This is a genomic window from Undibacterium sp. GrIS 1.2, from assembly GCF_040544435.1.
In the GTDB taxonomy this organism is placed as follows: Bacteria; Pseudomonadota; Gammaproteobacteria; order Burkholderiales; family Burkholderiaceae_D; genus Undibacterium.
Genome location: NZ_JBEONP010000012.1, coordinates 1 through 57,671 on the forward strand (window position 1 = coordinate 1; position 57,671 = coordinate 57,671).

At 46.2% G+C, this 57,671-nt stretch carries 51 protein-coding genes and 1 tRNA gene (1 of these 52 running past the window's edge); 25 read left to right on the forward strand and 27 right to left on the reverse strand.

All coding sequences use genetic code 11. From position 1 onward, the window contains the following. The coding region (locus AAKU61_RS06975) for a transposase domain-containing protein (RefSeq protein ID WP_354330809.1) at positions 1-221 on the forward strand (221 nt) is incomplete at its 5' end. Positions 222-294: 73 nt separating this feature from the next. After that, the gene (locus AAKU61_RS06980; protein WP_503012588.1) at positions 295-441 is read left to right on the forward strand and encodes a transposase domain-containing protein; all 147 of its coding nucleotides are present in this window, start codon (positions 295-297) and stop codon (positions 439-441) included. A 60-nt stretch (positions 442-501) separates the two neighbouring features. Here the strand turns inward: AAKU61_RS06980 and AAKU61_RS06985 are convergent, their stop codons facing one another. The 9 genes from AAKU61_RS06985 to AAKU61_RS07025 form a co-directional block, all read right to left on the reverse strand. After that, positions 502-1,551 carry a type VI secretion system Vgr family protein gene (locus AAKU61_RS06985; protein ID WP_354330811.1) on the reverse strand — a complete coding sequence of 350 codons (1,050 nt, stop codon included), beginning with the start codon at positions 1,549-1,551 and terminating at the stop codon, positions 502-504. Between the two features lie 412 nt (positions 1,552-1,963). Beyond that, positions 1,964-4,744 (reverse strand): type VI secretion system ATPase TssH, encoded by a 2,781-nt coding sequence (tssH, locus tag AAKU61_RS06990; protein WP_354330813.1) that lies wholly within the window; start codon positions 4,742-4,744, stop codon positions 1,964-1,966. Between the two features lie 236 nt (positions 4,745-4,980). Further along, positions 4,981-6,063, reverse strand: a complete 1,083-nt coding sequence (tssG, locus tag AAKU61_RS06995; RefSeq protein WP_354330815.1) for a type VI secretion system baseplate subunit TssG — start codon at positions 6,061-6,063, stop codon at positions 4,981-4,983. Further along, positions 6,027-7,871: a type VI secretion system baseplate subunit TssF gene (tssF, locus tag AAKU61_RS07000; protein WP_354330817.1), complete on the reverse strand. Its 1,845-nt coding sequence runs from the start codon at positions 7,869-7,871 to the stop codon at positions 6,027-6,029. Before tssF ends, tssG begins: the two co-directional genes overlap by 37 nt. Next, positions 7,871-8,359: a type VI secretion system baseplate subunit TssE gene (tssE, locus tag AAKU61_RS07005; RefSeq protein ID WP_354330819.1), complete on the reverse strand. Its 489-nt coding sequence runs from the start codon at positions 8,357-8,359 to the stop codon at positions 7,871-7,873. The genes tssF and tssE overlap by 1 nt, the downstream gene beginning before the upstream one ends. Before the next feature lie 59 nt (positions 8,360-8,418). Beyond that, the gene (locus AAKU61_RS07010; protein ID WP_354330821.1) at positions 8,419-8,910 is read right to left on the reverse strand and encodes an Hcp family type VI secretion system effector; all 492 of its coding nucleotides are present in this window, start codon (positions 8,908-8,910) and stop codon (positions 8,419-8,421) included. A gap of 36 nt (positions 8,911-8,946) precedes the next feature. Continuing rightward, positions 8,947-10,431, reverse strand: coding sequence for a type VI secretion system contractile sheath large subunit (tssC, locus tag AAKU61_RS07015; RefSeq protein ID WP_354330823.1), 1,485 nt, complete (start codon positions 10,429-10,431; stop codon positions 8,947-8,949). Between the two features lies 1 nt (position 10,432). Further along, a complete protein-coding gene (tssB, locus tag AAKU61_RS07020) occupies positions 10,433-10,942 on the reverse strand; it encodes a type VI secretion system contractile sheath small subunit (RefSeq protein WP_354330825.1) in 510 nt (169 codons plus the stop codon). A gap of 72 nt (positions 10,943-11,014) precedes the next feature. Further along, complete coding sequence (locus AAKU61_RS07025) at positions 11,015-11,629, reverse strand: tetratricopeptide repeat protein (RefSeq protein ID WP_354330827.1); 615 nt, start codon at positions 11,627-11,629, stop codon at positions 11,015-11,017. 426 nt (positions 11,630-12,055) lie between these two features. On the opposite strand from AAKU61_RS07025, the gene tssJ reads away from it, so the two are divergent. From tssJ to icmH, 3 genes are read left to right on the forward strand one after another with little or no spacing between them, the layout of a single operon-like run. Then, positions 12,056-12,658: a type VI secretion system lipoprotein TssJ gene (gene tssJ / locus AAKU61_RS07030; RefSeq protein WP_354330828.1), complete on the forward strand. Its 603-nt coding sequence runs from the start codon at positions 12,056-12,058 to the stop codon at positions 12,656-12,658. A 42-nt stretch (positions 12,659-12,700) separates the two neighbouring features. Next, positions 12,701-14,047 (forward strand): type VI secretion system baseplate subunit TssK, encoded by a 1,347-nt coding sequence (gene tssK / locus AAKU61_RS07035; RefSeq protein ID WP_354330830.1) that lies wholly within the window; start codon positions 12,701-12,703, stop codon positions 14,045-14,047. Then, positions 14,047-14,829, forward strand: coding sequence for a type IVB secretion system protein IcmH/DotU (gene icmH, locus AAKU61_RS07040; protein WP_354330972.1), 783 nt, complete (start codon positions 14,047-14,049; stop codon positions 14,827-14,829). The genes tssK and icmH overlap by 1 nt, the downstream gene beginning before the upstream one ends. Before the next feature lie 217 nt (positions 14,830-15,046). Here the strand turns inward: icmH and AAKU61_RS07045 are convergent, their stop codons facing one another. The 3 genes from AAKU61_RS07045 to AAKU61_RS07055 form a co-directional block, all read right to left on the reverse strand. Then, positions 15,047-15,781, reverse strand: a complete 735-nt coding sequence (locus AAKU61_RS07045) for an SIMPL domain-containing protein (protein WP_354330832.1) — start codon at positions 15,779-15,781, stop codon at positions 15,047-15,049. Positions 15,782-15,955: 174 nt separating this feature from the next. Further along, on the reverse strand, positions 15,956-17,392 hold the full coding sequence (locus AAKU61_RS07050) for a TonB family protein (RefSeq protein WP_354330834.1): 1,437 nt from the start codon (positions 17,390-17,392) through the stop codon (positions 15,956-15,958). Then, positions 17,389-17,799 carry a BlaI/MecI/CopY family transcriptional regulator gene (locus tag AAKU61_RS07055; protein WP_354330836.1) on the reverse strand — a complete coding sequence of 137 codons (411 nt, stop codon included), beginning with the start codon at positions 17,797-17,799 and terminating at the stop codon, positions 17,389-17,391. Before AAKU61_RS07055 ends, AAKU61_RS07050 begins: the two co-directional genes overlap by 4 nt. 310 nt (positions 17,800-18,109) lie before the next feature. Between AAKU61_RS07055 and AAKU61_RS07060 the strand changes: the two genes are divergently transcribed. From AAKU61_RS07060 to AAKU61_RS07085, 6 genes are all read left to right on the forward strand, one after another. Beyond that, a complete protein-coding gene (locus AAKU61_RS07060; RefSeq protein WP_354330838.1) occupies positions 18,110-18,805 on the forward strand; it encodes a glutathione binding-like protein in 696 nt (231 codons plus the stop codon). A gap of 7 nt (positions 18,806-18,812) precedes the next feature. Next, on the forward strand, positions 18,813-20,036 hold the full coding sequence (locus tag AAKU61_RS07065; RefSeq protein WP_354330840.1) for a DUF2863 family protein: 1,224 nt from the start codon (positions 18,813-18,815) through the stop codon (positions 20,034-20,036). Between the two features lie 313 nt (positions 20,037-20,349). Continuing rightward, positions 20,350-21,540 (forward strand): acyl-CoA dehydrogenase family protein, encoded by a 1,191-nt coding sequence (locus AAKU61_RS07070; protein ID WP_354330842.1) that lies wholly within the window; start codon positions 20,350-20,352, stop codon positions 21,538-21,540. A gap of 10 nt (positions 21,541-21,550) precedes the next feature. After that, positions 21,551-22,690, forward strand: a complete 1,140-nt coding sequence (locus AAKU61_RS07075) for an acyl-CoA dehydrogenase family protein (RefSeq protein ID WP_354330844.1) — start codon at positions 21,551-21,553, stop codon at positions 22,688-22,690. Between the two features lie 137 nt (positions 22,691-22,827). After that, positions 22,828-23,295 (forward strand): MaoC family dehydratase, encoded by a 468-nt coding sequence (locus AAKU61_RS07080; protein WP_354330846.1) that lies wholly within the window; start codon positions 22,828-22,830, stop codon positions 23,293-23,295. Positions 23,296-23,377: 82 nt separating this feature from the next. After that, complete coding sequence (locus AAKU61_RS07085; RefSeq protein WP_354330848.1) at positions 23,378-23,830, forward strand: MaoC family dehydratase; 453 nt, start codon at positions 23,378-23,380, stop codon at positions 23,828-23,830. Between the two features lie 258 nt (positions 23,831-24,088). Here the strand turns inward: AAKU61_RS07085 and AAKU61_RS07090 are convergent, their stop codons facing one another. Further along, entirely contained in the window at positions 24,089-24,553 is a 465-nt protein-coding gene (locus AAKU61_RS07090) for a CYTH domain-containing protein (protein WP_354330850.1), read from the reverse strand. Positions 24,554-24,627: 74 nt separating this feature from the next. Further along, positions 24,628-25,761: a M14 family metallopeptidase gene (locus AAKU61_RS07095; RefSeq protein ID WP_354330852.1), complete on the reverse strand. Its 1,134-nt coding sequence runs from the start codon at positions 25,759-25,761 to the stop codon at positions 24,628-24,630. A gap of 263 nt (positions 25,762-26,024) precedes the next feature. On the opposite strand from AAKU61_RS07095, the gene AAKU61_RS07100 reads away from it, so the two are divergent. Both AAKU61_RS07100 and AAKU61_RS07105 read left to right on the forward strand, forming a co-directional pair. Beyond that, positions 26,025-26,101 (forward strand) — tRNA-Pro (locus tag AAKU61_RS07100). 577 nt (positions 26,102-26,678) lie between these two features. After that, positions 26,679-27,509: a hypothetical protein gene (locus tag AAKU61_RS07105; protein WP_354330854.1), complete on the forward strand. Its 831-nt coding sequence runs from the start codon at positions 26,679-26,681 to the stop codon at positions 27,507-27,509. 77 nt (positions 27,510-27,586) lie between these two features. Here AAKU61_RS07105 and AAKU61_RS07110 read toward each other — a convergent pair whose 3' ends face one another. Next, positions 27,587-28,594 (reverse strand): hypothetical protein, encoded by a 1,008-nt coding sequence (locus tag AAKU61_RS07110; protein WP_354330856.1) that lies wholly within the window; start codon positions 28,592-28,594, stop codon positions 27,587-27,589. A 546-nt stretch (positions 28,595-29,140) separates the two neighbouring features. Here AAKU61_RS07110 and AAKU61_RS07115 point away from each other — a divergent pair. Continuing rightward, positions 29,141-30,349: an MFS transporter gene (locus tag AAKU61_RS07115; protein WP_354330858.1), complete on the forward strand. Its 1,209-nt coding sequence runs from the start codon at positions 29,141-29,143 to the stop codon at positions 30,347-30,349. A gap of 339 nt (positions 30,350-30,688) precedes the next feature. Here AAKU61_RS07115 and AAKU61_RS07120 read toward each other — a convergent pair whose 3' ends face one another. The 4 genes from AAKU61_RS07120 to AAKU61_RS07135 form a co-directional block, all read right to left on the reverse strand. Further along, complete coding sequence (locus AAKU61_RS07120) at positions 30,689-31,846, reverse strand: HlyD family secretion protein (protein WP_354330859.1); 1,158 nt, start codon at positions 31,844-31,846, stop codon at positions 30,689-30,691. 112 nt (positions 31,847-31,958) lie between these two features. After that, the gene (locus tag AAKU61_RS07125; protein ID WP_354330861.1) at positions 31,959-33,440 is read right to left on the reverse strand and encodes an efflux transporter outer membrane subunit; all 1,482 of its coding nucleotides are present in this window, start codon (positions 33,438-33,440) and stop codon (positions 31,959-31,961) included. 85 nt (positions 33,441-33,525) lie between these two features. Then, positions 33,526-35,106 (reverse strand): MDR family MFS transporter, encoded by a 1,581-nt coding sequence (locus tag AAKU61_RS07130; protein ID WP_503012589.1) that lies wholly within the window; start codon positions 35,104-35,106, stop codon positions 33,526-33,528. Then, a complete protein-coding gene (locus tag AAKU61_RS07135; protein WP_354330863.1) occupies positions 35,106-35,537 on the reverse strand; it encodes a MarR family winged helix-turn-helix transcriptional regulator in 432 nt (143 codons plus the stop codon). The genes AAKU61_RS07130 and AAKU61_RS07135 overlap by 1 nt, the downstream gene beginning before the upstream one ends. Positions 35,538-36,003: 466 nt before the next feature. On the opposite strand from AAKU61_RS07135, the gene AAKU61_RS07140 reads away from it, so the two are divergent. The 5 genes from AAKU61_RS07140 to AAKU61_RS07160 all read left to right on the forward strand — a co-directional run bounded on the left by AAKU61_RS07140 (position 36,004) and on the right by AAKU61_RS07160 (position 40,129). Then, complete coding sequence (locus tag AAKU61_RS07140; RefSeq protein WP_354330865.1) at positions 36,004-36,438, forward strand: EamA family transporter; 435 nt, start codon at positions 36,004-36,006, stop codon at positions 36,436-36,438. Positions 36,439-36,540: 102 nt separating this feature from the next. Then, the gene (locus AAKU61_RS07145) at positions 36,541-36,804 is read left to right on the forward strand and encodes a hypothetical protein (protein WP_354330867.1); all 264 of its coding nucleotides are present in this window, start codon (positions 36,541-36,543) and stop codon (positions 36,802-36,804) included. Positions 36,805-36,894: 90 nt separating this feature from the next. Continuing rightward, positions 36,895-38,202: an RNA helicase RhlE1 gene (rhlE1, locus tag AAKU61_RS07150; RefSeq protein WP_354330869.1), complete on the forward strand. Its 1,308-nt coding sequence runs from the start codon at positions 36,895-36,897 to the stop codon at positions 38,200-38,202. 242 nt (positions 38,203-38,444) lie between these two features. Continuing rightward, positions 38,445-38,771 (forward strand): FlxA-like family protein, encoded by a 327-nt coding sequence (locus AAKU61_RS07155; protein WP_354330871.1) that lies wholly within the window; start codon positions 38,445-38,447, stop codon positions 38,769-38,771. Between the two features lie 200 nt (positions 38,772-38,971). After that, the gene (locus AAKU61_RS07160; protein WP_354330872.1) at positions 38,972-40,129 is read left to right on the forward strand and encodes a hypothetical protein; all 1,158 of its coding nucleotides are present in this window, start codon (positions 38,972-38,974) and stop codon (positions 40,127-40,129) included. Between the two features lie 314 nt (positions 40,130-40,443). On the opposite strand, the gene AAKU61_RS07165 is transcribed toward AAKU61_RS07160, so the two are convergent. After that, a complete protein-coding gene (locus AAKU61_RS07165) occupies positions 40,444-45,771 on the reverse strand; it encodes a hypothetical protein (RefSeq protein ID WP_354330874.1) in 5,328 nt (1,775 codons plus the stop codon). A 78-nt stretch (positions 45,772-45,849) separates the two neighbouring features. Here AAKU61_RS07165 and AAKU61_RS07170 point away from each other — a divergent pair, with 78 nt between their 5' ends. The 6 genes from AAKU61_RS07170 to AAKU61_RS07195 all read left to right on the forward strand — a co-directional run bounded on the left by AAKU61_RS07170 (position 45,850) and on the right by AAKU61_RS07195 (position 49,388). Beyond that, positions 45,850-45,984, forward strand: coding sequence for a hypothetical protein (locus AAKU61_RS07170; RefSeq protein WP_322118986.1), 135 nt, complete (start codon positions 45,850-45,852; stop codon positions 45,982-45,984). A gap of 100 nt (positions 45,985-46,084) precedes the next feature. Next, on the forward strand, positions 46,085-46,720 hold the full coding sequence (gene upp / locus AAKU61_RS07175) for a uracil phosphoribosyltransferase (RefSeq protein ID WP_354330976.1): 636 nt from the start codon (positions 46,085-46,087) through the stop codon (positions 46,718-46,720). Positions 46,721-46,842: 122 nt separating this feature from the next. Further along, positions 46,843-48,012 (forward strand): pyridoxal phosphate-dependent aminotransferase, encoded by a 1,170-nt coding sequence (locus tag AAKU61_RS07180; protein WP_354330876.1) that lies wholly within the window; start codon positions 46,843-46,845, stop codon positions 48,010-48,012. A gap of 245 nt (positions 48,013-48,257) precedes the next feature. After that, complete coding sequence (locus AAKU61_RS07185; protein ID WP_354330878.1) at positions 48,258-49,106, forward strand: alpha/beta fold hydrolase; 849 nt, start codon at positions 48,258-48,260, stop codon at positions 49,104-49,106. Then, positions 49,103-49,240, forward strand: coding sequence for a hypothetical protein (locus AAKU61_RS07190; RefSeq protein ID WP_503012590.1), 138 nt, complete (start codon positions 49,103-49,105; stop codon positions 49,238-49,240). The genes AAKU61_RS07185 and AAKU61_RS07190 overlap by 4 nt, the downstream gene beginning before the upstream one ends. Further along, on the forward strand, positions 49,230-49,388 hold the full coding sequence (locus AAKU61_RS07195; protein WP_354330880.1) for a hypothetical protein: 159 nt from the start codon (positions 49,230-49,232) through the stop codon (positions 49,386-49,388). The genes AAKU61_RS07190 and AAKU61_RS07195 overlap by 11 nt, the downstream gene beginning before the upstream one ends. Before the next feature lie 240 nt (positions 49,389-49,628). Here the strand turns inward: AAKU61_RS07195 and AAKU61_RS07200 are convergent, their stop codons facing one another. From AAKU61_RS07200 to gltA, 7 genes are all read right to left on the reverse strand, one after another. Then, positions 49,629-50,078 (reverse strand): hypothetical protein, encoded by a 450-nt coding sequence (locus AAKU61_RS07200; protein WP_354330882.1) that lies wholly within the window; start codon positions 50,076-50,078, stop codon positions 49,629-49,631. A 21-nt stretch (positions 50,079-50,099) separates the two neighbouring features. Next, on the reverse strand, positions 50,100-51,197 hold the full coding sequence (zapE, locus tag AAKU61_RS07205; RefSeq protein ID WP_354330883.1) for a cell division protein ZapE: 1,098 nt from the start codon (positions 51,195-51,197) through the stop codon (positions 50,100-50,102). A gap of 80 nt (positions 51,198-51,277) precedes the next feature. Next, complete coding sequence (lpdA, locus tag AAKU61_RS07210) at positions 51,278-52,705, reverse strand: dihydrolipoyl dehydrogenase (RefSeq protein WP_354330885.1); 1,428 nt, start codon at positions 52,703-52,705, stop codon at positions 51,278-51,280. Between the two features lie 39 nt (positions 52,706-52,744). Beyond that, positions 52,745-53,080 (reverse strand): PspC domain-containing protein, encoded by a 336-nt coding sequence (locus AAKU61_RS07215; RefSeq protein WP_322118993.1) that lies wholly within the window; start codon positions 53,078-53,080, stop codon positions 52,745-52,747. Position 53,081: 1 nt separating this feature from the next. Beyond that, positions 53,082-54,350, reverse strand: coding sequence for a 2-oxoglutarate dehydrogenase complex dihydrolipoyllysine-residue succinyltransferase (gene odhB, locus AAKU61_RS07220; RefSeq protein ID WP_354330887.1), 1,269 nt, complete (start codon positions 54,348-54,350; stop codon positions 53,082-53,084). A gap of 105 nt (positions 54,351-54,455) precedes the next feature. Beyond that, complete coding sequence (locus tag AAKU61_RS07225; protein WP_322118995.1) at positions 54,456-57,311, reverse strand: 2-oxoglutarate dehydrogenase E1 component; 2,856 nt, start codon at positions 57,309-57,311, stop codon at positions 54,456-54,458. A gap of 277 nt (positions 57,312-57,588) precedes the next feature. After that, on the reverse strand, positions 57,589-57,671 hold the final stretch of the coding sequence (gene gltA, locus AAKU61_RS07230) for a citrate synthase (protein ID WP_354330889.1). The gene runs 1,225 nt beyond the window's last position; only the last 83 of its 1,308 coding nucleotides appear in the window; the start codon falls outside the window, past its right edge; it ends in the stop codon at positions 57,589-57,591.

Consider the following 57,671-nt stretch of genomic DNA (forward strand, 5'->3'; position numbering starts at 1 on the left):
TTGTGATCGGCCGTAAAGCATGGCTTTTTAGCGACACCGTCGCCGGTGCCAATTCCAGTGCCATCATTTATTCGCTGGTAGAAACTGCCAAGGCCAACGGCTTAGAGCCTTATCTCTGGCTCCGACGGGTGTTGCGCGAATTGCCAGCAGCTAAAACAGTTGAGGATGTAGAGGCATTACTGCCATGGAATTGCCGTTCACAGCAGCTCATGGAAAATTAAGCCAGCTCTCCTGAATCACACCTTTGAACGAAAATCGATAAAAATCACGAAATCTGCTCGCTATCTGGGGTTTATGGAGGGCTTACCCAAGGCCAACGGCTTAGAGCCTTATCTCTGGCTCCGACGGGTGTTGCGCGAATTGCCAGCAGCTAAAACAGTTGAGGATGTAGAGGCATTACTGCCATGGAATTGCCGTTCACAGCAGCTCATGGAAAATTAAGCCAGCTCTCCTGAATCACACCTTTGAACGAAAATCGATAAAAATCACGAAATCTGCTCGCTATCTGGGGTTTATGGAGGGCTTACGGTTATTGGCGATACGTTGTCCTTGGTCTCTGCTTTCGTAGCTGTAACTACCAGGGGTGTCTTGGGATACCAGTGGTATGTTGCCATCGCTGCCGTCGTTATTACCATTGGCGCTGTGCGATTGCAGAGGACGGGTGTTGATTTGCCGGTAGTCCCAGCTTTGGAGTTCGATGCCGTTGGTCTGCCAGCGACGTTGGCTGCGCCAGCGGTCGATGCTGTCACGACGCATCATCGCGCCGGGTTGGGTGTAGTCGATCTGCGCTTGAACGTTGGGCTGGAATGCGCCGTTGTGATCGGCAATCACTAACGTGTGGCTGCCTAAGGTGGGACTGGTGGCGTCACCTTGATGCTCTATCCAGGTGAAGAGACCTTCTTCATGCAGCAGGCGCTGGATAAAAGCGAGATCACTTTCCTGATATTGGGTGGTGAGTGAGCGTTTGGGGTAGATCGTGGTGTCGGCAATCTCTAGCCGCCATTGCGGACTGAGTGTGCCTTGGCCTTGGTAGTCTTGAAAGATGGCGTCGAGTATCTGGAACACCGTCATGTCTTGATAGGTGGTGCTGTCACGTCCCATTGCCAGCATGGCGGTCCACGGTTCTACGATGAGGCGATAACGAGCGAGTCCGCCGTTGCTGCCTACCGTTTCTAAGCTAGTGATATGTCCGTGAAAGGGACGCAACTCAGTGCGACTGTTGGCCGTTAATAACTCTAGCAGGACGGGTTGGCCTAACAGGCTTTTTAATTCGATATGCGCATCGGTGGAAAGTGCAGTGATCTCGAAGCGGAATCCATCATTGAGGCTTTCTACCCCTTTGAAGGATTCTGCTAATAGTTGGGCGTTGGTGTTGCTGGTACCGTTGCTGGTCGTCGTTAAGCGCAGCAGCCGATCCTCTTGGCCCCAACCATTCTGCAGATGGGCGATCAGCGTGTCTAACATGTCGGCAGGTTTCATGATCTGAATCAACTTCAAGAGTAATACGTGCGGTGCACCATAAGCTTGCCGGATACTCTCTTGCAAGCACATGGCGAGACGGTCAATGTCATCTTGAGTATTGCACCTGGCAATACAAATTAGACACGAGATTGAATACCATCTTCAGCACCACACTAGCTTCACCTTACGGCAAAGATCATTGTTTAAAAAATGCGTTTGCTCAGTCTTAGTCATAGCCTTAACCATGCCGAACTCAAACTAAACTCAAGCTGGGGACTAGTTTAAATCGATCAATAAATACACATCATCAACGTCAGATTTTTTTGTCGCAGATACATATAAATTAACTGATTTGAATATACTCCCCATTATTTTCACCAAATATGTCTTATTGACCAAGGAACCTATGGACAACTAAAATATACATACCACCAGTATTTATATCGTTACTGGTAAATAGCTTGCTGTCTTGGTAAAGATTTTAACGGCTATTTCAGTGTCCTTATTTGATCACGTACTTAAACTGCCCTTGCTTGTTGGCGGTGACTTTAATCTTAGCGATGCTCGCTCCCTCGGCCATTTTTGCAAGCACACTTTCTGCGATTTCTGGTAGCAGCGTGCCGTTCAGGATATTGTCTACATTACGCGCACCGGAATCAACTTCCGTGCAACGTGCCAATACGGCATCGACCAAAGCATCGTCATGGGTAAATTCAGCCTTGTGATTAACGCTGATTCGTTTTTGAATATGCTTGAGTTTTAGCTCGATAATTTGTACCAAAATATCGTCTGCAATTGGGTAAAACGGAATCACTTTTAACCGACCCAGGAATGCAGGTTTGAATGCCTTCATCAACTGCGGACGAATCTGTTCTTCTAGCATGAGCGGTGTTGGCAGATCATCGCCTTGTTTGTTGAGGCAGGCTTGCATCATTAGACTGGATGCCACATTAGACGTCAGAATAATGATGGTATTTTTGAAGTCGATCTCACGACCTTCCGCATCGTCCATCACACCTTTATCAAATACCTGGAAGAATAATTCCAACACGTCTGGATGGGCTTTTTCTACCTCATCCAGCAACACAACGCTATAAGGATTGCGTCGTACAGCCTCGGTCAAGACACCGCCCTCGCCATAACCGACATAGCCCGGCGGCGAACCTTTGAGACCAGAAACGCTATGCGCCTCCTGATATTCACTCATGTTGATCGTAACCAGTTTGCGCTCGCCGCCGTACAATGTATCGGCTAAGGCCAGCGCAGTTTCGGTCTTACCGATACCAGATGGGCCAACAAACAGAAACACGCCTTTTGGTTTATTCGGATCATCCAAATTGGCGCGGGAGGTACGCACTCTTTGCGCGACGGCCTCGATAGCATGCGTTTGTCCCAAGACACGCTCTTGCAATAAGGCCTTTAAATTCAACACCGTTTTGATCTCGTCTTTCACCATTTTGCCGAGCGGAATACCGGTCCATGCAGCGACGATCTCTGCGACGATATGACCATCCACCTGCACTGGCACCATCGGTGTCTCGCCCTGCAACTGTTTTAACTGATCTAACAACGCTTGCAGCTCGTCATTTTGCGTATCATTTTGCTTAGTGTTTTTTACTTTTTTTGCAGATTTTGCCGCAGTGGTTTTATCCAATTCGTTATTGGATGTTTTATCTAGCGCTTTGTCTGCATCGTTTATTGAAGCAGAACTCTCATCTGGTTTGCCGGCATCTTCAAGTTTGGAACGTAGTGCTTTGATTTTTTCAGTTAAAACTTTTTCTTGCTCCCAACGGGCACTCAATATCTGTTGCTCCGCGTTGAGTGATGCTGATAAATCACGCAATTCTTGCAGGCGTACAGTATGTTTGCTGCCGGTATTTTGCTCTCTGTCTAGTGAGGCGATTTCAGCATTGATTCTGTCTAATTGCTTATGAATATTCTCCAGTAACACTGGAGTCGCATTTTGACCGAGTGCGACTTTGGCGCAGGCGGTATCCAAAATACTGATCGCCTTATCCGGCAATTGTCGGCCGCTGATATAGCGATGCGATAGCCGAACAGCCTCGGTAATCGCCTCATCGTAGACACGCACGTTAAAATGTTTTTCCATCAAAGGTGCCATACCGCGCAGCATCGCACAAGCCAATTCTTCGGATGGCTCTTCTACTTTGATGACCTGGAAACGTCTTGCTAAAGCGGCGTCTTTTTCAAAATACTTTTTATATTCGCTCCAGGTCGTCGCTGCGATAGTACGTAACTCACCACGTGCCAGAGCCGGCTTTAACAGATTAGCCGCATCATTTTGGCCGGCCTGTCCGCCGGCACCGATCATGGTGTGCGCTTCATCAATAAACAGGATGATGGCGTGAGGACTTTTTTTAACTTCATCAATGACGTTTTTGAGACGGTTTTCGAACTCACCTTTGACACTGGCACCGGCCTGTAACAAGCCCATGTCCAGCGTATGAATTTCAACACCATGCAAAATTTCTGGCACGTCTTTCTGTGCGATTCGTAATGCCAAGCCCTCGACTACGGCGGTTTTACCTACACCCGCTTCACCCGTCAAAATAGGATTGTTCTGGCGACGACGCATCAAAATATCAATCGCCTGACGAATCTCCATATCACGACCGATGACAGGATCAACTTTACCGTCGCGCGCGCGTTGCGTGAGATTAGTCGTAAATTGATCTAAGGCCGGTATCTTGGTCGCCGCCGGTTTGTTGATCATATCGCCAGCTGGATCGCCACCCTCGTCATTAGCAGGATCAGCCGTAGCGGAGGACACAACGTTGCTCTCTTGTGAGCCGGCAGTCAATTTATCCAAATCATGTTTCAAATCGTCTAATTTAAATTTGACGAATAATTTAGAACCGCGATACGCCAATTGCGCCAGATCAGGCTCGGTCAGCAACGCTAACAATAAATGACTGCTACGAATCTGATGCTCTTTACCTGTCTGATTGTCCAAAGAAGCAATCAGCCAGGCATGTTCAAATAATTTTGGCAAGTGCGGTGAAAACACAGGTGTGCGGGAATTACCCGTTTTGAAACGATTAATCTCATTACGCAAGTCAGCTTCAAGGCTAGTGACACTGATACCGCAACGGCGGGCAATCACGACAAAATCGCTTTGCGCTTGCTCTAGCAACGCTAAAAACAAGTGTTCAATATCAACCTCATATTGGCCTAGGCCAACGCAAATAGTTGCTGCACGGGTTGCGGCAGTACGAGAAGTTTCGTTCAGTTTGCTAATCAATGTCTTGAGATTGATACTCATCACTGCATTTCCTTGTTTAATTTATTTACATCTACAATTTGTTGGCTGTTGCGCATATCTTTCGAGCTGCTGCATGTCTTTTTATGGCAGCTTTGATCTCAGATTTGATCTGATTTATCAAGCTAATCTATCAAGCGAATCTTTTATACGTTGGTACTTATCTTGGCAGTTACCTCAGTACAGAATTTTGTACTTACTCAGGTTTATGTAGATATCTCATTTAGTTAGTGCCTAAGCTATAAGGCATGAATTGCGTACTGCACATCTTGTCTATCTTCGGCAACCTCGCCAGTAGTCAGAAAACTATCCCAACCTAAACGACCACTGGATCGCTCTGCGGCTAAACTCGTTCCCTCTACATCCTCTTTACGCAAGATCAATTGCACTTCGTATTCAAGGCAAAGGTTGCTAAACATCGTCAACATTTTCTCCAGAGATCTCGCAGCACGAGCACCAGGTAAGAAATTTTCAAACTCTTTCTTTGCGAGCGGCCCTATTACTATTCGCATACGTAAATCACGTTGCCAGACTCTGGCACCAACCATGGCCTCGGACCCCAGCGTGGCATTTGTCGCACCCAACATCGTTTGTTGATGTTGGGGTACCTCATACCAAAAACCGATAAATTGTTCGATCGCCACCCGGACGGCAAAATATTCACTAAGCACCTGCTGCATATAGGCTGCAGAGATTGGGCGCTGCATCAACGCCGTTGCGTAATGCCCCATGGTTTGATCGAGAACACCTTCATCCTCGTCATGATTCCGGTCGTGTAAACTAGGATGATTCAAACCAGCTAGCGACAACAGCAAAGGTAGAAATTTATCCTGCCCACCTAATTCATACTTCAGCTCTAAACGGTATTTACGCCATGCCTGATAGAACAGAGCAACTGCTCGATTAGAAAAAGTATCCAGGAAGGCCTTTGGTCCTTCGTCTTTTTCAAATATCAATTGTTCAGAAATGCGCTCGGTATAATGCGCCGGTAACGTTCCATTCCCACCCAAAAAACCCATAAACGACGGCGTCAATCCTATATGCCCAAGCTCACCACTACGTAATGCAAAAAGTAGTTCGTCATCCGTTTTTTGTATGCTTGTAGGATAAAGCGTTAGCGTATCTATCTCGCTCGCCGGAAAGCTCAGTGACACTCTATTCTTAAAGCGCACATACTCTGCCACGGCATTGTCATGCGACACGCCATTTTGCTTGAGCCAAAGTTCAAAGACTCTGACAGCTTGAAAAAACTGAAACCGATAGGGCTCATCCAATAATTGCTGGATTACACTAGGCTCAAATCTCCGCTTCGTGGCAAGCATCGCAGCAGTTCCTCCCCAGTTTTATTTGACACAATAACCAATTGGGTAAAACTATTGGCGGTGACATACAGTCCTAAAAAACGATCAACGATATGCGCAAATACATGAATACCGCTACCGACAAAACTTTCTTCATCAATCGTCAAACGCACTTCAATACCGCGAACCAAACACGCAAATGGATTGCCAGGCAACCAGGCTTTTGCTGCTTTATGTTCAATTGCAATCACGCCGCCAATCTGACGTTGCGATGTCGCTGATCTGGGCAGATCATAGAGATTGAGCATTTCCTGAAACGCCTCTAAACCACCTTTGGATAAAGATAAATGATTCAGTGATAAATGAGAGATTAGTCGCCAATGCGCGCCCCGCCCTCTTTCAAAGCGATAAGATTCTGTCGGTTTACGCAGAAAACTAATGGAGCGCACCATAGAGCCGCCCTCCAAAAATAGATCACCACCTGGCAACCCGTACGAAAGCGATGCTGGCAAATCGCGATTGCAGCAAGTCAGATCTAGGCTAAGCGTTTGAGTTTCAACCACTGCCGGATCAAAGTCGATGTCAACGATAGAAATTTCAGTCTCGTATCCTGGACTTTTTAACGCCACCATCTCATCGCGATGTGCAACCCAAAAATGCCCGGATTTTTCTGAAGTCTCGCCATGTCGTAAAGAATAAAAGGGACGGAATTCAGTAATAGATTCACCCTGAGGCGTCTGCCGTACCAACTTCACAGAATCAATACTGTGTACTTCATACGCAAATGCGCGGCGCGAGTCAGCAACAACAGGATAATGGGCTGCGGCATGAGTCAAGCGGATCGGATCACCGCGCTGTTTAAACAAATTAACCACCGGAGTACATCCGAGCAGGATATTGTTTGAAGACAAACTCCCCAACATACGCGCCATATTAGAATCTGCACGTAAACCACTTAACGCTAGATGTAGAGTGAACGAGCGTGCCGATGTCGGTAAGAGCTTGTTGATTGCCTCCATATCGATATCAAAAAAATTGAATTTTTCTGGGAAGGTAAAATATTCGGTCAATAATCGATATGCGGGATGCGATCTAGAAGCAAATGGAATCAATGCTTCCTCTTCGTCAAAGCCGACGCCTTTAACTGGTGTTTTATTCAGCGCAAGCCAACGGCCGCTCTGATCTACTTCAACATAAGCGCATAGAGTGCGCATGAACAGACTGTCTCTCAAGCCAGCGCAAAATGAGGATTCTCCATCGATAAATGCCCGCAGAGACTGAATGTTCAGTTGGGCAATCCCTGCTTGCATGGAAGTCGCATCAATCGTAATGCTGATGGTCGATGTCGCTTTCGGCGGCAACATAACGGCTTCCGGTGGAGATGCAATCGCGTTAAATTTCACTTGGGACAAGCGAATTGGCGCGACAGTAACGTCATAGACCGTCTTAAATTTACAGGCGACTCCCTTCACTGGACGAGTCGTCAGCTCAGTCGATCTGGGAATCTGTGTCGCTGTCGTCAGCTGCGCGGCCGCAGCGCTGTAATCCAGGCGGGCAATAGAGCAAGATGGAAAAGGACGTAAGTAATGAGGATATAAAACGTCGAATAACGCTTCCGTAAACTCAGGATAATCATCATCAAGACGTTTTGATATACGCGAATTCAATAATGCAAATGACTGTATCATCCGCTCGATGTGGGGATCTTCACAGACCTCACCTACCATCAGCAAACGTCCGGCAATTTTCGGATAACGCTCAGAAAATTCTCGGGAATAGCGCCTCAAGAATCCTAATTCACGCTCGTAATACGGGAGTAAATCATCCATTAAATACTCCGCGTTGTCCGACGTGTTTTACTGATGGAATAATGCAAGCTCGATGGCTGCAGTACAGCATCAAAACTGACAGGCTCTTGCGCAGGATGCACGACTAAGAGCGCAGAAATAGCAAAATTTAATCGATTGATCGAACCCTGCTGCACCTCTAATGAGGCTTTTACGTTGCGCAGCCGAGGTTCATGCCTGGCAATCGTTTGTTCTAAAGCACGGCAGATATAAGCTCTATCGTCTGTGCTGGCTAAACTTAAACCAGCAAAATCATTTAATCCGTATGTCACTATCGATTTAGTACATTCTGGATAGGACATTAACAACTCTTCAGAAATCACTTTTCTGGTGTTGAGCAGCGCTTCCAAATCACGCGCAACTGTATCTTTCAGGTCTTCCATTGAAAGCCGTGCCACCGTATCACCAGACGAAGTATGTCTGCTATCTGGTATTAATTTATCCAACAAACCTGGGGCAAAACCATGCATCAATATGTATCCAAAAAAATACCGCGGCCAACCTCAGCCGCGGATTTTACTCAAAAAACTTAGATTGTCTTGTTAGCAGACAAATCCCAACCACCGGAAGTATTACCGCCTGAACCACCGTTGACTTTTTGTTGCGTGTATTTCCATTTCACTTTGGAATATTTGAAACGAACTTCTTCGCTCAAAATTGCGCCAGGAGCGATCTCAGGAGATACGCCACCGATCAATACATTTTCCAATTCGATTTCGAAATATTTGATACGCTGACCTTGTGCATCTGCGCGCATGAATTCAAATTTTGCCTTTGGAATTGTTTTTCCAGAAGAGCTATTTTGAAGCAGCAATGGAGTAGAAAGATCCGCAAGTTTAGAAATTACGATGTCTTTATGCTCGCAACGCTCAGCTGTGTGGCCGCCACCTGTTGAAGAAGTAGCAGTTTTTGGCTGGAGAACTTCCCATTGAACGCCTGTGCATTCAATCCAGTCTTTGTGGTCAGTATCAGTGGATTCACCTTTGATACCATCAATTTGCAAATAGACGTCGATAGCCATTATTTGTCATCCTAATTAAGTAAAAATTAAAAAAAATTACGACTTGGTCGATTGAGGCAACTCCGCGACCAAACGGAGCGATACAGATAATTCATCCAATTGGAAATGCGGACGTAAAAAACTTACCGCTCGGTAAACACCCGGACGGCCCGGCACTTCCGACACTTGGACTGATGCTTCCCGTAAAGGGAACTGGGCTTTCTGCTCCTGACTGGCGTTGTCATCCAACAATACATATTGTGTAAGCCAGCGATTCAGGAAATCCTCTACATTGGATGCGGCAGCAAAACTGCCGATCTTGTCGCGCATCATCGCTTTCATGTAATGTGCGATACGTGATACGGCAAAAATGTATTGAAGTTGTGCGGACAAAACAGCGTTCGCATTAGCAGAATCTGTGTTGTACTTCTTGGCTTTTTGAGTCGACTGCGCACCAAAAAATGCCGCGTAGTCTGTATCTTTGCAATGCACCAAGGAGATAAAACCAAGATCACTTAATTCTTTTTCACGACGATCTGTGATGGCAATCTCAGCCGGACATTTCAGTGCGACTTCACCTTCATCCGTTTTGAAAGTATGAGTAGGCAAATCTTCAACTAAGCCACCACCTTCAACACCACGAATGGCTGCACACCAGCCAAAATCGTCAAATGCTTTAGTCAACTTGGTGCCGAATGCGTAGGCAGCGTTGCACCATAGATATTTGGCATGATCGGTACCATCAACGTCTTCCACATAATTGAAGCCTTCAACGGTTGCGCCATCTCTTGGATTAAATGGCAAACGCCCGAGGAAACGTGGCAAAGTCAAACCAACATAACGGGAATCTTCAGACTCACGGAAAGATTTCCATTTGGCGTATTCAACGGTATCAAATACCTTGGATAAATCACGTGGCTTTCCGAGGTCGCTGTAGGTTTCTAATCCAAATAATTCTGGAGAAGCTGCAGAAATGAAAGGTGCGTGGGCAGCAGCAGCGACATGAGACATTTGCTCAATCAGGTACATGTCCTCTGGCTGACGAGTGACTTCAAAATCGCCAATCAAAGCACCAAACGGGGCGCCACCAAAAGTACCGAATTCCTCTTCGTACACTTTTTTGAACATTGCACTTTGATCAAACTCTAAGGCGCTCTGAAAATCTTTGACTAATTCTTTCTTAGTCACGTTCATCATCTTAATTTTCAGATTTTGGCTAGTAGACGTGTTCTTTACCAAATAATTTAATCCGGTCCAGCTACCTTCCAGCTTTTGAAATTCTGGCGCGTGCATCACTGCACTTAACTGCTTGGAAATCAGTTGATCTAGTTCTGCAACGCGTGCGTCAATTGTTGCCGCAAGATTCTCAGAAACGACGACCGTGCCTTGCAAAACCTGACTAACCAATTCAGAAATAATATCTTTTGCACGAGCATGTTCCACTAATGATTTTGCAACTTTACTCTGTTCGACGATTTCATCCAACAAACCAAGTTCAGTTGTACCTGCAGAGGCTGTAGGTGATAATTGTTGTGCTGACATATCAAGATCCTTGCTTAGTGGACTGCTGACTTAAAGCGGCGAGTTTTTCTGTACTGCTAAGCACGTCATTCAAGATATCTTCCAGCTTTTCATTTCCCGCTAATTTATTACGAAGGTCAGCCAACTTTGTACGAGCTTCTAACAATTTCTTCAAAGGCTCTACTTGCTGCACGATTGATTCAGGACGAAAATCCTCCATCGACTGAAACTTAAGATCAACAGCAAATTCACCACCATCTTCAGTCAACTCGTTCGCGACACGATAAACAGCTCTTGGCTGCAAACCTTTCATTACCTCATCAAAATTATCGCGGTCAATCGCGACAAACTTTCTATCTTTTAATCGCTGCTGTGGCAACTCTGATTTGCCACCGAAGTCACCAGCAACACCCATCACAAACGGCAACTCTTTTTGCTCAATAGCGTCACCAATTTCGACGTCATAAGTCATTTGCACGCGCGGTGGACGCACTTTTTGCAACCGTTTTTGTACACTTTCTTGCTTTGCCATTACAGTTCCCCTATGAGACTAAAAAATGACCCGAAAAATTTCGGACTGATTTCGAATTTTCTTACGACTCTTTTATTTCAAGGAACCGAAAGGATTACTGTCTGATTTTTGAGCCTCGACAGTAGCTGGCTTACTTGCAGCACCCTTTGCAGCACTTGGACTTGATGTTGCAGTAGCTGGCTTACTGGTCGAACTAACAACTGGCTTCGCTCTGGCAGGCACCAATACTGTTTCGCCCAAACTCTCTCTCAATAGCTTGGCAAGATCTTGAGCTTCCGTGCGAACTGAGCCAGTCAAATTGCTACGTTGGCTTAGATCAGCCAATGCTTTTGTTGATAGACGGAGTCCGCTTACTGCGATGATGCTATTTGCGACATTGTCGTTAGCATCACGTTGCAATACTTCCAAAGCATTAGTAATAGCATTGCCATAATTTGCGCGATCAAAGTTCATTTGCGCCATTTGCAACCAAGGTGCCTTGTCGGCGGGATAAGTACCAGCAGCAGTTTTTAATAAGCCAACGGCTTTTTCGGGCTGACCAGCATCTGATGCTGCGGATGCCTGAGTCATCATAGTTTCAAGACTAGGCGGCGCTACTTCAACAACTTTTTTTGGAGCTTCTGCGCAAGCTGCTAGAAGCGACAGCAAAGAGATACAGGATAAAATTTTTAATTTCTGAACCAACATATTTCACTCTCTTAGACGAATCAATTAAACCTTAAACCCAATTAAAATGATGTAAATTAATTAAGTATTGATAGAATTTTATAGCTTCTTTATTTTTTTAGCAATAGCAATTTGAAAATAGTTTTAAATAATTAATTATTCTTTACGCAATCTTTCACCGTTTACGGAATACTATCGGAACTAAATTTCTATATATTCCTATAAGCTTAATTATTAATAATATGGAATTACATATACACAATATCTTAAATGCAAATATATAAATATTTTTTAATAATTTAGTTATCAAAAAAAGATGGCGGCATAGCATTGCTTATTTTATAATGCAAATACAGCAATCAAATTACTCATCTGTGATGGGATTTAATTTGTAAAGCAATACATACTCACTTGCCAAATATTATTAATTGCACAAAACGAAAATCAATGATTAAAATTTTTTATGCCTATCGAATAATTGGGTTGGCAATCATGTTGGCCATTTCTGGCTGCGCTGCAGTTAGCACTGCTACAAACAGCGCCCTAGAAGTTGTCGGCGTAAAAAAGCCAGAGATTCCTGAGCTTCCAGATGCGCAAAAATTACCCAGAACAATCCAAATTAATCTTCATGCATCAGAAAATTTAAATGTCGACGCCAATGGCCGCCCGCTTGCGCTGATTGCACGGGTATACAAACTTCGACAAAGCGCAAATTTTCAACAAACCAGCTATGACACTTTTTTAAATCCACAAAAAGAGAAAGATGTACTTGGCTCTGATTTGATGGAAGTAAAAGAAATCACTCTGGTTCCAGGTCAGCGCTATCACGCTGAGGAAAAAGTAAGCCAAGAGGCTTACTTTATTGGTGTAGTTGCATTATTCAGATCGCCGGCAAATCAGCGTTGGCGAGCAACGTTTCCAGCTGCGGATGTAGAGAAGACTGGCATTACTATCGGTATGCATGCATGCGCACTCACTGTTGGCGTAGGGTCAGCCATTAAATTAGTTGGGGATGACATCGCCAGTCTATCCTCGGTACATTGCCAATAAATTGGCAATGAAATAGTTATCCAGTTAAAAGAGAAAACCGACGTGAATATCAATTCCAAAGTTTTATGGGGAGAAGGTCTTTTTCTCCGCCCTCAACATTTCCAGCAACAAGACCAATATCATGAGCGTCGTTTACATGAGATGGCACAAGCTCTACAACCGTATTCGTGGGGTGTAATCAATATCCAATGTGATAAAGATGCGCTCACAAATAATACTTTGCGGCTACTTGATTTATCTTTGATCTTTCAAGATGGAGAAATGGTCAAAGCGCCAGCGGTTGACGACCTCCCTGATGCTATTGATCTAAGTGACATACCTTTGTCACAACAAACGATTACTTACTATATAGCGTTGCCTGCAATGAAGAGCTTCGGTGGCAATTTTGCACCTGTTGCAACTGCTAACAACTCCACTCGTTATGTTCAAACGAATATTGATACGCCAGATTTGTTCACCCAAGCGGTTAATGCAGAATTAACTTATCTTAAGAAGACAGTACGTTTAGTATCTGAGCTTGAACCACGTGATTCGTATGTCAACTTCCCGGTCATACGCTTGCGCCGTGCCTCGACAGGTGGGTTTGAATTAGACACCAGTTTTGTAGCCCCAAGCTTGTCCATTCGCAGCGCACCTATGTTATTTATTCAGCTCCGTAAATTAATGGATGCATTACAAGCGAAAGTAAACGCTTTGTACGGACATCATCGCGAGCCGAGTAAAAATGTTATTGAATTCCGTTCTGGGGATATTTCTTCCTTCTGGTTATTGCATACAGCGAGTGCGGCTTTTGCATCACTCAGTCATTATCTGCATCACCCTAGCCTGCATCCAGAACGTTTGTATGAGCAATTATTAGGGTTGGCTGGATCTTTGCTCACTTACTCAAAAAGCAGCTCATTAACGGATTTACCTCCTTACGTACATCAAGATCCTGGACCATGTTTTGCCAAATTGCACTCAATCATAAAAGAGTTGTTGGATACGGTCATTTCATCTAAATATTTTTCTATTAATCTCACTGAGATTAAGCCCTCGTATCACCACGGCGCGCTTGATTCTGGGAAAATTACGAATGAAACCAGTCTGTATGTCGCAGTTTCCGCTGATTTGGCAGCAATAGAGCTAGTCGATATCGTCCCGTTACGATTTAAAATCGGCGCACCTGACGATGTAGAAAAATTTGTCTTGTCAGCAATGCCGGGTGTCAAACTTGTTCACTCTCCGCAAGTACCGTCTGCAGTTCCCGTGCGACCCGACACGTTTTACTTTTTGATAGAAAATAAAGGCCCTTTGTACGAACGTATGTTGCAAGCACAATCTATTTCTATTTATGTGCCATCAGGCATACGTGATCTTAAACTTGAACTTTTGGCAGTAACATCATGATGAATTCAACATCTTCCTCAGCGCCCTCTTTATTAGGAAATAATCAGGCACAATTTACTACGACTGATAACTCGTTCACACCACATTCTTTACTCGATTTAATGTATGACGGCTTTTATGCCTTGTTCATGTTAAAAAATCGCTGCGCACCTCAAGACGAAGCCAAATTCTCGGATAACGTCAGTCGGTTTCTTGATGACTTTGATCGCAAAGCAAAGAAGATGAATACCTCCGCCGATGACATCCATGCCGCCAAATATGCATTTTGTGCAGCGGTAGATGAGATTATTTTGCGATCACAATTTGGTATCCGGGATGCATGGGAACGTCGCCCTCTTCAACTAGCGATTTTCGGCGATCAACTTGCCGGTGAAAACTTCTTTAATCGCTTAGAGGAACTGCGAACACGTGGATCTGCCCATATCCAGGCACTAGAAGTTTTTCACATGTGTCTGCTGCTGGGATTTGAGGGCAAATATATTATTGAGGGATCAGAAAAACTCAACTACCTGACTGCTCGCCTAGGAGATGAAATCGCTCTGATGAAAGGGAAAAGTGCCGGGTTTGCACCGCATTGGGCGCGCCCCGATCAAATTATCAACAAGCTTCGTAATGAAGTTCCGTTATGGATTATCTGTTCAGTATTTGCGCTGATAGCAATCTCTGGTTATACCGGACTCAACTGGATGCTACACAAATCAACGGAAAACAGCATCAACGCTTATAACGATGTAGTGAAGCTTGCACCGAAGGCTGCCAATATCACGATCACTCTGCCTTAACTTAATAAACCCAATAAAATAACAAATAGCTCTGCACGAATTTAGGTTATGGATATAATTTTAAACCGAAAAATAACCTTATTTTTCATATAGCTTTTTTGATTATCAATGTAATTCTCTTAAAAATACTCCTGCATTGCTAGGAGTTTTTTTTGTTGAGAGGAGAACTTTCACTAAATGATGCGTCCACTATTTCTTCGTAGCTAAGCTCCATTATTTATTTAGCCGACTTAGGCTTCATCTCAAATATCACATCAATCGTTGCCTGTAATTTGAGTGGTGGTATAGTCAGTAAATCTTCCCCTGCGGTTTGCAGACGCGTATCGCTGTCTTGTGAGTAAGCGTTCTCGCTGACGACGCCAAAAGATGAGCCTAAATTTTTGATGCGGCTTTCCGAAATCGCCATGACCGCACCTAGGCGTTTACCTGCAATATTCACCAAACTACTAGCCTTGCGTTGAGCATCTTTGATCGCCTCACCGGCTAAATCCAGTTCAATTTTTCCACGTTCGCTAATGTCAAACGCCGTACCAAACTTATCCAGATTTTTTAACTTTAATATCGGCAACATGATGGCTTGCCAATGACTCAGGTCGCGTACTTTGATATATATATTACTGCTCAATTCGACCAGCGAAGTAGATGGGCTTTGGCTACCGTCAGTCTTGCTAACACTTCTTTTTAAATCACGGATGACGATATCGTTCTCTGCAATATTTTGTTGTGCCAACAGGGTTTTTATATCTGTTATGCGGGCTGCAGCATTATTAAAAGCCACATCTGGATCAGTATCAATAACGTTAATCTCAAACAAGATTTCGCCAAAGTCTGGCTGCACTTTGGCATAAGCAAAACCGCTTGTGTGGATGAACGGATACTCTGGCAACTGCGAAGCATCGCTATTGTTAGTGCAAGCTAAAATAATAAAAAAAGACAATATGAGTTTGAGCACTTTAAGTCCGATATCAAGTATTGAATACCAAGTATTACGTCAGCAACAACCAAGTAGCAAAGTTGTAACCATTTAACGAAAAGCTCATCGTACATAATGCCAATCTATGCCCTACTTTTTAAAGCAAGCACTACGCCGATGAACTTCTCTAGCTAATTAATTAGCACATCGAATTTAATCGAGTCTCCAAACATACTGAACCTTGACCCATGCTAATCGTGACTTGCCATCAACTTTCCCCGGAGTTGCTTTCATGGTGCAGGCTAATAATTTTTTTGATACCGCCTCATCCAAAGCAGGAAAACCACTTGATTTATCTAGGTTTGTTTGTTTGATGGTGCCATCACGATCAATCAATACGGACATATATACGCTACCTTCCTCACCCTTTGCCAGGGAGTCACTTGGATATTCTGGATGACACTTGTTAAAGTCAATGATTGGATCAGTTATTTTGTGTGTTGACGCGCTGCTAGCTTGTTTTCCGGCATTTGATTTAACAACACCACTAGTATTTGGATCAGCTTGCGGATTAGCGTGCGAAGCTGAATGTGCATACACACTTAAACAAACTGCAGATAAAGTAACTACTGACATTGCTGCTTTCCAGTTAATCGGCTGTACTTCCGGGCGCAATAATCGTTTGATACGAGACATAAGATGTCCTCCATGAGCCGCTTGGGCCAGTTGAGGGGTTGAGAATTGGAAGAGATCCAATTCTTGAAGTGCAAGAGCCAGACGCCGCGGTTCGGCTAGTATTCTTGCGGCTAGATCATCCGCAATTTGTTCACGTTCTATACGGATTTGTTTTGATATCCACCACACGGCCGGGTGGTAGAACAACAGCATTTCAATCAAACTTTGAATCAGATTGACGGCATAATCAAAGCGGCTGATGTGTGCAAGCTCGTGCGCTAACAAAGCTTCTAGCAACGGTGCTGGCATACCTGTCATTAGCGAGGCTGGCACAAGAATCAATGGTCGCCAACAGCCAACTGTGATCGGACTTTTTAAATCATCCACCACGCGCAAACCAATATCACGACGCACGCCAAACTGGTTTGCCAATGTAGTAAGTCTAGTTTGCCAATGTGCATTTGCCTGATTGCATAGCAAGTTGCGTTTTGTATCCGTATATCTGCTGATCCAAAATAAACCCATACCCATGCGAAAGCTTAAAATAATCACACTGACTAGCCAGCACAGAACGATCCAAAGTAAATTAGATTGCAAATAGCTGGCAAATCTCTGGGTAGACAAAGTATCTGGCATGAGATCGAGATAGGCATTGCTCAGACTGACATTTTGAACTGCCGCTCCAGAGGAATGAAGCCGATCAATCACCATAGCCGTTGGCAAAATGACGCATAAGATCAAAGCAAAACAGCTGATGGAGTATCTGATTTGTGGTCTGGCATTTCTAAAAATCATCAATAAAAAAGCAGTAGTAGAAGCAATGATGCCCCCTTGCCAGACGAAGTGAATCAGCGCACAGCCAATGGCGCTAACACAAGTGTGGATGGTGGCAAAACCAGAGCTAACATTGGTACCAAACTCCGAATCAGAAAAATACAATGCCGGATACAGTAGCGATTTGATGAAATCCATCATTTCTCATCTCCATGCAAAAACTTTTGTATCTCTTCCCTCTCCTCTTTGCTGACATGACCACGCAAAGCCGCCATTACTAAATCTTTTGCAGAACCTGAAAACGCTTTATGGATTAACTCTTTCAATAAATTGGTTTGCAGAGAATCTTGTGCCTGGGCAGCGGCGTAGACGTGGGAGCGTTGGCTCTCATCGCGGTTGAGCAAACCTTTGGTATGCATGATCTGCATGAGACGCAAAACGGTCGCATACGCCATGTCTGGCCGGTCTTGTACGGCGATCTGATGTACCTGCTTTGCCGTGGCTGGACCTAGCTGCCAGATCAACCGCAGCAAATCCAGTTCGGCCGTGGTTGGCCTAGGAACGCTTGCCGATTTTTTCTTGCTTGATTTACCGGTAATGATAGACATGAAATTTCCATTGATTTTTTATCGATGGAAGTAGAATATATTTTCTAGAACGACTTGTCTAGAACTATTTTTCTACATTTGTCTTTTTTAATTTTGTACTTATTTTGATTTATGAATCTTGCTCCAGTATCGGTATCGATTTTAGTTTTAATTCCACCCCCTCAGTTATAGCCTCAAGTTTAGACCCCAACCAAGCTTCAATTTATACCCAAAAAAGATTGCTCATTCAAATCGGTGCGTAAAATCACAAACCTCTGCATAATAGGGTCAAAGTTTTTTAGCTTGCTAACCTTTCTGATGGAGCACACTGATGATAGATGTCTACTCTTGGCCTACCCCTAACGGTCACAAAATTCATATCATGTTGGAAGAATGTGGTTTGGCATACCGGGCAATTCCTGTTGATATTGGTGCCGGAGACCAATTTAAGCCTGAATTTTTGGCGATTTCTCCGAATAACAAAATTCCCGCGATTGTGGATGCGGATGGACCTGACGGACAGCCGATTTCTCTATTTGAATCGGGTGCAATTTTGTTATATCTGGCTGGAAAAACCGGTAAATTACTTGGTAAAACTGACCGCGAAAAATACCAGACCTTGCAATGGCTGATGTTTCAGATGGGTGGATTTGGCCCTATGCTAGGACAGGCGCATCATTTCCGTATTTATGCACCGACCAAGATTGCGTACGCGGTGGATCGTTATACTAACGAAGCTAAACGTTTATATGGTGTACTGGAAAAACAATTGAGCCAAACGGCTTATCTTGCTGGTGATGAATATACTATTGCTGACATTGCGACTTACCCATGGGCACGTTCTGCAGCGAACCAAGGGATAGACTGGGCTGATTTTCCCAACACAAAACGCTGGTTTGATGCAATCGATGCCCGCCCTGCGGTGCAACGTGGCGTAAAAGTATTAGCCGATTTACGCAAACCACTTTTGGACGATAAAGCCAAAGAAGCCTTATTTGGTAAAACACAATATAACAAGAAAATTTAAAAACCTGATGCGCCGACCACCACAAAAAAAACGTAGTAAATTATCTGTAGAAAGCCAACGCCTGATTAATCTGGCCTTGGCTGTCGCTCAGTCTGCCAGCCGTATTGAAGACTATACCTGGCAAGCTCAGCTGGATGATCTGGTCACAAAAAATCTCAAGAACCATCATCCGATACTCGATGCGGCGGCTGAAAATTTATTCCAGCATCATCCAGAAGCCTACGAAGTCTTTATCGAAACTTTAGAAGCACTGAGTACTTCGCATCCGTTTGAGTATGAAGGCAAAATGTACGAAGCCTTGCTGATCACAGCACCGGTGTTGGCATGGACGCGTTTTGAAATGGCACACGGTGCAGTCCCTTCAGAGCAGGCTGCGTTGTTAGCAAAAAATTTGCAGACCCATTTATTGACTGATCAAGCACAACTGCATCTGGTACCGACTTTGTACTCACTAGATCAGTTACCACGTAATCATAGCGAAACATCCGATTTGCTAGAGCGTTTGGTGATGGCACAATTAAAGGGTTTGCCACCGCAACACCCGACAGATTTGCTCTCGGTTATCCCGTTTTTAGCCGATATACGATTCTTGTTGGCCGCCGTGATTGTGCCGCAAGGACAGCCTTTATTCCAATGGCAAGCGATAGAATCACCGTTTGATTGCGTGCAAGCCAAAGCGACCGCGCTGGACCAATGGCAACAGCAGGTATCACCAATCATGACGCGCCTGCTACCGGGTTGTAATATTGATTTGCTGATGCCAGAGGCGTTTTATACCGCTTGCCGTGAGGCTGATATCAAAATCCGTCCTGCGCTGATACGCTCTGCCGTATTCTATTTAACGCAAACTTTAGAGATAGAGGCCAGCGAACTAAAAGTGGTTGTGGCGGGTTTTAGTGAAGAAGATAGCCCGGCGCAAGTAGACGAATATCGCATCAGCTTTATCCTCAAAAAAGAACCCGAGGTTGTCTATGGTGCTGTCTGGCCGATGTATCAACCGGATGATCAGGTCAATGCAATCGATAATCCAACAGGCGAATTATGCATAGGCGAAATCCCAGAGATTTTGATTGAATGTGGGATTACCGATATCCATAAAATCGAGGATATTTTTGCGATGGAATTTTGCGACGATTGTCACGCACCTCTGTTTGCAGATGCCGAAGCAGAACTGGTGCATGCAGAGATGCCGGACGATGCTCCACCGCAAGGGTCTGAGCATTTTCATTGAGAATCTAAATTGTTAGTTAAGAATAGTTGGTGAAAGTAGTTAAAAAAGCGAAACAGGTGTTTCGCTTTTTTATTACCGTTTTCATTACCATATCAACATAATTTCAAGCTAATTTGAAGCTAATTTGAAGCTAATTTGAAGAATAATGTGACCCGAAAAAAACCGATTATTTGCTTTCCACCTTATTTTGATTCCGTTGTACAATTAGTTTTGAACGGTCGTGCTTTTTTCTGTTTTTCTGCATGCCATTGACCGGGCACGCCAATCTAACTGTACCAAATTGCACCAGATTACGATAACAAGAGGAGACAACATGGATTTGAATTACACGGCGGAAGACCTGTCTTTCCGTGACGAAGTAAGAACCTATTTAGAGGCAAATCTGCCTGCTGATCTAAAACAAAAAGTGCTCAACCACAAGCGTATGTCACGTGAAGACTTTGTGCGTTGGCACAAAATCCTTGCCAAGCAGGGTTGGGTTGGTACTGGTTGGCCAAAAGAATTTGGCGGCACAGGCTGGACTGCAACACAACGTCATATTTTTGAAGAAGAATGCGCCCGCGCTGGCACACCAGCGATCTTGCCATTCGGCGTCAATATGGTCGCTCCGGTGATTATGGCCTTTGGTAATCAGGCACAAAAAGACTATTACCTGCCGCGTATTTTGAATTGTGATGACTGGTGGTGTCAGGGTTACTCCGAGCCAGGATCAGGCTCCGATTTAGCCTCACTCAAAACTCGTGCCGAGCGTGACGGTGATTTCTACATCGTCAACGGCCAAAAAACCTGGACTACCTTGGCGCAACATGCCGATATGATTTTTTGTCTGGTGCGTACTGACTCCGGTGGTCGCAAGCAAGAAGGTATTTCTTTCCTGCTGATCGACATGAAAACACCAGGCATTACCGTGCGCCCTATCATCATGCTGGATGAAGATCATGAAGTGAATGAAGTCTTCTTCGATAACGTAAAAGTGCCAGTGCAAAATCTGATCGGTGAAGAAAATAAAGGCTGGACTTACGCCAAATATTTACTCGGCCACGAACGCACCAATATCGCGGCGGTAGGACGTGCGAAACGTGAATTAGAGTTCCTCAAGCGCGTAGCTGCCGAACATCAAAAAAATGGTAAGCCGTTAATTGACGATCCTGTGTACGCAAGCAAAGTCGCTAGTTTAGAAATCGAATTGATGGCCTTAGAAATCACCGTTCTACGTATGATCTCTCAAGACAGTGGCCGTCCGGGACCAGAAGCCTCATTGCTCAAAATCAAAGGTACAGAAATCCAGCAACGTCTGACTGAATTGATGATCGAAGCAGTCGGTCCTTACAGCTTGCCGTTTGACCCTGCGTTTATGCATGGTGAGACAGAAAACAGCATCATGGGTGACGACGATGCTGCCCCGCTCGCCTCGTATTACTTCAACTTCCGTAAGACATCGATCTACGGCGGCTCTAACGAGATACAAAAAAATATCATCACCCAAATGATCTTGGGTCTGTGAGGAGAACACTATGGATTTCAGCTTAACGCAAGAACAGCAACAGTTTGCAGATGCGATCAAACGATGGGTCGCCAAAGACTATAACTTCGAACAACGTAAGCACATCATTCGATCCGAGGCTGGTGTATCAGATACCGCGTGGTCCGCATTGGCAGAATTGGGCGCTATGGCATTACCTATTCCAGAGGCACAGGGCGGCTTTGACGGTAGCGCGATTGATATGCTGATCGTAATGCAAGAGCTCGGTCGTGGCATCGTGATTGAGCCGTATTTTGCGACCGTATTAGGCGCAGAATTTTTAAAACAAGCTGGCTCACATGCAGCAATTCTGGAGCAAGTTGCTGGTGGCGAAGTCAAATTAGCCGCAGCTCTGGCAGAGAAGCAATCACGCCATGATCTGTTCGATATTGTTACCATTGCCACCAAAAATGCAGATGGCTTTGTCTTAAATGGCGTAAAAACGATCGTCTTGCATGGCGCGCAAGCCGATCACCTGATTGTCTCTGCCCGCAGTAGCGGTAATCAACGCGACACAACGGGCATCAGTCTGTTTATCGTTGATGCCAAAGCGGCAGGCGTTAGCCGTCGTGATTACCGCACCATCGATGGGTATCGCGCGGCGGATATCCATTTTGACCAAGTCCAGGTACCAGCGAGCGCTCTGTTAGGTGTAGAGGCAGCAGGCTGGGAATTGTTAGATGCAGCATCTGATTACGGCGTCACGTTACTTTGCGCAGAAGCGGTTGGCGTGATTGAGGCAATCACCAATGCCACTTTGGAATACTTAAAAACACGCCAGCAGTTTGGTGTGCCTATCGGTAAATTCCAAGTGCTGCAACATCGCATGGCAGAGATGTTTATGGAAATGGAACAGGCACGGTCAATGGCGACCTTGGCCGCTGTCAAAGTGTCGTCCAGCGATGTAGAAGAGCGCCGTCGCACGGTGTCTGCCGCCAAAGCACGCGTCGGTCAGGCTGCGCGATTCGTTGGTCAAAGCGCGGTGCAATTACACGGTGGCATGGGCGTAACCAACGAATTGCCAGCAGCGCATATGTTTAAGCGCTTAACCATGATAGAGCTGTCATTAGGCGATACAGATCACCATCTGGCGCGCTTTGTGGCACAACCTGGTTTTAAACAAGCGGCGTAATAACTTTGCCCAGCTTTAACATTATTGACGATTTTGCTCAGAACAAGGCTTTGGGTAAGATCGTCAATCTGTCTGTTCTTTATCGATTGGCAGCATGATTTGCAGTATCACCCTGATCACCTTGAGTGGAGACGCACATGGCCGCAAAAACCTATAAATGGTACTTCGAAGATTTCATCCCCGGTAACGTAATCCAATTAGGTCAACGCACCTTGACTGAAGAAGAGATTATTCACTTCGCGCAACAGTTTGATCCTCAACCTTTTCATGTCGATAAAGACGCCGCTGGCGACTCCATTTTTGGCGGTGTGATTGCAAGTGGATGGCACACTTGCGGCATCATCATGCGCTTGGTGGTCGATGGATTTTTAAACGATTCCACCAGCATGGGCTCCCCCGGTCTGGATGAAATACGTTGGATATTGCCGGTAAGACCTGGCGACACATTGACCGTAACTGCCGAGACTTTAGAAAGTCGTCCATCAACCTCCAAGCTAGATCGCGGCGTGGTCGTCACCATGTGGCGTGCAACGAATCAGCATGGCCAACTAGTCTGCACAGTCAAAGGTATGGGAATGTTTGGACGGCGTCCGGTAGCGCAATAGTTCAGTAGCGCTTCCGAGAAACCATATCCACACAATTGAATTAGCTAAAACAATAAAACTGAAAAAACCGACAGGAGACAACATGCGCGAAATCCACAATTTAGCTGAACTGAAATCACTGGTAGGACAAGAAGTCGCTACATCAGACTGGGTTGAAGTCACTCAGCAAAGAATCAATACCTTTGCCGAAGCGACTGGTGATCTGCAATGGATACATATCGACGTCGAACGCAGCAAGCGTGAATCGCCATTTGGTGGCCCGATCGCGCATGGCTTTTTGACTTTATCGTTGCTGCCGATGCTGATGCAAAATGCCATCACCATGACTGACGTCAAAATGGGAGTCAATTACGGGCTAAACAAAGTACGCTTCGTTTCGCCTGTGCCAGCCGGTAGCAAAGTCCGCGCAAAAATGCGTTTGCTCAGCGTAGAAGACATCAAAGATGGGGCGCAAATGACTTGGGAAGTCACCATAGAACGTGAAGGCAGCGACCGGCCTGCCTGCGTTGCAGAGTCAATTTCTCGCCGTTATTAATGCAGATTATTGTGCATTCGCGTAATAAATAACGTGATTAAAGAATATTCCCAATAAATATACTCCCACTAGGTATATTCTAGTTGTCCATATAAAGTCTGGCTAACAGATGAATTTTACCGATTTCCAAGGGGAGTATATTGATTTATGGCATTTTTTAGAATTCAAACGCCATAAAAATTGGTCTGTGAGCAGCTTGTCGGACTTTTGGCCGGTCACTCGCTCAAACATAGGAGCAGGCACGCCAGGGCGCCGTTGCTACCACTGACAGAATGGATGTTTCAGCAAATTCGCGTTGGCATAACGATGATCGTGGCTGACTTCCTCACCCAACCAAGCCGGACGAGAAAACGCTTGCGACTCAGATTCCAACTCGACTTCTGCCACAATCAGCCCAGCGTTGTCACCCAAAAATTCATCGACTTCCCACGTAAACCCTTGGTACAAAATCCGGTAACGGTATTTTTCAATTAAAGGCTGCGCGCACAAGCCCGATAGCAACTCTCTCGCCTCTTGAACAGGGATAGGGTATTCCCACTCACCGCGAGAAATCCCCTCAGTCTTGCCCTTAATAGTGAGCATTGCCTGCTCACCCTCTACCCTGACCCGCACGATACGACCAGGGTCTGAACAGATATACCCCTGGCATAGATGAACGCCCTGCCCTTGCTGCTTCCAGTCAGTATTCGTTACCAGAAACTTACGTTCAATTTCTATGCCCATACTATTCAGACCTTGATTGTTTCGTTTAGTTTTAAACTTAGTTTTAAACTTAGTTTTAAACTTAGTTTTAAAGCTTACTTCGTCACATTGTTTAAGGCGGTCAACATCGGCTGCAACATTGCTTCACCCAATTTCATACTACGCGCGCCATCCCAGCCGACTTCTAAATCTGGCAAATTAGCGTTGTCTTTAAATGGTAATTCCAAGGTTAGAGATACACATTTAAAAGTATGGCCGATGTATTTGGATGCCAGTTTCAATACGTCTTCATTGTATTTGCTCGCCTCGTAACCAAACTTGGTTTGGAAATCTGGGCTAGCGGCCACAAAACTATCTACAAATGCTTGCTGATCAGCCGCCTGTTTTTCACTGAAGCCCGCCAACATTTCGCTGCCAGCGACAAAGTTATATGGCAAGGCTTCATCACCGTGGATATCCAAAAACAAATCACAACCAATTTCATGGATTTTATTTTTCACATGAAAAACTTCCGGACTAGTTTCTAACGATGGGGTCATCCACTCGCGGTTCAAATTAGCGCCCGCTGCATTGGTGCGCAGGTTACCGCGTACAGAACCATCTGGATTCATATTCGGCACAATATATAAAACTGCCTGATCCAAGATACGGCGCGCAATCGGATTCGCAACATCGATCAAGGCGTTTAAAGTGCCCTCTACCAGCCACTCGGCCATTGTCTCGCCCGGATGCTGACGTGCGATGATCCAGACTTTTTTAGTGGCAGCAGGATCACCGACCACGATCATATTCAAATCGCGGCCATCGACCGTGCTGCCTAAATCCTCTACACGAACCAAAGGTGATTGCTCAACGCTACCCAATACCGCCAAATGGCGTTCCCAGCTGTACGGCTCAAAATAAGCGTAATACACGCTATCAAATTCGGGGGAGTGACTGATCGTCATCACTTTACCGTCGAACTCGGTGTCCACACGGAACCAGTTCTCGCGGTCGTAGCTTGCTACCGCACGATAATTTTGCCAACCCGCCGGGTAAGTAGAGTCGCCCGCGTTCAATACACGCATCACCACATCCTGATCACGTGCCCCTTGCAACCGAAAGTAAAACCATTGTGCGATATCAGCATGCGAATCTTTACGCAACTTCAATTCAATCGCATCAGCCTGCACCGCGCTCACAACCTCAATAGCACCTGCGTCAAAGTTTTGACTAATTTTGATGGACATACTTTGTTCTACACTTTCATATTTAAAATTGATCGGCTAGGGCCGCAACATAGATGCAGCAATAAGATCACTATTGTCACAGGTTTTGCTTAAGTGTGAAAATAATTTAGTCAAATTTAGATAAATATCGACTCACGCAATAGCATGCGAGAGCATATCAAGGTAATTCAAGTCTTTACCATTCATAAACTACACCGCATAAAACGACCATAATTTTCCATGGAAAAAAACCTAAGCATGCACTATAATCCTTCGCTTAGTGTCGGGGCGTAGCGCAGCCTGGTAGCGTACGTGCATGGGGTGCACGGGGTCGAGTGTTCGAATCACTCCGTCCCGACCAATTAGAACAAGGACTACAGATTTATTTCTGTTAGTCCTTTTTTATTTTTCAATTTTTTACTCTACTTTGCCCCCAGATTGAAAAACATATGTTGAATAAGAAAAAATATTGCTCATCGATTTGACCGAGATACAAATAACCAATCTAAAACAAACCCTGCTACATCTAGCAGTCATGGACAAGTTTGTAACAAAATTCCAAAAAATAAACCAGCCAGCGAATTATTTAAAATGCATCCAGGCTGAGAAAGTTAGGTGAGCTTCCCTTAGTTTTGTGGACATTTCTTAACTCCTATCTACTCAGATTAAGGATGATTAAAATTTCAAAAACAAACAGAATCCAAAGTCGTAAAAATAATAACTTGTAAAAATTGTAAGCTGGTTTTTTTAATGTTCTTCACCGAAAGTTATAAATTCATCACCACCTCATTTAATTGCCATATTAATAATTTAAATTTAGGCCTAGACAATGTGAGTAGGGTCGAACAGTTATGTTATTATTTAGTAAATACTTATTTAATAAGCAATTATGATTAATCACATTACTCAAAAAACACTCATACAACTTCAGGAAAAATATGTTCCAAGTAAGATTTTCTAAAATAACCATTTCTATGGTTTTCAGCCTTATCCTTACCTCTTGTGGTGGTGGCAGTGACACAAAATCCCAACCAGACCCTTTTGCTCTTGTTGGAGCTGAAGGCTTATATGATGGAATGTCAATATCAGAAAAATCCAAAGTTTCCAAACTAATCTTGAACGATGGTACGTTTTATATAGTCCAATTCGCTTATCAAGATTCATCAACTATTGCTTATTTCGCTACAGGAAAAGGTAGTTTATCTGACGGCGTTTTTAGGTCAAATTATTTTCGATTCGTAAGCGTATCCGACAAGGGTTATACCCCCAACCCTGTTTATTCTTTTCAAGGATCTATAGTTACCTCAAGTTATGGCATTAATGGCCCTAGATTACTTAGCAGCTCGATAAATCATTTACCCCTTGCATTTACTGTTGATTTTGATGTTTTAAGTTATGAGCCACAATATCAACAAGTAGCTAATTTACTGGATGTCGTAGGAAGTTATAGCGGAGCTATTTCGTTTGGAAGCTCTGATTATCAAGCAACACTACCGCCAAGTAGAGATTTAACCACTCTCACAGTAGATGCAAGTGGCGCTCTCAAAGGCACAACTAACAACGGATGTACTTTCTCTGGATCTTTCGCGCCTTATCAGAGGGGAAATGTATTCAATGCAAGTATTATTTTTGACGACGTGCCATGTACTTTTGCAAAAATCAATGTTACCGGCCACGCATATTTTGAACCAAATACCAAACGCTTATATGTCTTGACCATGCAGCCCGATGGAGTCGAGGGTGCTGTATTTACAGGCTTTAAAAATTAGATTGACTTTGGAAACATCGCGCAGATATAGCGAAAAGTCAATCTCACAAATGCTCAGTACCTGAATGGGATATACAGCTACTTTTGCATTGTAGTCATTGCTCGCTGTAAGTTGGATAAATTAGTCTGTAGTGTTGGTAAAACCGGACCATTTTGAATCATATAATCTGCGATAGATTTATCATGCGCAGATCGCAGGTTCGCTATCTTTTGAACGACAGCTGGATCTAAAACTATCGTCGAACCCTCTCGAATTTGGGCCACACTTTTAGGTGAGATTAATTTAGTTGTACTTGGTCCACCTTGACCTAGAACAGAACTTTTTGACGCCGTTCTAAACGCGACAAAATTGAGGCCATTGCCTGATAATGTAGTGCCCTTGAGAAATGTCCATGTCGTTCCTTCCATTCGATTAAACCCAGTAAATTGAAAACTAAAATATTCATAGTAGTTGGTTGAAGAATCGACAAGGACACCCCAAGTTTTATTTGAAGGACTATAGCTGCATAATGCGATGTTATTAGCTCCGGAAGCTCCAGCCCGATTGCCGGACAAATAAGTGGTTCCACCAGAGTTATATACATTCTGAAATCTCATGCGTTCACCATAATAAACTGGGAAAGAAGCGTTACCCATCGTAGCTGCCCATTCTCCATAGCAAGCATTTGGATAGTTGGTATTATCACCATTTACGAAATCAAATCGCGTTATGTTAGTTGTAAATCCAAGTATGTTTAGGGTCGCATCTTTCCCACCATTAAAGTTAATTGACATTGACCCTACGTCCAAACTCTGCGGCGCTCCTTCTGAGCAGCCAAAACATGCACCGTTGACAGCTTTTACGACACGTCCTGAGTAAGAAGAATCTCCCGTCAATGTTCCTGAGCTGTAGTACCACACCGGCTGTTTATTTGAATCATATGAATAGGCGGCAAAAAACAATTGATTATCTTGAATTTCTATTGAGTACCCTCTGCCGCCTTCAGCAGGATTCCACCACCAACCTGACTCAGGGGAGTTTGCCCGAGCAATTCCCGTGAAAAGGCTAAAAAAAACAAGCACCATGTAAAAATGTTTAAAACGCATCTAGTTCTCCGAAGGCTTTGTTATGTAAAGTTGCAATTGTACAATAATAAAATTTATCACTTTAATTCGCTAATATTTGGCCTTTAAATCTTACTCAACCTATTATTGCGCTAGATGAAATACTTAGGAGCAAAATTATATTGAGAGTTAATTTCAATTATTGAAATTTCTTCATCCATGCCTAGGTCGGCAAAGTATTTTTTTATCGTCCGAAGAGGTACTTTTGAGTAGGCAAAATTTTGTTTGCTCAAAGTTATGCCGCTAAGTCATCTGCATTCTGAAAAAAGCGATATCGCATAAGTGATCATAAAATTTTGTAGGTACTATAAAAATCATCTTATTTAGTTAGCAATGACCACATAACTATTTCACAATTTTTGCAGGGCAGTTCTGTAACTGACCAGTCAACGCCAAATTGCTGATTCGAGTATTCTAGAGTGCATTGAACCAGTTGCGTTCTAACTCTTTTTTGTAGGACTGATGCAAAGCTGACCACATGGCTTTGCATCAGTCCTACATTTTTATATCAGACATATCGGCACTTCCATGACCAGCTCATCGTATTCTTCCAACCAAAACACGCCCGTTAAACCAGTACTGACCAAAAATTTAGTGATGTTCTTCGCATTCTGTTGTGGTGCGATAGTCTCTAATATTTATTATTCTCAACCGTTGATTGAGCTGATTGCGCCAGAAATCGGCTTGACCGATAGCGTTGCCAGCTTGATCGTATCTCTGACGCAAGCAGGTTATGCGCTTGGGATGTTGTTGCTGGTACCGCTCGGTGATTTGCTGGAAAACCGTAAGCTCATGGTCAGCACTTTGGTCGTTGCGATGGTGAGTCTGGTGGGTGCGGCGACCGCACATAGCCCCAATGTTTTTTTATTCTTTTCTATCCTCATCGGATTTAGCTCCGTGTCGGTGCAAATGATCGTACCGCTGGCGGCGCATATGGCGGATGAATCTACCCGTGGTCGCGTGGTCGGTAGTGTCATGAGTGGCCTGTTGTTCGGTATTTTGCTATCGCGTCCAATTGCGAGTCTGATCGCTGATCACTTCGGCTGGCGCGCCGTATTTTTGATGGCCAGCGTATTAATGGTGCTGATTGTTGTGTTGCTGCTGGTGACAATGCCTAAACGCCAGCCAGCACATTCTGCCACTTACTTTCAGTTATTGCGCTCTTTACTGACACTATTTCGTTACCAGCCGGTGTTGCGACAAAGAGCGTTTTATCAAGCGAGCATGTTTGGCTCTATGGCCTTATTCTGGACGGTTGCACCGGTGGAGCTGGCGCGTCACTTTAGTTTTTCTCAAACGCAGATAGCCCTGTTTGCTTTGGTAGGCGCTGCCGGTGCATTTGCTGCGCCGTTTGCTGGCAGGCTTGCAGATGCGGGACATGGGCGCATCGGTAGTTTGATGGCGATGATCGGTGCCATTTTGAGTTTTTGGCCTTCGCTTATGATCCCCGCTTTAGGTGTGATCGGATTGGGAATCACTGCCGTATTGCTGGATCTATGCGTGCAAATCAGTATGGTGATTGGTCAGCGGGAAGTGTATGCGCTAGACCCGGCTAGTCGAAGTCGCATCAACAGTATTTACATGACTTGTATTTTTGCCGGTGGTGCAACCGGATCGGGTATTGGCAGTAGCTTGTACGTTAACGGTGGCTGGATGTGGGTCGGCACCGTCGGCAGTTTGATCGCCAGCATTGCGTTGATGAAGTTTTTATTTGATCAGCGTAAAAGTAAATCGTAGTTGAAACTGCCGGTTGAATCGAAGGTGAGAATAGTAGGAAAATCAATATACTCCCCCTAATTTTTTAATAATATGTCTTATTGTCCAATGATTATATGGACAATTAAATATACTTACCCTTAGTATATTTAACGTCATCAATTGAACTCTGATTAGCCTGCGAGCTTTACGGTTGGCAAACTCTTGGTAAGCTCAATGTAAAAACGCAGACCATAGAGGACTTTTCCTATGCACTGCGCTCTGCTATTTCAGCTTGATACTAAGATTGGTCTGCATATTCAACACCGACCGACTTCGGTTAAATCGCTTCCGATCATCAAGCTGATCTACGGCCTTGATTTACTTCGCCAAATTCTTTTTGATAATCGCGTCGGCGGCGGATTCTGCCTCTTGCACAGGCTGACTTAACGTTTGGGTCGCATATACCGGCGCTGCGGGCATTGGTGCGCCTAATGTTGCGCCATCGAGATGACTCACATCCAAAGTGACCAACGTTGATAAGCCGATGCGCAAAGGGTGTTCTGCCAATTCTTTTGGATCCAGGGAGATACGCACTGGTACCCGCTGGACGACTTTAATCCAGTTGCCCGTGGCATTTTGTGCAGGCAGCAAGGAGAAAGCGCTGCCAGTACCTGCGGATAATCCAACCACTTTGCCGTGGTACACCACTTTGCTGCCATACACATCTGCCTCGATCCGGGCAGCTTGTCCCAGACGGATATTTTGCAATTCTGATTCTTTAAAATTGGCATCAACCCATAGCTGATCCAGCGGCACTATCGACATCAATGTTGTACCCGGAGTGACGCGACTACCCACTTGAACACTGCGTTTGGCAATGTAGCCAGTAACCGGCGCTAGTACCGCGTTGCGGCGAGCCGCGAGCCAGGCTTGTACATAATCCGCTTTTGCAGATAAGACGCTAGGATTATCCACCAGACTCACTCCGGCGACCGCAGCACGGCTGGCATCTGCCTGCTTGATTGCTACGTCGAGCGAAGCTTTCGCGTTATCGACAGCTTGCTTTGCATGTGCGACTTCTTCACCGGACAAGGTATGGTCAGCGGCCAAAGGCTGGCGACGCGCCAGATCATCTGCTGCATCTTTTAAGCTCAACTTTTTAAGCTCGATAGTCGCCTCGTATTGCGCCACATTCGAATAACGTTCACGCAACTGTCTTACTGTCGTACCAAGGCGAGCTTCTGCCTGGCTCAGTGCGACATTGGCGTCAATCGGATCGAGCTTTAATATCTCTGCGCCTGCTTTCACTAACTGGGTTTCATCTGCACGAATCTCTTGCACATTGCCCGTGACTTGCGAAGACAGCGTGACCAAATTGCCGCCGACGTAGGCGTTATCGGTATCTACTTCTTTCGATAAAACCAAAGTGTAATAAATGGCGTAGGCAATACCTGCCAAAATAAAAAATAAGGTGATCCCTAATAAAACGAACTTACGTTTATTAGAATTCGGTAGATTGTCGTTGTCGGTCGTCATGGCGAATATTCCGTTGATTTCTGTTGATTTTGTTAGTTACAGTGAGTGCTAATCTGTTTTACTTTGGGCTAATTTTTTAAAAAAATTTGACTGAAGAGTAATGACTTATGTATCAATGACTCTGAGCCGCTTGCTGATGGAAGTTTGTATTCAGCATTACCGGATCAGCCAGATAACCGCCGCCCAGCGCTTTAATCAAAGATACCTCTGCCTGCAGTTGCTGATTTTTCAGTTGCAACATATCGTCCTGCTGCCTTAACAAGGCGAGTTCTGCGCTGATGACTGTTCCGCGCTCTGCCAGACCTCGTTTTAACTTAGCCTGCGCTGAGCGGAGCATTTCTGCATTGGTCTGTACTATTTTTTGCTGTTGTTGCAGCTTGCTATCGATGCCGCGCACATTGATCGCTTGTTGTGCCACGTCACGCACAGCAATGAAAACGCTTTGGTTGTAATCGGCAATCACCTCATTGCGTTGCGAACGACTGGCACCAAGCTGGGCCTGAATACGTTCGCTATCAAACAACGGCAAGGATATGGTCGGGCCAATGTATAAAGTGCGGCTGGCAAATTTAAGCAAATCGTCTAGCGATAAAGAATCTAAACCTAAGGAACCGGTTAAATTGATATCTGGATAAAACGCCGCCTGCGACGCTTCTACCCGGCTCAAGGATGCTTCGACACGCCAGCGCGATGCTTGTAAATCCGGTCTTCTGGCCAATAAGTCCATGCCTAATTTAGCGGGTAGCGCGTGAGAAATATCATGCAACTCTTGCGGTTTTAAATCAGCTAATGCTGTGCTATCACCACCAATCAAAGCGCGCAAAGCTTCGCGTTCTCCGCCAATTTGCGCTTCGATCTGTGCAATCTGTCCATTCATACGACTGAGTTCTGCATCGGCCATCCGCTGGTCATCCGCGGTTGCCAAACCATGTTGAACACGCTTCGCTTTATCTGCCACGATGTCGCTTTGTTTAGCGACACTTTTTTGCATGCTGGCGAGCAGTGCCCATTGACTTTGTAAATTGAAATAACTTTGCGTAATCGCTGTCGCTAAAGTTAACTCAGCTTGCGCATAATCGGCACGACGCGCATTGACTTCACCCACTGCCGCGACGATTTGTGCCCGATGCTTTCCCCACCAGTCAAAGTCATATCGCGCCTGCACTTGTAGAATCGTTTCCGTGTAATAGCTGCCACCAATCGGTTTTGGAAACAAGCCATTGGAGGAATAACGTTGCCGGGTTTCCTGTCCGTTAAAATTAATCTCGGGTGCCAGATCAGCACTATTGATCTTCAACGCTGCGTTGGCAGAACCAATACGCGCGGCAGTCGTACCCAGACTTGGACTATTGGTCAGAGCTTGTGCGATCAGACGATTTAATTGTGCATCGCCATACTGCATCCACCATTGCTTGTCCGGCCACCCTTCGCTTGCCAATTTAATGTCTGATGCCAGCTGTGCGCTTGCGATATCTTTTTGCGGAAACAGATTTTGATCTGGTGGAATACTGGCACAGCCAGCAATAGCCAACATAAGCGCAAGCTGCGCAGCTCTTTTGAGTAAGAAAGAATTTTTCACAGTCGTATTTTTCACGATTTGAGATGAGTTAAAGCAGATTGTTAATCTGGTTTGAAAATAAGTGATTGCCATTTTTTTAGCAGTATTCATCGCCATGTCCTTAGTCCATCGCCGCGTGATCAATCTCTATCGGCGCATTCTTTTTCGGCGGACGAATCAAAATTAACAGTGGGATCACCATCAGGGTCATGATCATCATCAACCAGTAGTCATTGACGTAAGCGATCATCGATGCTTGCCGCGTGATTTCGCCGTTTAATGTCGTCAAGCTGGTGGTTGTCGCCAGGTTATAGACCGAGGCGACTGTGCTGTCCTGAAAAGCCGCACTCGTGCTGGTGACTTTTTCGACCAGCGAAGAATGGGCGATTTGGGTATTGCGCACTAACAGCGTTTGCACCAGAGCGATGCCAATACTGCTGCCGATATTACGAACCAAACTATAAATCGCGGTACCGTCAGCGCGCATTTCTGGCGTAAGTGTGGCAAAAGTCGCGGCACTCAAAGGCACGAATACCAAGCCCAGTCCAATCCCCTGAATCACGCCGGGCCAGACAATATCGCTTTGCGATAGCACCAAGGTATAACGGGTCATTTGCCATAGCGAGAATGCGGTGATGGAGAAGCCAACACCCAATAAAATTCGCAGATCAACTTTGCCCACCAGGCGTCCTACCACCATCATCGCCAACATGGTGCCAAGACCGCTAGGGGCGGTAACAAGGCCTGCAATTTTGGCGGGGTAATCCATCAAGCCTTGCAGCATGGACGGCGCCAGAGCACGCGTTGCAAACAGCACCATACCAACGATAAAAATAAACAGCAGGCCCGTCACATAGTTAGGGTTTTTTAACAGCCGATAATCGAGGAACGATTTACCCGCCGGCCGTAACGCGGTATGCGCTACAAAATAGCTAAAACTCATCGCCAGAATGATCGCTTCTACCCAAGTCTCGGTAGAAGAAAACCAATCGTTCTGCTCGCCTCTGTCCAACAGCATTTGCAAAGAACCAATCGCGATACTCAAGGTGGCAAAACCAAACATATCAAAACTCATGCGGCGTGCTGCCGGCGTTTTGTGGATGTATTTCCAGATACCGTAAAACGCCATCGTGCCCAGCGGCACATTGATAAAAAACACCCAGCGCCAGTTATAACTATCCGTCAGCCAGCCACCCAACGTCGGGCCAAGAATCGGCCCTATCATCACACCCATGCCCCAAACGGCCATGGCAGAACCATGCTTTTCGCGCGGATTAATATCCAGTAAAACCGCTTGCGACAGAGGCACCAGCGCTGCCCCAAATACCCCCTGTAACAAGCGTGCAGCAACGATCTGCCCCAGGGAACCGGACAAACCACACAAGACTGAGGCGAACGTAAAACCGGCGACAGAAATCAAGAAAATATTCTTTTGACCAAAGCGATCACACAACCAGCCAGTCAAAGGCGTAGTAATGGCGACCGCTACAATAAATGAGGTTAATACCCAAGTGATTTGATCTTGCGACGCTGATAAGCTGCCCTGCATATGTGGCAACGCGACATTGGCAATGGTGCCATCCAGCGCCTGAATAATCGTCGCCAGCATGATAGAAATCGTGATCATGAAACGATTGACGCTGGGATCGTCAACTGTGGGGATAGTCGCTCCGCCCGAGGCGGCAGAAGATGCACTGCTCATTACGCCAACTCCGCCGCCGCTTGCAATGCTTCTAATAATTCGGTCGCAGCGATCAGTTTTTCCTGATCAATCTTAGACAAAAATTCAGCCCGAAACGCGTCGGCTTCGGCTTTCACTTTCAGATAAATCTCATTACCGGCATCGGTTAGTACCACTTGCTTTACCCGCCGATCAGTTTGCGATGGCACCCGGTTGACCAAGCCTGCTTTGACCAAGCGATCAATCATCGCAACCATGGTCGGATCTTCCACGGCCAGCAAATTAGCCAACTCGGTTTGCGATAAAGGCTTACCGGCCTTTGCGATACTCGCAATCGCCATCCAGCTTGCTTGGCCAACACCCAAATACTTCAAGCGCCGGTCCAGCGCTTGGCGCCAGGTACGCGCCGTATTGTGTAATGCGGCGGAAAATCGTTCTTCGATAGAGGGCATAAGATAAGTAGACTAATAGTTAGATAGCAAACTATAAGATAGCACATGTTTTGCAGTGCGGCAAGGTGAAATGTTTGGGAAATGTTTAGGAAATATCTTCGGGTTTGGCGTTGGATGAAGCTAAATACTTTGGTCTGATTGAGTCATGCATGCGTACATGCAGATTACCAATGTAGGTTAAATCAATCTCTGTAAATAAATATACTCATAGTAAGTATATTTTAATTGTCCATATATTCTTTGGACAATCAGACATTTTTAATAAATTTTATGGGGAGTATATTGCTAACAACTATACTCAACCAGTATCCATCTCATTTGGACTGACGCGCTCATTAAGCTTGGCGTGGAGAACGGGTTCGCTAAAACGTCTTACTTTCCTTGCTCTAAATGAGCGGAGTAATTTTTTGTCAATGCTGCGTATGGTTTAGATTTATGATGGATAAATCTTTAAAAGGAGAAAAACATGGCCTCATCCACAGGCTGGTTCTATTGGGCGATCCTCTCCGCTGTATTTGCGGCATTGACCGCTATTTTTGCGAAGATAGGCATTCAGGGGGTGGATTCTGATCTGGCCACATTAATCCGCACTGCGATCATCGTTGTTGTACTAACCGCATTCGTCGCCTATACCGGCAAATGGTCGAATCCTTTTGAGCTATCCTCGAAAACCTGGTTGTTCCTGATTTTGTCTGGCCTCGCTACTGGCGCATCCTGGGTATGTTACTTCCGGGCTCTAAAAATAGGCGACGCATCCAAGGTCGCGCCGGTTGATAAGTTGAGTCTGGTGTTAGTGGTTGTTTTCGCATTTATATTCCTGGATGAACGCCCTTCCCTGCGCGAATGGGCAGGTATTACCATGGTCGCTGGCGGAGTTTTACTGCTGGCTTTTAAACGCTGATCTAGGCGGCAATATCAAGATTGGAATATCAAATCAAAACAAACAGCCCGCCCCACCACATACTGCGTAAAATGCGTCCTTTAAATTAACAAGGCAATCAAAGTGAAAAAAACTGGAATGGCAAAGAGCGATGCCAAAAAATTGATGGGTAAGATGGATGCGCCGGGTGCTGCTTTTGGCAAAACCGATGCGGTCGTTATCGATAAGCGCGAACAGCGCAAACTTGATCAGGCTTTGGGTCTGGTGCCATTCGCCGTCAAGCTCAATAGCGATCTGGTCGCACAATTACATGCGTTGGCAAAAGAGCGCGACGTTGGTTTGAACGAACTGGTCGCCAGTATGTTAAGTAAGGGCATGGCAGCATAATCTACCTGAGTCTGGCTTTGATTGTATGCCTCGCCAGATCCTTGTTCGGCGACGTCCTTTAGTCACCACGAGTAATTACTATTTTCTTCTATGACTTTTGCTTCCCTCGGCTTGATCGACGCGCTGCAAAGCACGCTCGATACTCTCGGTTATAAAACCCCTACTCCGGTTCAGGCGCAGGCTATTCCTGCTGTGTTAGCCGGTCGTGATTTGATGGCAGCGGCGCAAACCGGCACGGGTAAAACCGCAGGCTTTGCACTGCCGCTATTACAGCGACTGACCATGGAAGGCCCGCAAGTTGCCAGCAATTCTGTGCGTGTTTTGGTACTTGTGCCCACGCGTGAACTGGCCGAGCAAGTGTATGAAAGCTTTTGCGATTATGGCGGTAGTTTGCCCTTACGCATGGCAGTTGCTTATGGCGGTATCAGCATCAATCCGCAGATGATGAAGTTGCGGAAAGGTCTGGATGTCTTAGTGGCGACACCGGGGCGCTTACTCGATTTACATAGCCAAAACGCGGTAAAGTTTGATCAACTGCAAACCTTGGTACTGGACGAAGCAGATCGTATGTTGGATCTGGGATTTTCGCGCGAATTAGATGCCATCATGGCGACGCTGCCAAAGCGCCGCCAGACTTTGCTGTTCTCTGCCACATTTTCAGACGCTATTCGTACCCTAGCAAAAGGCTTGCTGAACGATCCACTGAGTATTGAAGTCAGTCCGCGCAATACCACAGTAAAAAGTGTCAAGCAGTGGATGATCCCAGTCGACAAAAAACGCAAGGCGGAATTGTTTTGCCATCTGCTCAAAAAGCGGCGCTGGGGTCAGGTGCTGGTCTTTGTCAAAACCCGTAAAGGTGTGGATGAACTGGTCGATACTTTAATCGCCAAAGGCATTAAAGCAGATGCCATCCATGGCGACAAACCACAACCTGCCCGCCTCCGTGCCTTAAACAGTTTTAAGGCCAGCGAGATACAAATCCTGGTGGCAACCGATGTCGCAGCACGTGGATTAGATATCGACGACTTGCCACAAGTCGTCAATTTTGATTTACCGACGGTAGCAGAAGATTACATCCATCGCATCGGCCGCACTGGCAGAGCTGGCGCCACAGGCGAGGCGATTTCTATTGTCTGCGCGGACGAGGTAGAGCTACTGGCAGCGATAGAAATACTGACGAAAAATACCTTACAGCGAATCGAAGAACCAGGCTTTGAAGCCGAGCACCGAGTGCCCGTCACCAACACGGCTGGACAAGTGTTGAAAAAACCGAAGAAGCTAAAAAAACCTAAAGTATTTACAAATCCCGTCGCTAAAACTCCTATAAAGACTAAAGCAAAAAATCCGGCCAATAATAATGGTGGGCGTAATGCCGGTAATGGCAAACGTAAGGTATAAAAACTAATATTGCTGATCAATAGGACTTACGCAAAACCGCCCAGCTTCGTCGCTAGCCTTGCAGGGACAATTTTTCGCAAGTCCCAATCAAGCTTAAAAAGCTAAATTCGGCCAAAATTGCGTTTTTTAAAATAGGTATGATTTTTTGCTCTCGCGTATAGGTATAGTTCAGCACTAACAATGGTGTTTGATATCAATGAATATGAATGGGGACGCACATGGTCAGATCGGTCGGATCGGGCATGATAACGGCCGCAGCTGGCAACGGTTCGGATAGCAGTAGCGCGATTGCGGCGCTACAAAAGCGGCTTGTCGGTCTCATGAAGGAATTAAGAGATGTGTCCCAAGATACCACCCCAGGAGCGAAGGAAAAGCTGAAGCTATTGCAGATACAAATACAAGCAGTAGAAATGCAGATCCAACAATTGCAGGCGCTCGATGCACAAAAGGCTGCATTAGAACAACTTAAACGCCAGCAAGAACCGGAGACGGCCAATTCAGCATCCGATTCCGATAGGACAAAATCTCGCAACTCCACTTTGGGCCTTGTAGTTGATACCAGCGCTTGACTTAACTACCAAGGCACCGTCGCAAACCGCTCCACCAAAAAATCCAGAAATGCCCTCACCGCTGGCGATAAGTGCGACATAACGAGCAAACCGCCATTTCTGGAGGATTTCAGCGGACAATATCATACCGAAGAGGCAAAGTTGTATGGCAACCTTGCCTCCTGTAATATAAGTACGGTTAATATTGTGGAGTGTTACATATGGCAATTGAACGAGAAATCGAAGCAATCCGGGTTGGCATCAAGGCGGGCAGTTTCTCCAACGAAGCCTCGGTTTCACAGGGTATCGTCCTGAGGCTCCTGCATGCATTGGGCTGGCCCGCATACAACACGAACATTGTATGGCCCGAGTATTCGTTGAGCGGTAGGCGTGTTGACTTCGCCTTGTGCAACCCGCCAAGCAAGCCCATTGCCTTCATTGAGGTCAAGCAGATCGGCCAGAGCGACGGGGCGGAGCGACAGTTGTTCGAATACGCATACCACGACGGCGTGCCGATGGCGATCTTGACCGATGGCCGCGAGTGGAACTTTTTCCTGCCAGGCGAGCAAGGAGCCTACGACGAACGCAGGGTCTACAAGCTCGATATCGTAGACCGGAATGTCAAGGAATGTGCGGAGCGATTGGAGCGCTACCTGCTGCACTCGGCGGTTGCATCAGGAGCCGCGATACAAGCAGCACGCGACGACTACCGCAATGTCTCCAAAGAGCGGCAGATGCTAAACGCATTGCCTACGGCATGGCAACAGATAATCGCGGAAGAGGACGAGATGCTGTTGGAGATAATCGCCGAACGCGTTGGGAGCCTGTGCGGCTTCAAACCTGGGCCCGACATGGTGGCGACCTTCTTGAAGGAAAGCGTTGCAAGCTGTGCGGTGCAGCCAATTCCTCAGGGTCGACCACCAGCCCAACCTTTAATCAAGCTCACTCAGTCGCCGACCAACATGGCCGCAAAAACTGTTGCACAGCCCGCATACACGCCGCCACCTCATGGCGTCCCACCGCAGCAAACCGTACCACCACAGGGGTCGACCGGATTTTCGTTTGAGGGACAGTTCTACCCGACCCGCAATGCGATCGACACGCTTAGGCAGGTGTTCGACTTGTTCATAAAACGAGACTCCACGTTCGGGGAACGGTTTGCTGGTCTGCCTAAGCACGGACGAACCCGTCGGTATCTGGCGAAGGATTCAAGCGAGCTCTACCTAAACCGAACAGACCTTAGCTACGTGAAACTTGACTCGGGTTGGTGGATGAGCACGAACCACAGCAAGCAGACGATTGGAAAAATTATCGCTATGGCTTGCGATGTGGCTCACCTAGCGTATGGCCGTGACTTGATCGATAGCCTCGGCGATTGACAAAAAGCACAGAGCCCCGGAAGAGGCTCTATGGCATCAGGTCAAAAAACAGATGGAAAACAAGATCTTAAGAAAATAGCTCGCTAGAGCTTGTCTATTTTTCCATTCTAATTTATCAAAAAATTCATGAGTATTTTAACATACTCCCCTATATTTTTTAAATTTACGCCATATAGTCCATTGATTACCTGGACAACTAATATATACCTACCCCAAGTATATTTACATCCACTATGAAATAATTTACTAAAAGCTTCAGCAGCAATCTGATCGTTATCCCGGTAGTTCTCCCAAAACCTGACGCTGGCTTATGTTTACTTTGCTGCTTTATCTACGCTCGCAATTTGATACGACATACGCAAAGACGCATCCGGTTTTTGTATTTTTTGTGCTAACTGACTGACTTGGCTAGTTTGGCGGGTTTGGCTAACCACCGGTGCATTATTTTTTACTACTGCCGCTTGTGACGTTTGTTGAAAACTGAGCGTGCCCCAAGTCGCTGCTGTTGCAACTCCGGCGAATGCCAATACGCCTGCCACAACAGAGGTACGTAAGCGGAACGGTGGCAATGTTTGGCTCGGCGCTGCTGTCATCTCCGGCATGACAACAGCAACTGGCGCTTGCAACAACATCTCTTGGGCGCGCTGACGCCACACTGCGCTGGTCGCCTGGTTTTGCGATAAGCGGCTGATCAGTTCATTGGCTACTATTTCTGCCTGTTGATGCTCTTGCTGTAATTGCAGGCGCAATTGTTCTGCTTGCTGCTCGGTTAATTGTTCAGCCAGTTGCAACTCTTGTTGAAATTGCTCTTTGAGTAAATCAGCGTCGGCCTGTGCTTGTTGCAGACGTGTTGCCACTAGCTCTGCCGCTTGCTGCACTGCTTGTTGCGCCTGAACAGCGGCAGCATCAGCGATAATCGCAGCCTGATTTTCAGCCATCAATTTCTCTTGAAGCAAGTCATTGGTTTTTTGTTCTTGTGCAATCCGACGCAGCATTTTTTGATGCATTTCTTCATTAATGGCTTGCTGACTTTGTAGTGCCTGGTCAATCGCCTGATTTTCTTGCATCAACTCTTGCAAACGATTTTGCTCTGCCTCGACCAATTTTGCATCCAACTCAGTTTGCAAGCTGGTTTGATGATTCAACTCAGCCTCAAGATTGGCACGTGCGTTGATAATGTCTTGTGCTGCATGGCTCAATGTTTGTTCCATTGCTAGTTTTTCTTGTGCGGCGATGCTGGCAGCTTGCTCTAAGGCGACTCGCTCTGCACTTTGCTGACACAATTCTTGTTCGATACGAAGACGTTGCTCTGCCTCTGCAGCGAGTACTTTTTCAAATTCCATTTTTTGGCTGATGGCCTCCATTGCCAATTGATTTTGTTTGATGGTGACTGCTTGTAATTGCGCTTGCTCTTCCATTGCCAGCAATTTAATTTGCGCCAGCTCTGCTGCTTGTAATTCTGCATGCTGCAAAACCAATAATTGGTCAGCATGAGCTTGCGCCAGGTTGGCATTGTGTTCTTGTGTTCTTGCATATTGCTGCGCAAATGTAGCGGCTTCTTGCTCTGCTTCTTGTTTTGCCTGTATTGCAGCTTTTGCCTCTTGTTCTGCCAAGGCTTTGGCAGTGCACAAGGCCAAGTAGGTTTGCTCGATTTGCACTCTTTGTGCGGCTTCGTCCGCAGCGATTTGTTCTGCTGCACGTTTTTGTTGGATCAGGCTTAATGCCAGCAATTCGTTGGCGGCTTTTTCATTTTCTAAACGAGCTAACTCGCTAGCTTCCTGCGCTTTTAATTCTGCGGTACGGACTGCTTCACGCTGCGCATCTGCGTGATCAGCAGATGCGGCAAACAACGCCTGCTGAGTCGCCAGTAATTGTTGTACCTCTGCTGCGGCCTGGGCTTCTTGTTCTGCAATATCAATGGCTGTTTGTGCCAACTGTGCTTCTGCTTGCAGTCGTTGTTGTACAAAAACATGCGCCTGTTGTTCTGCCTCTAATTTTTTCTGTAGCTGTTGTGCTAGCTCGCGCTCTGCCTCTAAACGTACTTGCTCTGCTGCGCTGGAGTCAATCAGCAATTGTGTTTTTTCATGTAAGGCAGTAGCAGCCTGCCGCTTGACCATTGACTCTTCTACCGAGATTGTCAGCCATTGTTTTTCATGGAAATTGAATTGCTCTACGCTGAGCTTGGCCTCTTGCTCTGCTTGCAAACGTGCTTGTACTAAGACATTTTTTTCTTCTTCCGCCAACTGGCGTTGCTCTGCGATGAGCAACACTTGTATCTCTGCATCTTGTCTTTGCTGGATAGAGATTTGTGTCGCTTGCTCTGCTGCCTGACGTTGTGCGATCAGTGCAGATAAAGCTTGTTGTTCTTGCAGATTTTGTTCAGCGAGTTGTTGTACCAACTGTTGCGCATCGGCCTGAGCGGCAGCCTCCTGATACAAGAGTTGCGTGGTGATCAAGTTGGCTTCGATAGCGGTTCTGGCGAGATTTTCTGCCTCTTGTTTTGCCTGTGCAAACTGAGTCAGGGCTTGCTCTGCATTGTGCCTGGCGGTAGTTTCTTGCAAGGCCTGTTGCTCTGTTTGTATTTTTGCTTCAGTTGCTGCTACCAGTGCTGCATCTGCTTCTAGCCGCTGACGTGCAACGTGCTCTAAGTCAGATAGTTTGCGCGATTTTTCTATAGTAAGTTGATGTGCTTTGTGCTTGGTATCGGCATAGATTCTGACATTTTCATGCAGCTCTTTTTCTGCCTGCAAATTAGCTTCTGCCAATTCTTTTGCTTGCTGTTCTGCGATCACTCTGGCTTGCGCCAGCACATTGGCCTGGCGCTCTGCTTCTGCTTTTGCGATTGCGGCTTCGGTGGCGATTTTTTCTGCAGCGAGGCGATCTTGCTGCAATTGCTTTTCTTCTTGTACTGCTTTGGATTTTTTCTCTTCTAAAATCAGTTTGTCTTGCAGCGCAGCCAAAGCACTTTGTTGTGCCAGAGCTTTTTCTTTTTCTAAACGTGACAAATGAGTTGCAGCAACGGCACGCGCCTCTGCGGCAATGGCGGATTGTTGCTCTGCCTCTGCTTGCGCCTTCGCTTGTACTAATTGTTCTTGTTCGGCTTTGGCTTGTGCTTCTATTGCTATTTTTGCTTGTTGCTCTGTTTGCAAACGGGCCGAGTGCGCTTCTTTTTGCTCTTGCTCTAGTTTGATTTTGGCATCAATTTCAGCCAATAATTGTTTTTCTACCTGTAATTTTTGTTGCACGATATCCAGCGCTTTTTGCTCGGATTCTGAACGTTGCTGCAAGGTTTTTTGCAGCTCGGCTAATTCAGCCACTTTTAGTTGTGCATTGGCAGCGGTCTGTTTTTGTAAGGCAGCGTGTTCAGTGATTTTTTGTAAGCGTAACTGCTCTGCCTCGATCAATGCCTGACGTGCTTCACGCGCTTGCACTTCTTGCTCCTGACGCGCTTGTAACAAGGACGCATGCTGGCGATCGGCGCTGGCACGGGCAATGATTTCTTCTGCAGTTTTTTTCTCGGCTTCGAGTTTTTCTTGTGCTGCTAATGCGGCGTCGCGTTCTGCTTCAAAACGGATTTGTTCAGCCTTGGTTTGCTCTACTACCTGGCGGGTTTTGACCAGCGCAATTTTGGCCGCCTGGCGTTGCATTTCCGTTTGTACACGGACTTGTTCTAACGCATATTTTTCTGCTGTAGCAGATGCTTCTAAGGCCAGTCGTTGCTCGCGCTCGGATTGTTCTTTGGCTTGCGCTACGGCTTTGGCTTCTTGTTCTGCGCGTATGCGTGATTCTGTCTCAATCTGGGCGACCTGTTCAATTACTAATTTTTCTTGCGTCAGCTTTAATACTTGCTGAACTGCGTCAGCACGTTTGCGCTCGACGATGAGTTTTTCTTGTACTGCATCGAGTGCTTTTAGCTCGTTATCATTGCGTTGCTGTTGAACCCGAACCAGCTCGCTGGCTTCTTGTTCTTTTTTGAGATTAACGGCAGCAAGCTGTTGTTGCAAGGCGACTTGTTCCATGGTTTTTTCCAAGGTTAACTTCTCTGCCGTGCAGCTAGTCTCTGCCGCAATACGGGCAGTTTGCTCGGCTTCTTGCTGCATGATTAAAATAGCGGCGCGGGCTTGCTCTGCTTGCGCACGGGCATTGGCTGTTTCTATTTTTTGTTGCTCTGCCTGGAGTTTTTGCTGCAACGCCAAGGCTGCTTTTTGTTCGGCATCTGCTCTTAATTTTTCTGCCTGCGCCAATTCCAATGCACTCTTGGCTTTTTGCTGCGCGACGACATAGGTTTGCTTTAAGACGGTGGCTTGAAACGTTGCTGCCTTCAACGCTTGTTGTTCTGCATCGGCTTGTTCGCGGGCGAGTTGTTCAGCTTGCTGGTCAATGCTGGCGCGCTGTTTAGCCAACATGACGGCACGCTGTTCTTCTTGCATGCGTTGCTGGGCTAACTTGGTGGCATGCAGTTCTGCAATACGGCGCTGTTTGGCCTGTTCGGTCGCTTGTGCTTCTGCTTCTAATCTGATGCGGTTTTCTGCATCGGCTTGTTGCTCTTCTTCGATACGGATCAGGGCCTTGGACTGTAGCTCTTTTTCGGTTTGTATCCTTTGTTGGGTAACTTGCTCTATCCGTTCTTCCGCATCACGACGGGCTTGGGCTGTGGTGGCGGCGACGACTTCAGTTTGCTCCCTTCTGGCGGACGCATTACGCAATTCCAGCTCGGATTGCATGCGTAATTGTATGGCTGCAGTGGCACGCCGATCTGATTCTGCTCGGGCTTGGGCAATAGCTTCATGCTCTTGTTCTACGGCGACGCGGGCAAGTGCATCTTCGCGTGCGCGGACTTCTGCCGGAGCACGGTTGATGGCAAATTCGAGCGCCATGGCTTCTGCTTGTTCGCGCTCTTTGCTGACTTGCAGTGCTTCGCTACGGACTTTGGCGAGCATTTCTGTGGTTTCGCGTGCTTCTTTATCGCGCCGCTCACGCTCACGAGCTAGCTCGACCATCCGCGCATCGGCACGTGCACGTTCTTCGGCCTCGTTTTTAGCTGCCTGGGATGCGGCAAAACGTTCTGCCGCCCAGTTGCGAGCATTTTGGCTTTCTTTGGCTAATCGTTCTGCAGCTGCTTTGGCTTTGGCGTTAATTTCGGTATCGGCTTGCAATTGTTCGCTGGCGCGTTGTGTGGCTTCTAGCTCTAGCTTAGAACGCTTTTCTGCTTGCTCGCGCGCCAGGGTATCTAATCTGGTGCGCTCTTGCATGTCTTGTGTTTCTTGGCTATCGGCGGCAATTCTGGCCTGACTGGCGGCACGCGATTGACGCTCTGCCTGCAAGCGGGCATGGCTACTGGCACTGGCTTCTTCTTCTAACTGTAATTTCTCTTGCGCCAGATTGGCTGACTCTGCCTCGGCTTCGGCACGGGCTTCTGCCAGCGCGCGGGCGCGGGCTTCGGCTTGTGTCCTTGCCTCCGTAGCGACGGTGGCTCTAGCTTCTGCCTCTACGCGGGCGATGGCTTCGCGTATGCCTTTTACGTCGATGCGAGAATGCGACTCCAGCGCGGCATCCGAGGTATGGAAATCGTCTCGTTGTCCAGCGTCCATCGGGTACGACCCTAAGGATAATCTGTTTAACAATGTTTGATTTGCGTCCATGCCATGCTCCTGATTGTCTGACCGCTCCTTTGGCACTGTGGATAGCGCCCTACCGGAACTTCTTAACATGGATTATCAATGAACGATTTGCAAACAATTGCCGGAGTAGAAGCGGAAAAGTCCTTCATTTCCAATTTTTACGAAGGCGGGATCAAATCAGAGCTAGTTATTGATGAAGATAAACAGAAACAATTCCATTGCCGGCGCCCATGAATGCGCTTGGGGACGTAAAATAACGGCTGGTTCAATTTGGACACGCTAGGGTCTGTCATCTGTGACTCAACTCAGACCCCCGACCTCATTACGGAGAATTATCTTGTCAGACTATGTGACCGAAATCAGACACCCTCTGATGCAACACAAACTCACTCTCATGCGCAGCAAAGAAACGACCACGGATAACTTCCGCCGTCTGTTGCGTGAAATTAGCCAGATGCTGGCGTATGAAGTCACCCGCGACTTGCCCTTAGAAAAAGTGACGATAGAAACCCCGATGGCGACCATCGAGGCGCCGACTATCAGCGGCAAAAAGCTGTGCGTCATCTCAGTACTGCGCGCTGGTAACGGTATTTTGGATGGCATGCTGGATTTGTTACCGGCGGCACGCGTTGGTCATATTGGTTTGTACCGCGACCCTGAAACATTGGAGCCGGTCGAGTACTACTTTAAAGTGCCAGAAGATATCGCAGAACGTTTAGTGATCGTCGTCGATCCTATGCTGGCAACCGGCAATTCGGCAGCAGCGGCGATCACTCGCATCAAACAAAGTGGCGCGACGTCAATCAAATTTGTTTGCTTGCTGGCTGCACCCGAAGGCATCAAAGTGATGCAAGCGGCGCATCCTGATGTGTCTATCCTGACAGCATCGATAGACGATTGCCTGAATGAACATGGCTACATCATCCCTGGTCTTGGTGATGCGGGTGATCGTTTATTCGGAACTAAGTAAATTTATTCAATGCAATATTAAGAACACTAAACTAGTCTAATTTAGTACCCAAGAGCAATGCCGCTAACTAATCTGACTAGTTGGTATTGCTCTTCTTGATCACACCTTTCAATCTGATTCAGATGACTTCTTTCAATCCCACATTGCAACTCAGCTCTAAATTGCCCGACGTCGGCATGACGATTTTTTCGATTATGTCGGCTTTGGCTGCGGAGAAAAATGCGGTCAATCTGGGGCAAGGCTTTCCTGATTTTGATTGCAATCCCGCTTTACTGGATGCAGTCAGTAGTGCGATGCGTCATGGGCATAATCAGTACCCTCCAATGCCTGGTCTGCCGCTATTACGAGCCGAAATCGCTAAAAAAATCCACACAATTTATGGCCATAGCTACGATCCGGTAACAGAAATCACCGTCACTGCGGGTGCAACTCAGGGCATATTGACGATTTTTCTGGCTTGCGTACACGCCGGTGACGAAGTGATCGTGATTGAACCTGCCTATGACAGCTATGTGCCAGCCATCCGCTTAGCTGGTGGCGTGCCGGTATTGGTGTCAATGGAACTAGGGCCGGACGGTTACAGCATTCCCTGGGACAAGCTAGCTGCCAAGATCACGGATAAAACCCGTCTGATTATGCTGAACTCGCCGCACAATCCCACCGGATTTGTACTGAGCACGACCGATATTGAATCGCTGACAGCAATAGTGCGCAACACCAAGGTGCTGATTGCATCGGATGAAGTGTATGAGCATATGGTATTTGACGGCTTGCGTCATGAATCACTGGCGCGTTACGAAGAACTGGCGGCGCGCAGCTTTATTATCTCCAGCTTCGGCAAAACCTATCATGTCACTGGCTGGAAAGTAGGTTATGTCACCGCCCCGGCCGCACTGATGCAAGAATTCCGCAAAGTGCATCAATTTAATGTATTCACTGTCAATACGCCAATGCAGTTGGGACTGGCGCACTATTTGGCAAATCCTGCACCCTATCTGGACTTGCCTGCGTTTTATCAGCAAAAACGGGATTTTTTCCGCGACGGTTTAAAAAACTCCCGCTTTAAGTTGCTGCCAGCACAAGGAACTTACTTCCAATGTGTCGATTATTCAGCAATTTCTGATCAGTCAGAGCTAGATTTTGCACGCTGGCTGACTAGCGAAATAGGTGTGGCAACGATTCCACTGTCCGGCTTTTACCAGCAAGCAAACGAATCCGGCATAGTACGGTTTTGCTTTGCTAAGCAAGAGCAGACCTTGCATGCCGCATTGCAACGCCTGCAGGAAATATAAATACTTAGATAGAGTATATTTACGGCACCTAGTATATACATGGACGTAGGTGCTATATTTAACCATACTCCCTATTTTTTTAATTCCTCTTCTATTTCCCTTTAGCTTTTCTGCTGGTTTTCACCAATACGGGCTATCGGTCAAATATTGCATTTCATCCCGAAGATTTTGTGCTTTGTCGCTTCACATCTAATTTCAAATTGTCATTCGTATAATCTCAGGATTTTCAACCTGTGGATTCAATTATGCTATTACGCTTAACTCTCGCTTTCGTCGCATTCGCCATATCACTCAATACATATGCACAAAGCAGAATCGAAAAGATCAACAATCACAATATTGAAGTGTTGCAGATTGAGACTACCAAATCCAAAGCCATCGTCGTATTTGAAAACGGATCACGCGAAACTCTGGATAAGTGGAGCAAAGTTATTGAAGATATTAAAAACGAGGCGACCATATTTGCCTGCAACCGTCCCGGCTATGGCAAAAGTGATGAAACGGAAGCGCTACGTGATGGCCGAACGATTGTGGAAGAACTACGCAAGACTTTGCAACACCAAGGCTCAAAACCACCTTATCTGCTGGCTGGTCATTCATTAGGCGGGTTGTACATGCAACTATTTGCCCGGATGTATCCCCAGGACGTTGCGGGTGTTGTTCTGGTTGATGCCGTCTATCCTGGCGTCATCAAAAAAACTGCCGACTTCCCGCTTTATACCAGAATTGCCAAACGGATCTTTTTTAGTAAGGTAATTAATCAAGAGATAGACCAAATCTTCAATACCGGCGAAGAAGTTCTTGCATTACCATGGGCAAATAAAATTCCTGTAGAGCGACTGTTTAACGTCCCCAAATCAGCAGGCGCAATTGCTGTCGATTTCGGCGTTACTGATTCTGGCTCCAAACTAGCCGCTATGGTCGAGGGACTTTACCCAAACGCCAACACGACTATCGTCGATTCTGACCATCAAATACAAGTCGCCAATCCAGAGGTCGTTGTAGCAGCCATTCGTAGAATAATGACTGCAAAAGCGGTCAAGGAACCGATTGTCAAAACACAGTTAAACGGCACCAGAATCACCGTCTATTGAGTAATCGTGATGTGACAGCAATTCTGCTATCGGGCTTTTACCAGCAAGCAAACGAATCCGGCATAGTACGGTTTTGCTTTGCTAAGCAAGAGCAGACCTTGCAAGAGGCGCTGACTCGTTTGAGTGAGATTTGAATTTGCGCCTGAATTTGCGCCTGAATTTGCGCCTGAATTTGCGCCTGAATTTGCGCCTGAATTTGCGCCTGAATTCGCACCTGAATTCGCACCTGAATTCGCACCTGAATTCGCACCTGAATTCGCACCTAAGTTAGCATTGAATTAAACATTAGATTGGCGCTATAGCTGACGCCTAAACCGGCGTTTAGACAGCACATATACTTACCCATAGTATATTTTAACGTCCATGTTTATTATGGACATTGAGACTATTTTTGGCACATACTCCCCTTTTTTTAGATATTTTAGGGGATTTATTTATATTGATCTCGCTATTTAAGCAGCGCAACAATAACGCGGTATTCGGTGCCAACCCGGCAACACCATGCATTGCGCATTATCATTGCTATTGCTTTTTCTGCTCGTCCAACTGTTTTTGCTCATTTTTTAATTTCAACTCAGCATCTAGTTCTTCAATATGCTCTTTGCGTTTATAAGCTTTTGCTTCTACTGAGATACGCTGCAAAATAACAGAATGCTTGCGGCGACTAAGCTTGGCGTTGTCCAGACAAGAGTTGACGAAAAAACGTTCGTAACAGGTGTGTTGAGTGCGAATATACCAAGCTTGCAATTGTCTTTGGGTTGGCTCTACTTGGGCTAATGCGGCATCGGCAGCTTCGACGGTTTGAATGGCTTTTGGTGCATACGTCTGATCCAGTTTTCCGACAACACTAGCCAACTCATCTAGCGTCAAAGGTGGATCTTGTATCTGAGCAGAGGATACTGAGCAAAAACTGAATAAACCAATAGCCAGGACAGACGACAAATAAGTAAATCTGCGGTGAAACGGTGTCATAGATCAAGCTTTCAGAATAAGTTAAGTAAGAGTATCAGTACTGTGCCGCTGATCGGTTTCCATGTATTCACGCGATTGCATCTCGATAATACGCGATACGGTGCGGTGAAACTCATTCGATAATGTACCTTGTGTGTACAACTCTTCTGCAGGCACTTCAGCCGACATAATCAGCTTGACCTTGTTATCGTAAAACACATCAATCAACCAGGTAAAGCGACGTGCCTCAGACGACATTGCTGCCGACATGCGCGGAACCGAGGACAATATCACGGTATGAAAACGGCTGGCAATTTCAAGATAATCATTCTGCGAACGGGGGCCGCCACAAAGCGTGCTGAAATCAAACCACACCGCAGTACCGGCACGACGTAAGGCTTTGATGTCCCTGCCCTCAATATTGACTCTGGAGTCCTCATCTGCGGTGTCTGCCAGTTTGGCAAATGCTGTCCGTAACGCTTTATCGGTCGCTGCATTGAGCGGTGTAAGATAAGCATCAACCTGTTCCAGCGCACGCTTGCGGTAATCGTTACCCGAATCGACATTTAAGACATCCAGCTTGTCTTTCAATAACGCAATGGTGGGTAACATACGATCGCGATGCAGTCCGTCTGGATATAAAGTGTCGGGCTGATAGTTGGATGTCATGACAAATGAGACACCGTTTTCAAACAAGGCGTTCAGCAGATTGTATAGGAGCATGGCATCAGCCACGTCGGACACGTGGAACTCATCAAAGCAAATCAGACGGTATTTTTTAGCAATGCGACGTGCGACTTCATCCAGCGGATCTGCTACACCAGTCAACTCATCCAATTGCCGATGGACTGCACGCATAAATTCATGAAAGTGCTGACGAGTTTTACGCACAACTGGCACGACAGAATAAAAGCTATCCATCAAAAACGATTTGCCACGCCCTACCCCTCCCCACATATACACGCCGCGTGGTACATCGGGACGGGTGATCAAACGGGTGAACTTGTTGGCGCGCTTGGATTTGTATTCCACCCATTCATCATAGGATTGTTGCAGCCGATCGACTGCGAGTTGTTGTGCAGCATCCGCTTGAAAACCACGCTTGGTCAGGGCTTCTTGATAAAACTCTAGAACATTCATTTTTTACCGCTTAGGAATAAATACGCCGCTGAGAGGATATTTATCCCATCAGCGGCGTCATGTTCAAAAATCGTTCTGGACTAGAAGTTCAACGAACGTTTGTCTACTGCCAACGCCGCCTCTTTAGTCGCTTCCGACAAAGAAGGATGTGCGTGACAAATACGGGCGATATCTTCTGATGAGGCTTTAAATTCCATTGCTACAACAGCTTCTGCGATCAACTCCGATGCCATTGGACCGACAATGTGTACACCTAAGATTTCATCCGTCGTCGCATCCGCCAAGAATTTGACCATCCCGGACGTATCACCTAAAGCACGGGCGCGACCATTAGCCATAAATGGGAATGTGCCAGCTTTGTAAGCGACACCATCTGCCTTCAACTGTTGCTCGGTGCGACCAACCCAGGCGATCTCAGGTGAAGTATAAATAACCCAGGGAATCGTATTAAAGTTGACATGACCATGCTGACCAGCGATGCGCTCAGCAACTGCAACGCCTTCCTCTTCTGCCTTGTGTGCCAGCATAGGGCCACGCACGACGTCACCAACCGCCCAGACATTTGGCAAATTAGTTTTGCAATCACCATCAACCGCGATAAAACCACGCTCATCGAGTTTCAAACCAACGCCATCCGCATTCAAGCCGTTAGTGTTAGGTGTACGACCGATAGAGATGATCAATTTATCGAATACCGCTACATGTACAGTACCTTTGTCATCACTGTAATTGACGGTAACGTCGTTCTTACCTTTGACGATCTCGCCAATCTTTACGCCGAGATTGATGGACAAACCTTGTTTCACAAACAGTTTGTGCGCTTCTTTTGCGATTTGCTCATCCACTGCACCAAGGAAGGTTGGCAAAGCTTCTAACACAGTCACATCAGCACCCAGACGACGCCAGACGCTACCCATTTCCAAACCGATTACACCGGCACCGATGACGCCCAGTTTTTTCGGTACTGCTGGCAACTCTAAGGCGCCAGTGTTGGACAGAATCAATTCTTCATCAAACTCCGCACCCGGCAAAGCACGTGCATTAGAACCCGTCGCCAGAACGATATGCTTGCCAACGATGCTCTCTTCTGTTTTACCTACGACTTTGATTTCATAGCCGCCTTCAACTGCCTTGGTAAAAGACCCGTGACCGTGGAAAAACGTTACTTTGTTCTTCTTAAAGAGATACACAATACCGTCATTATTTTGCTTAACGATGGTGTTCTTACGTGCCAGCATTTGGCCGATGTTAAGCGCCAGGCCTTTGACTTCGATACCATGATCTGCAAAGGAATGGCCGGCATGCTCATAATGCTCGGATGATTGCAGCAAAGCTTTGGAAGGAATGCAACCAACATTGGTGCAGGTGCCGCCTAATGCTGGCGTACCTTTATCAGTACTCCATGCATCGATACATGCGGTGGAAAAACCGAGCTGTGCTGCACGGATCGCTGCTATATAGCCGCCAGGGCCGCCGCCGATAACGACGACATCAAATTGTTTACTCATGAATATTTTCCTGATGTGTTCAGATTGTGTTCGCTCTATTTATTCTTCTTCCGGGATAAATATCCATGCAAGGATATAAGCCACCAGACCAGAACCAAAATAGAAAGTGAACATAACGAAAAGCAAACGCCAGATCCAGGATTCGACTCCGGTAAGTTTGCCAAGACCACCACAAATGCCACCTAGCCATTGATCTTTTCTGGACCGGCGGAACTGATTTAATTGATTGATCGTTTGATCAGTGCCAGACCATGATTGTTCAGCACTTTCATTCGACGCCAGCAACTTAGCCTTGGCTTGCGCGAATTCGGCATCAGTCAGTGCGCCCGACTGATGTAGTTCGTGCAGACGTTTGATTTCGTCAGCGAAGTTCATATTACAGATCTAGCAACAAGCGAGCTGGATCTTCCAATGCTTCTTTCATTGCGACCAAACCTAAAACTGCTTCGCGGCCGTCAATGATACGGTGGTCGTAAGACATCGCAAGATAGTTCATCGGGCGGATTACAATTTGACCGTTTTCAACAACAGCACGGTCTTTAGTTGCATGCACACCTAAGATTGCGGATTGCGGTGGATTAATAATCGGTGTGGACAACATCGATCCGAAAGTACCACCGTTGGAGATGGAGAACGTACCGCCAGTCAAATCTTCCAGTGTCAGTTTGCCGTCTTTGGCTTTTGCACCAAATTCACCAATTTTCTTCTCAATCTCAGCAATCGACATTTGATCCGCATTGCGCAAGATAGGTACCACTAAACCACGTGGGGAACCGACTGCAATACCGATATCAAAATAGCCGTGGTACACGATGTCATTGCCATCAACAGAAGCATTAATAACCGGATATTTTTTCAAAGCAGCAACGGCAGCTTTGACGAAGAAAGACATAAAACCCAGCTTAACGCCATGTTCTTTTTCAAATTTGTCTTTGTACTTATTGCGCAATTCCATGACTGGTGCCATGTTGACTTCATTGAAGGTCGTCAAAATTGCATTCATCGATTGAGATTGCAACAAGCGCTCTGCAATACGGGCGCGCAAACGGCTCATTGGCACGCGCTCTTCAGGGCGATCACCTAAGTTCATTGCCGGCGCATTGACTTGCTGCAAAGCTGGCTTGCTTGCAACCGGTGCTGCGATTGGCGCAACTACTGGTGCGGTCGCTGCAACGGCAGGTTTTGCAACTGCGGCTAAGGCGTCGCCTTTGGTAACGCGACCGTCTTTGCCTGTGCCATCAATTGCACTGGCAGACATATTGTTTTCAGAGAGAATTTTTGCAGCAGCTGGCATTGCAACACCGGCAGATTTAGCAGCAAGACTATTGATTGCATCAGTTACTGGATCAGTTGTTAAAGCAACTGGGAGTGCGGTGACTTGGAGCGGACTAACCTTGGCAGATGCGTCAGTATCCAAAATGGCGATGATTTCACCAGCGACGACGGTACTACCGTCTGGTTTGATGATTTGAGTAATGATACCGGCTTCTGGCGCAGGTAACTCCAGAACAACTTTATCCGTTTCTACATCAATCAAATTCTCGTCACGCTCGACGGACTCACCAACTTTTTTATGCCATGTGAGCAAAGTTGCCTCTGCAACTGACTCGGATAACTGCGGTACTTTTACTTCGATAATTGCCATGTTTTTTCTCCGTTTCGGATATCTGTTGGGCGCAGCAGCTTCTGCTGCGCCACGGATCACTAATTGATTTATGCGTAATGAATATGCACAGTCAATACAAGATCGTTATTTAGTCAGGACGTAGCCTTTGAGTTTAGAAAATGCCGTATCCAGCAATGCTTTTTGTTGTGCGTAGTGCTTGTCGTAGTAACCTACAGCAGGCGATGCGCTAGCTGGACGACCGGCATATGCCAGTTTTTGACCTTCATCCAGACTTTCAAAAATATTGTGCTGAATCTGGAACCAAGGTCCCTGATTTTGCGGCTCATCTTGTGCCCAAACCAATTCAGCCAATTGTGGGAATTTTTTCAACTCAGCTGAGAAGCTCTTATGTGGGAACGGATATAACTGCTCCACACGGATAATCGCCGTATCAGTCTGACCACGCTCTTTACGTGCATTGACCAGATCGTAGTAAACCTTGCCTGAACAAGCGATCACACGCTTCACTTTTTTGGCATCGATCTTGTCATCCACTTCGCCAATCACTGTATGGAAACTGCCTTTTGCTAATTCAGACAACGGAGACCCCGCATCTTTATTACGCAGCAAGGACTTCGGCGTCATGATGACCAAAGGCTTACGGAACTGACGGATCATCTGACGACGCAAGAGATGGAAAATTTGCGCAGCATTCGTCGGCTGAACTACTTGCATATTATTGTCAGCGCACAACTGTAAGAAACGTTCAGGACGTGCAGATGAATGCTCTGGACCTTGGCCTTCGTAACCATGCGGCAACATCAGCACCAAACCAGAAGCACGACCCCATTTCACTTCGCCGGAGCTGATGAATTGGTCGATAACAACTTGAGCACCGTTAGCGAAATCGCCGAATTGCGCTTCCCAGATTGTCAATGTATTTGGTTCTGCAGTGGAATAACCATATTCAAATGCCAATACAGCTTCTTCTGACAATACAGAATCAATCACGACGAATGGAGCTTGCTTGTCTGAAATGTTTTGCAAAGGAATATAAGTACCTGCATCCCAACGCTCACGATTTTGATCATGCAAAACCGCGTGGCGATGTACAAATGTACCGCGACCGGCATCTTGACCCGTCAAACGAATTGCATAACCAGACGCAACTAAAGATGCATAGGCAAGATGCTCGCCCATACCCCAGTCAAGATTTAATTCACCGCGACCCATGGTTGCGCGGTCGCCCAGAACTTTTTCAACCAGACTATGCGGCTTGAAGCTTTCTGGTACCGTCGTAATACGCTCAGCTAAACGCTTCAACTCAGAAAGAGGTACTGCTGTATCTGCTGCATCAGTCCATTTACGGTTTAGGAAAGGAATCCAATCCACTGCATATTTGTTCTTGAAGTTGGAGATGACCGGATCAACCGTATGCTTACCTGCATCCATAGCATCACGGAAAGCCTTGACCATCGTATCGCCACCATCAGCTGGGATCGTACCTTGCGCTGCCAATTTATCGGCGTACATTTTACGAGTACCAGGGTGCTGAGCAATTTTTTTATACATCAGAGGCTGCGTCAGCGCTGGTGTATCTTGCTCGTTGTGACCTAGCTTGCGGTAGCAAATAATATCAACAACGACATCCTTCTTGAACTCCATACGGTAGTCCAAAGCGATCTGCGTTGCCAGAACAACGGCTTCAGGATCATCTGCATTGACGTGCAATACAGGTGCCTCAATCATTTTTACGACGTCGGAACAATACAAAGTAGAACGGGAATCGCGCGGATCAGATGTGGTAAAACCAATCTGATTGTTGATCACGATATGCACCGTTCCGCCAGTACCATAACCACGTGTTTGCGCGAGGTTCAGCGTTTCCATGACAACGCCTTGCCCTGCAAACGCAGCATCACCGTGGACTAAGATTGGCAAAACTTGAGAACCATCCTTGTCGCCACGACGCTCCATACGCGCCTTAACCGAACCCTCAACTACTGGATTAACGATTTCAAGATGGGATGGATTGAATGCAAGGGACAAATGGACTGGTCCGCCCGGAGTGGAAATATCTGATGAGAAGCCTTGGTGGTATTTAACGTCACCTGCTGGCAGATCGTCACCATGTTTGCCTTCAAATTCAGCAAACAAATCTTGTGGCATCTTACCCAGAGTATTGACCAGCACGTTCAAACGACCACGATGCGCCATACCGATAACGATCTCTTCAACACCACGTTCACCGGCACGTTGAATAGTCTCATCCATGGAGGCGATAAAACTCTCACCACCTTCAAGTGAGAAACGTTTTTGACCAACGTAACGAGTATGAAGGTAGCGCTCTAAACCTTCTGCTGCGGTCAAGCGATCAAGAATATGTTTTTTCTTTTCAGCGGAAAAACTTGGAGTCGAACGAATGGACTCCAGCTTTTGTTGTAACCAACGCTTTTCAGTTGGGTCGCTGATATACATAAATTCAGCACCGATCGAACGACAATAAGTATCGCGCAAAGAATTCAGCAAATCGCGCAATGATGCGGTTTCTGGCCCAAAATAAGTATTGCTAATATTGAACTGGATATCCATATCAGCGTCTGTAAAGCCATAAAAACTAGCTTCAAGTTCTGGGATATTAGGGCGTTCTTGGCGTTGCAAAGGATCCAAATTCGCCCAGTGGCTACCTAAGAAGCGATAGGCAGCAATCAATTGCTGTGCAGCGACACGTTTACGACCCATTTCGGCGTCGGCACTCGCACTGACTGTACGAATAGGACCTTGTTTGGCTCGCTCAGCAAACGAAGCAATCACAGGTGCGTGCGCTACGTCCGGTTTACTTGAGCCATCGACCGCAGGAACGTTTTGCATCGCGTCAAAATACGCGCGCCAGTTATCAGGAACAGATCCGGGATTGTTTAGATACGCTTCGTAAAGTTCTTCTACGTACGGCGCGTTGCCGCCGAACAAATACGAGTTAGCGTTATATTGTTGCATCATCTTGCTCACCTTTCTTCGCGTTTCGCGAGATTAGCGGGTTAATCTAACCTTCCGCGACACGGCCTGACCGGTTAGCGGATTGCACATCAAGTTGTGGGGAAGGGCTGGTTTCTAACTACTCCACTTTTAAATCAAAACTGTCATTCGTATATTTAAAAAAATAACTTTTTTGAATTAAAAATGAATTTACATCTAAAAATCTACTTACTAACTGAAGCATAGCATATTTAATGTAAAAAAAAACGAGTCTAGCTGACTCGCTTTTTTTCAATACCAACTATCCACGCTGATCAATGGGCAATACGGTACGCGTCTGAGATCCGACAAATAATTGACGTGGTCGACCAATTTTTTGCTCTG

Coding starts and splice junctions, on each gene's coding strand:
- AAKU61_RS07200 (WP_354330882.1), bottom strand. CDS start 50,078: ATGACACCGTTTCACCGCAGATTTACTTATTTGTCGTCTGTCCTGGCT.
- zapE (WP_354330883.1), bottom strand. CDS start 51,197: ATGAATGTTCTAGAGTTTTATCAAGAAGCCCTGACCAAGCGTGGTTTT.
- AAKU61_RS07095 (WP_354330852.1), bottom strand. CDS start 25,761: ATGTCCATCAAAATTAGTCAAAACTTTGACGCAGGTGCTATTGAGGTT.
- lpdA (WP_354330885.1), bottom strand. CDS start 52,705: ATGAGTAAACAATTTGATGTCGTCGTTATCGGCGGCGGCCCTGGCGGC.
- AAKU61_RS07155 (WP_354330871.1), top strand. CDS start 38,445: ATGATAACGGCCGCAGCTGGCAACGGTTCGGATAGCAGTAGCGCGATT.
- AAKU61_RS07170 (WP_322118986.1), top strand. CDS start 45,850: ATGAACGATTTGCAAACAATTGCCGGAGTAGAAGCGGAAAAGTCCTTC.
- AAKU61_RS07115 (WP_354330858.1), top strand. CDS start 29,141: ATGACCAGCTCATCGTATTCTTCCAACCAAAACACGCCCGTTAAACCA.
- AAKU61_RS07185 (WP_354330878.1), top strand. CDS start 48,258: ATGCTATTACGCTTAACTCTCGCTTTCGTCGCATTCGCCATATCACTC.
- AAKU61_RS07140 (WP_354330865.1), top strand. CDS start 36,004: ATGGCCTCATCCACAGGCTGGTTCTATTGGGCGATCCTCTCCGCTGTA.
- AAKU61_RS07075 (WP_354330844.1), top strand. CDS start 21,551: ATGGATTTCAGCTTAACGCAAGAACAGCAACAGTTTGCAGATGCGATC.
- AAKU61_RS07090 (WP_354330850.1), bottom strand. CDS start 24,553: ATGGGCATAGAAATTGAACGTAAGTTTCTGGTAACGAATACTGACTGG.
- tssF (WP_354330817.1), bottom strand. CDS start 7,871: ATGGATGATTTACTCCCGTATTACGAGCGTGAATTAGGATTCTTGAGG.
- rhlE1 (WP_354330869.1), top strand. CDS start 36,895: ATGACTTTTGCTTCCCTCGGCTTGATCGACGCGCTGCAAAGCACGCTC.
- AAKU61_RS07070 (WP_354330842.1), top strand. CDS start 20,350: ATGGATTTGAATTACACGGCGGAAGACCTGTCTTTCCGTGACGAAGTA.
- AAKU61_RS07165 (WP_354330874.1), bottom strand. CDS start 45,771: ATGGACGCAAATCAAACATTGTTAAACAGATTATCCTTAGGGTCGTAC.
- AAKU61_RS07050 (WP_354330834.1), bottom strand. CDS start 17,392: ATGATGGATTTCATCAAATCGCTACTGTATCCGGCATTGTATTTTTCT.
- AAKU61_RS06980 (WP_503012588.1), top strand. CDS start 295: ATGGAGGGCTTACCCAAGGCCAACGGCTTAGAGCCTTATCTCTGGCTC.
- AAKU61_RS07025 (WP_354330827.1), bottom strand. CDS start 11,629: ATGTTGGTTCAGAAATTAAAAATTTTATCCTGTATCTCTTTGCTGTCG.
- AAKU61_RS07060 (WP_354330838.1), top strand. CDS start 18,110: ATGATAGATGTCTACTCTTGGCCTACCCCTAACGGTCACAAAATTCAT.
- odhB (WP_354330887.1), bottom strand. CDS start 54,350: ATGGCAATTATCGAAGTAAAAGTACCGCAGTTATCCGAGTCAGTTGCA.
- AAKU61_RS07180 (WP_354330876.1), top strand. CDS start 46,843: ATGACTTCTTTCAATCCCACATTGCAACTCAGCTCTAAATTGCCCGAC.
- tssH (WP_354330813.1), bottom strand. CDS start 4,744: ATGAGTATCAATCTCAAGACATTGATTAGCAAACTGAACGAAACTTCT.
- AAKU61_RS07065 (WP_354330840.1), top strand. CDS start 18,813: ATGCGCCGACCACCACAAAAAAAACGTAGTAAATTATCTGTAGAAAGC.
- AAKU61_RS07135 (WP_354330863.1), bottom strand. CDS start 35,537: ATGCCCTCTATCGAAGAACGATTTTCCGCCGCATTACACAATACGGCG.
- tssJ (WP_354330828.1), top strand. CDS start 12,056: ATGATTAAAATTTTTTATGCCTATCGAATAATTGGGTTGGCAATCATG.
- AAKU61_RS07105 (WP_354330854.1), top strand. CDS start 26,679: ATGTTCCAAGTAAGATTTTCTAAAATAACCATTTCTATGGTTTTCAGC.
- AAKU61_RS07110 (WP_354330856.1), bottom strand. CDS start 28,594: ATGCGTTTTAAACATTTTTACATGGTGCTTGTTTTTTTTAGCCTTTTC.
- AAKU61_RS07225 (WP_322118995.1), bottom strand. CDS start 57,311: ATGATGCAACAATATAACGCTAACTCGTATTTGTTCGGCGGCAACGCG.
- AAKU61_RS07120 (WP_354330859.1), bottom strand. CDS start 31,846: ATGACGACCGACAACGACAATCTACCGAATTCTAATAAACGTAAGTTC.
- AAKU61_RS07055 (WP_354330836.1), bottom strand. CDS start 17,799: ATGTCTATCATTACCGGTAAATCAAGCAAGAAAAAATCGGCAAGCGTT.
- AAKU61_RS07010 (WP_354330821.1), bottom strand. CDS start 8,910: ATGGCTATCGACGTCTATTTGCAAATTGATGGTATCAAAGGTGAATCC.
- AAKU61_RS06985 (WP_354330811.1), bottom strand. CDS start 1,551: ATGTGCTTGCAAGAGAGTATCCGGCAAGCTTATGGTGCACCGCACGTA.
- tssB (WP_354330825.1), bottom strand. CDS start 10,942: ATGGCAAAGCAAGAAAGTGTACAAAAACGGTTGCAAAAAGTGCGTCCA.
- tssE (WP_354330819.1), bottom strand. CDS start 8,359: ATGCATGGTTTTGCCCCAGGTTTGTTGGATAAATTAATACCAGATAGC.
- icmH (WP_354330972.1), top strand. CDS start 14,047: ATGAATTCAACATCTTCCTCAGCGCCCTCTTTATTAGGAAATAATCAG.
- AAKU61_RS07130 (WP_503012589.1), bottom strand. CDS start 35,106: ATGAGCAGTGCATCTTCTGCCGCCTCGGGCGGAGCGACTATCCCCACA.
- tssG (WP_354330815.1), bottom strand. CDS start 6,063: ATGCTTGCCACGAAGCGGAGATTTGAGCCTAGTGTAATCCAGCAATTA.
- AAKU61_RS07215 (WP_322118993.1), bottom strand. CDS start 53,080: ATGAACTTCGCTGACGAAATCAAACGTCTGCACGAACTACATCAGTCG.
- AAKU61_RS07160 (WP_354330872.1), top strand. CDS start 38,972: ATGGCAATTGAACGAGAAATCGAAGCAATCCGGGTTGGCATCAAGGCG.
- AAKU61_RS07085 (WP_354330848.1), top strand. CDS start 23,378: ATGCGCGAAATCCACAATTTAGCTGAACTGAAATCACTGGTAGGACAA.
- tssC (WP_354330823.1), bottom strand. CDS start 10,431: ATGTCAGCACAACAATTATCACCTACAGCCTCTGCAGGTACAACTGAA.
- AAKU61_RS07080 (WP_354330846.1), top strand. CDS start 22,828: ATGGCCGCAAAAACCTATAAATGGTACTTCGAAGATTTCATCCCCGGT.